The sequence below is a fragment of the Streptomyces sp. NPDC046727 genome, assembly GCF_040645635.1.
In the GTDB taxonomy this organism is placed as follows: Bacteria; Actinomycetota; Actinomycetes; order Streptomycetales; family Streptomycetaceae; genus Streptomyces.
The window spans coordinates 57672-113535 of the sequence record NZ_JBEYYR010000013.1 but is presented as its reverse complement, the minus strand read 5'-3'; the positions used below and the strand labels follow the sequence as shown (position 1 = coordinate 113535).

At 70.3% G+C, this 55864-nt stretch carries 51 protein-coding genes, 8 pseudogenes and 1 riboswitch (2 of these 60 only partly in view); of the genes and pseudogenes, 21 read left to right on the top strand and 38 right to left on the bottom strand.

Going from position 1 to position 55864, the window contains the following annotated elements; translation table 11 throughout:
* From ABZ937_RS18570 to ABZ937_RS18555, 4 genes are all read left to right on the top strand, one after another.
* Nucleotides 1-700: the 3' portion of an FAD-dependent oxidoreductase gene (locus ABZ937_RS18570; protein WP_361693054.1), read on the top strand. Its footprint begins 839 nt before the window's first position; the window shows 700 of its 1539 coding nt (coding positions 840-1539); its start codon lies off the left edge, out of view; its stop codon occupies nt 698-700.
* A gap of 58 nt (nt 701-758) precedes the next feature.
* The gene (gene mtnK, locus ABZ937_RS18565; protein ID WP_361693052.1) at nt 759-2003 is read left to right on the top strand and encodes an S-methyl-5-thioribose kinase; all 1245 of its coding nucleotides are present in this window, start codon (nt 759-761) and stop codon (nt 2001-2003) included.
* Nucleotides 2004-2621: 618 nt separating this feature from the next.
* On the top strand, nt 2622-3398 hold the full coding sequence (locus ABZ937_RS18560) for a hypothetical protein (protein WP_361693050.1): 777 nt from the start codon (nt 2622-2624) through the stop codon (nt 3396-3398).
* Between the two features lie 909 nt (nt 3399-4307).
* Nucleotides 4308-4375, top strand: a riboswitch (guanidine-III (ykkC-III) riboswitch).
* A 75-nt stretch (nt 4376-4450) separates the two neighbouring features.
* Complete coding sequence (locus ABZ937_RS18555) at nt 4451-5269, top strand: MBL fold metallo-hydrolase (RefSeq protein WP_361693048.1); 819 nt, start codon at nt 4451-4453, stop codon at nt 5267-5269.
* Between the two features lie 203 nt (nt 5270-5472).
* Here ABZ937_RS18555 and ABZ937_RS18550 read toward each other — a convergent pair.
* Nucleotides 5473-6258: pseudogene (locus ABZ937_RS18550) on the bottom strand (IS110 family transposase); the annotation flags it as partial.
* Nucleotides 6259-6791: 533 nt separating this feature from the next.
* Here ABZ937_RS18550 and ABZ937_RS18545 point away from each other — a divergent pair.
* Nucleotides 6792-7730, top strand: coding sequence for a L,D-transpeptidase (locus tag ABZ937_RS18545; RefSeq protein WP_361693220.1), 939 nt, complete (start codon nt 6792-6794; stop codon nt 7728-7730).
* Between the two features lie 102 nt (nt 7731-7832).
* On the opposite strand, the gene ABZ937_RS18540 is transcribed toward ABZ937_RS18545, so the two are convergent.
* Both ABZ937_RS18540 and ABZ937_RS18535 read right to left on the bottom strand, forming a co-directional pair.
* Nucleotides 7833-9098: an FAD-dependent monooxygenase gene (locus ABZ937_RS18540; protein ID WP_361693046.1), complete on the bottom strand. Its 1266-nt coding sequence runs from the start codon at nt 9096-9098 to the stop codon at nt 7833-7835.
* An 18-nt stretch (nt 9099-9116) separates the two neighbouring features.
* Entirely contained in the window at nt 9117-9947 is an 831-nt protein-coding gene (locus ABZ937_RS18535; RefSeq protein ID WP_361693044.1) for an alpha/beta hydrolase, read from the bottom strand.
* 104 nt (nt 9948-10051) lie between these two features.
* Here ABZ937_RS18535 and ABZ937_RS18530 point away from each other — a divergent pair, with 104 nt between their 5' ends.
* On the top strand, nt 10052-11041 hold the full coding sequence (locus tag ABZ937_RS18530) for a helix-turn-helix domain-containing protein (protein WP_361693042.1): 990 nt from the start codon (nt 10052-10054) through the stop codon (nt 11039-11041).
* Between the two features lie 69 nt (nt 11042-11110).
* Here ABZ937_RS18530 and ABZ937_RS18525 read toward each other — a convergent pair whose 3' ends face one another.
* Entirely contained in the window at nt 11111-12004 is an 894-nt protein-coding gene (locus ABZ937_RS18525) for an IS30 family transposase (protein ID WP_361693040.1), read from the bottom strand.
* 369 nt (nt 12005-12373) lie between these two features.
* Here ABZ937_RS18525 and ABZ937_RS18520 point away from each other — a divergent pair, with 369 nt between their 5' ends.
* Together ABZ937_RS18520 and ABZ937_RS18515 are read left to right on the top strand one after the other, a co-directional pair.
* Nucleotides 12374-12556: a hypothetical protein gene (locus ABZ937_RS18520; RefSeq protein ID WP_361693038.1), complete on the top strand. Its 183-nt coding sequence runs from the start codon at nt 12374-12376 to the stop codon at nt 12554-12556.
* 272 nt (nt 12557-12828) lie between these two features.
* Nucleotides 12829-13440 (top strand): hypothetical protein, encoded by a 612-nt coding sequence (locus tag ABZ937_RS18515; protein ID WP_361693036.1) that lies wholly within the window; start codon nt 12829-12831, stop codon nt 13438-13440.
* 515 nt (nt 13441-13955) lie between these two features.
* Here ABZ937_RS18515 and ABZ937_RS18510 read toward each other — a convergent pair.
* The 4 genes and pseudogenes from ABZ937_RS18510 to ABZ937_RS18495 form a co-directional block, all read right to left on the bottom strand.
* Nucleotides 13956-14723 (bottom strand): dienelactone hydrolase family protein, encoded by a 768-nt coding sequence (locus ABZ937_RS18510; RefSeq protein ID WP_361693034.1) that lies wholly within the window; start codon nt 14721-14723, stop codon nt 13956-13958.
* Nucleotides 14724-14963: 240 nt separating this feature from the next.
* Nucleotides 14964-15893 (bottom strand): annotated as a pseudogene (locus ABZ937_RS18505) (IS5 family transposase).
* A 40-nt stretch (nt 15894-15933) separates the two neighbouring features.
* On the bottom strand, nt 15934-16551 hold the full coding sequence (locus ABZ937_RS18500) for a GNAT family protein (protein WP_361693218.1): 618 nt from the start codon (nt 16549-16551) through the stop codon (nt 15934-15936).
* 45 nt (nt 16552-16596) lie between these two features.
* Nucleotides 16597-17452 (bottom strand): annotated as a pseudogene (locus ABZ937_RS18495) (IS5 family transposase); the annotation flags it as partial.
* A gap of 52 nt (nt 17453-17504) precedes the next feature.
* Here ABZ937_RS18495 and ABZ937_RS18490 point away from each other — a divergent pair.
* Nucleotides 17505-18011 (top strand): NUDIX domain-containing protein, encoded by a 507-nt coding sequence (locus ABZ937_RS18490; RefSeq protein WP_361693032.1) that lies wholly within the window; start codon nt 17505-17507, stop codon nt 18009-18011.
* Nucleotides 18012-18023: 12 nt separating this feature from the next.
* On the opposite strand, the gene ABZ937_RS18485 is transcribed toward ABZ937_RS18490, so the two are convergent.
* The 7 genes from ABZ937_RS18485 to ABZ937_RS18455 all read right to left on the bottom strand — a co-directional run bounded on the left by ABZ937_RS18485 (nt 18024) and on the right by ABZ937_RS18455 (nt 22489).
* Nucleotides 18024-18191, bottom strand: a complete 168-nt coding sequence (locus ABZ937_RS18485; protein WP_361693030.1) for a hypothetical protein — start codon at nt 18189-18191, stop codon at nt 18024-18026.
* An 18-nt stretch (nt 18192-18209) separates the two neighbouring features.
* Nucleotides 18210-18413, bottom strand: a complete 204-nt coding sequence (locus tag ABZ937_RS18480; protein ID WP_361693028.1) for a Tn3 family transposase — start codon at nt 18411-18413, stop codon at nt 18210-18212.
* A 198-nt stretch (nt 18414-18611) separates the two neighbouring features.
* Nucleotides 18612-18878 (bottom strand): hypothetical protein, encoded by a 267-nt coding sequence (locus ABZ937_RS18475; RefSeq protein WP_361693026.1) that lies wholly within the window; start codon nt 18876-18878, stop codon nt 18612-18614.
* Nucleotides 18875-19027, bottom strand: coding sequence for a hypothetical protein (locus tag ABZ937_RS18470; protein WP_361693024.1), 153 nt, complete (start codon nt 19025-19027; stop codon nt 18875-18877). The genes ABZ937_RS18475 and ABZ937_RS18470 overlap by 4 nt, the downstream gene beginning before the upstream one ends.
* A 569-nt stretch (nt 19028-19596) precedes the next feature.
* Nucleotides 19597-20892: an MFS transporter gene (locus ABZ937_RS18465; RefSeq protein ID WP_361693022.1), complete on the bottom strand. Its 1296-nt coding sequence runs from the start codon at nt 20890-20892 to the stop codon at nt 19597-19599.
* The gene (locus ABZ937_RS18460) at nt 20889-21428 is read right to left on the bottom strand and encodes a winged helix-turn-helix domain-containing protein (protein WP_361693020.1); all 540 of its coding nucleotides are present in this window, start codon (nt 21426-21428) and stop codon (nt 20889-20891) included. Before ABZ937_RS18460 ends, ABZ937_RS18465 begins: the two co-directional genes overlap by 4 nt.
* Nucleotides 21429-21637: 209 nt before the next feature.
* On the bottom strand, nt 21638-22489 hold the full coding sequence (locus ABZ937_RS18455; protein WP_361693018.1) for an oxidoreductase: 852 nt from the start codon (nt 22487-22489) through the stop codon (nt 21638-21640).
* A gap of 208 nt (nt 22490-22697) precedes the next feature.
* Between ABZ937_RS18455 and ABZ937_RS18450 the strand changes: the two genes are divergently transcribed.
* Both ABZ937_RS18450 and ABZ937_RS18445 read left to right on the top strand, forming a co-directional pair.
* Nucleotides 22698-23570, top strand: coding sequence for a helix-turn-helix transcriptional regulator (locus ABZ937_RS18450; protein ID WP_361693016.1), 873 nt, complete (start codon nt 22698-22700; stop codon nt 23568-23570).
* Between the two features lie 63 nt (nt 23571-23633).
* Complete coding sequence (locus ABZ937_RS18445) at nt 23634-24041, top strand: hypothetical protein (RefSeq protein WP_361693014.1); 408 nt, start codon at nt 23634-23636, stop codon at nt 24039-24041.
* Between the two features lie 1118 nt (nt 24042-25159).
* Here the strand turns inward: ABZ937_RS18445 and ABZ937_RS18440 are convergent.
* Complete coding sequence (locus tag ABZ937_RS18440) at nt 25160-25570, bottom strand: terpene synthase family protein (RefSeq protein WP_361693012.1); 411 nt, start codon at nt 25568-25570, stop codon at nt 25160-25162.
* A 989-nt stretch (nt 25571-26559) separates the two neighbouring features.
* Nucleotides 26560-27192: a hypothetical protein gene (locus ABZ937_RS18435; protein WP_361693010.1), complete on the bottom strand. Its 633-nt coding sequence runs from the start codon at nt 27190-27192 to the stop codon at nt 26560-26562.
* A gap of 91 nt (nt 27193-27283) precedes the next feature.
* Between ABZ937_RS18435 and ABZ937_RS18430 the strand changes: the two genes are divergently transcribed.
* From ABZ937_RS18430 to ABZ937_RS18420, 3 genes are all read left to right on the top strand, one after another.
* Complete coding sequence (locus ABZ937_RS18430) at nt 27284-27883, top strand: cysteine hydrolase family protein (protein WP_361693008.1); 600 nt, start codon at nt 27284-27286, stop codon at nt 27881-27883.
* 10 nt (nt 27884-27893) lie between these two features.
* Nucleotides 27894-28805, top strand: a complete 912-nt coding sequence (locus tag ABZ937_RS18425; protein ID WP_361693006.1) for a DJ-1/PfpI family protein — start codon at nt 27894-27896, stop codon at nt 28803-28805.
* A gap of 434 nt (nt 28806-29239) precedes the next feature.
* Nucleotides 29240-30013 (top strand): hypothetical protein, encoded by a 774-nt coding sequence (locus ABZ937_RS18420; RefSeq protein WP_361693004.1) that lies wholly within the window; start codon nt 29240-29242, stop codon nt 30011-30013.
* Nucleotides 30014-30534: 521 nt separating this feature from the next.
* On the opposite strand, the pseudogene ABZ937_RS18415 reads toward ABZ937_RS18420, so the two are convergent.
* A pseudogene (locus ABZ937_RS18415) lies at nt 30535-31065 on the bottom strand (hypothetical protein); the annotation flags it as partial.
* Between the two features lie 23 nt (nt 31066-31088).
* On the opposite strand from ABZ937_RS18415, the gene ABZ937_RS18410 reads away from it, so the two are divergent.
* A complete protein-coding gene (locus tag ABZ937_RS18410; protein WP_361693002.1) occupies nt 31089-31265 on the top strand; it encodes a hypothetical protein in 177 nt (58 codons plus the stop codon).
* A gap of 445 nt (nt 31266-31710) precedes the next feature.
* On the opposite strand, the gene ABZ937_RS18405 is transcribed toward ABZ937_RS18410, so the two are convergent.
* The 16 genes and pseudogenes from ABZ937_RS18405 to ABZ937_RS18330 form a co-directional block, all read right to left on the bottom strand.
* The gene (locus ABZ937_RS18405) at nt 31711-32247 is read right to left on the bottom strand and encodes a hypothetical protein (RefSeq protein ID WP_361693000.1); all 537 of its coding nucleotides are present in this window, start codon (nt 32245-32247) and stop codon (nt 31711-31713) included.
* Nucleotides 32248-32586: 339 nt separating this feature from the next.
* Nucleotides 32587-33021 carry a hypothetical protein gene (locus ABZ937_RS18400; RefSeq protein ID WP_361692998.1) on the bottom strand — a complete coding sequence of 145 codons (435 nt, stop codon included), beginning with the start codon at nt 33019-33021 and terminating at the stop codon, nt 32587-32589.
* A gap of 56 nt (nt 33022-33077) precedes the next feature.
* The gene (locus tag ABZ937_RS18395) at nt 33078-34418 is read right to left on the bottom strand and encodes an ISL3 family transposase (RefSeq protein ID WP_361692996.1); all 1341 of its coding nucleotides are present in this window, start codon (nt 34416-34418) and stop codon (nt 33078-33080) included.
* Entirely contained in the window at nt 34379-34603 is a 225-nt protein-coding gene (locus tag ABZ937_RS18390; RefSeq protein WP_361693216.1) for a transposase family protein, read from the bottom strand. The genes ABZ937_RS18395 and ABZ937_RS18390 overlap by 40 nt, the downstream gene beginning before the upstream one ends.
* Nucleotides 34604-34942: 339 nt before the next feature.
* Nucleotides 34943-35212 carry a hypothetical protein gene (locus ABZ937_RS18385; RefSeq protein ID WP_361692994.1) on the bottom strand — a complete coding sequence of 90 codons (270 nt, stop codon included), beginning with the start codon at nt 35210-35212 and terminating at the stop codon, nt 34943-34945.
* Nucleotides 35213-35404: 192 nt separating this feature from the next.
* Nucleotides 35405-35626: pseudogene (locus ABZ937_RS18380) on the bottom strand (IS630 family transposase); the annotation flags it as partial.
* A 141-nt stretch (nt 35627-35767) separates the two neighbouring features.
* Nucleotides 35768-36334, bottom strand: coding sequence for a DUF4396 domain-containing protein (locus tag ABZ937_RS18375; RefSeq protein ID WP_361692992.1), 567 nt, complete (start codon nt 36332-36334; stop codon nt 35768-35770).
* Between the two features lie 46 nt (nt 36335-36380).
* Nucleotides 36381-37205, bottom strand: a complete 825-nt coding sequence (locus ABZ937_RS18370; RefSeq protein WP_361692990.1) for an MBL fold metallo-hydrolase — start codon at nt 37203-37205, stop codon at nt 36381-36383.
* Nucleotides 37198-38070 (bottom strand): NAD-dependent epimerase/dehydratase family protein, encoded by an 873-nt coding sequence (locus tag ABZ937_RS18365; RefSeq protein WP_361692988.1) that lies wholly within the window; start codon nt 38068-38070, stop codon nt 37198-37200. The genes ABZ937_RS18370 and ABZ937_RS18365 overlap by 8 nt, the downstream gene beginning before the upstream one ends.
* A gap of 152 nt (nt 38071-38222) precedes the next feature.
* Nucleotides 38223-41018, bottom strand: a complete 2796-nt coding sequence (locus tag ABZ937_RS18360) for an AAA family ATPase (RefSeq protein WP_361692986.1) — start codon at nt 41016-41018, stop codon at nt 38223-38225.
* Between the two features lie 75 nt (nt 41019-41093).
* A pseudogene (locus ABZ937_RS18355) lies at nt 41094-41521 on the bottom strand (short-chain dehydrogenase); the annotation flags it as partial.
* Nucleotides 41522-41950: 429 nt separating this feature from the next.
* Nucleotides 41951-42683 (bottom strand): annotated as a pseudogene (locus tag ABZ937_RS18350) (transposase); the annotation flags it as partial.
* 129 nt (nt 42684-42812) lie between these two features.
* Entirely contained in the window at nt 42813-43316 is a 504-nt protein-coding gene (locus tag ABZ937_RS18345; protein ID WP_361692984.1) for a GNAT family N-acetyltransferase, read from the bottom strand.
* A 71-nt stretch (nt 43317-43387) separates the two neighbouring features.
* Nucleotides 43388-43822: a DUF2267 domain-containing protein gene (locus ABZ937_RS18340; protein ID WP_361692982.1), complete on the bottom strand. Its 435-nt coding sequence runs from the start codon at nt 43820-43822 to the stop codon at nt 43388-43390.
* 62 nt (nt 43823-43884) lie between these two features.
* The gene (locus ABZ937_RS18335; protein WP_361692980.1) at nt 43885-44280 is read right to left on the bottom strand and encodes a DUF2267 domain-containing protein; all 396 of its coding nucleotides are present in this window, start codon (nt 44278-44280) and stop codon (nt 43885-43887) included.
* Between the two features lie 100 nt (nt 44281-44380).
* The gene (locus ABZ937_RS18330; RefSeq protein WP_361692978.1) at nt 44381-44806 is read right to left on the bottom strand and encodes an Hsp20/alpha crystallin family protein; all 426 of its coding nucleotides are present in this window, start codon (nt 44804-44806) and stop codon (nt 44381-44383) included.
* Between the two features lie 129 nt (nt 44807-44935).
* Here ABZ937_RS18330 and ABZ937_RS18325 point away from each other — a divergent pair, with 129 nt between their 5' ends.
* Nucleotides 44936-45610, top strand: coding sequence for a type III effector protein (locus ABZ937_RS18325; protein WP_361692976.1), 675 nt, complete (start codon nt 44936-44938; stop codon nt 45608-45610).
* A gap of 246 nt (nt 45611-45856) precedes the next feature.
* On the opposite strand, the gene ABZ937_RS18320 is transcribed toward ABZ937_RS18325, so the two are convergent.
* Nucleotides 45857-47125: a DUF418 domain-containing protein gene (locus ABZ937_RS18320; protein WP_361692974.1), complete on the bottom strand. Its 1269-nt coding sequence runs from the start codon at nt 47123-47125 to the stop codon at nt 45857-45859.
* Between the two features lie 366 nt (nt 47126-47491).
* On the opposite strand from ABZ937_RS18320, the gene ABZ937_RS18315 reads away from it, so the two are divergent.
* A complete protein-coding gene (locus ABZ937_RS18315; RefSeq protein ID WP_361692972.1) occupies nt 47492-49279 on the top strand; it encodes an ABC transporter ATP-binding protein in 1788 nt (595 codons plus the stop codon).
* Nucleotides 49280-49787: 508 nt separating this feature from the next.
* On the opposite strand, the gene ABZ937_RS18310 is transcribed toward ABZ937_RS18315, so the two are convergent.
* Nucleotides 49788-50906 (bottom strand): histidine kinase, encoded by a 1119-nt coding sequence (locus ABZ937_RS18310; protein WP_361692970.1) that lies wholly within the window; start codon nt 50904-50906, stop codon nt 49788-49790.
* On the bottom strand, nt 50903-51598 hold the full coding sequence (locus ABZ937_RS18305; RefSeq protein WP_361692968.1) for a response regulator transcription factor: 696 nt from the start codon (nt 51596-51598) through the stop codon (nt 50903-50905). The genes ABZ937_RS18310 and ABZ937_RS18305 overlap by 4 nt, the downstream gene beginning before the upstream one ends.
* A gap of 165 nt (nt 51599-51763) precedes the next feature.
* Here ABZ937_RS18305 and ABZ937_RS18300 point away from each other — a divergent pair, with 165 nt between their 5' ends.
* The 4 genes and pseudogenes from ABZ937_RS18300 (at nt 51764) to ABZ937_RS18285 (ending at nt 55386) form a co-directional block, all read left to right on the top strand.
* Nucleotides 51764-52975, top strand: a complete 1212-nt coding sequence (locus ABZ937_RS18300; RefSeq protein WP_361692966.1) for a DUF418 domain-containing protein — start codon at nt 51764-51766, stop codon at nt 52973-52975.
* Between the two features lie 724 nt (nt 52976-53699).
* Nucleotides 53700-53903, top strand: a pseudogene (locus ABZ937_RS18295) (recombinase family protein); the annotation flags it as partial.
* Nucleotides 53904-53909: 6 nt separating this feature from the next.
* Nucleotides 53910-54047 carry a TetR/AcrR family transcriptional regulator gene (locus ABZ937_RS18290; protein ID WP_361693227.1) on the top strand — a complete coding sequence of 46 codons (138 nt, stop codon included), beginning with the start codon at nt 53910-53912 and terminating at the stop codon, nt 54045-54047.
* A gap of 508 nt (nt 54048-54555) precedes the next feature.
* The gene (locus ABZ937_RS18285) at nt 54556-55386 is read left to right on the top strand and encodes a lipase family protein (RefSeq protein ID WP_361692964.1); all 831 of its coding nucleotides are present in this window, start codon (nt 54556-54558) and stop codon (nt 55384-55386) included.
* A 373-nt stretch (nt 55387-55759) separates the two neighbouring features.
* Here the strand turns inward: ABZ937_RS18285 and ABZ937_RS18280 are convergent, their stop codons facing one another.
* A protein-coding gene (locus ABZ937_RS18280) for a DJ-1/PfpI family protein (RefSeq protein WP_361692962.1) crosses the window boundary here: on the bottom strand, nt 55760-55864 show its end. It continues 519 nt past the right edge of the window; the window shows 105 of its 624 coding nt (coding positions 520-624); its start codon lies beyond the right edge, outside the window; the stop codon is at nt 55760-55762.

Genomic DNA, 55864 nt, shown 5'->3' with positions numbered 1-55864 from the left:
GGGCCGGGACACCGGACTTCGGGAGCACGTACGGGCCAAGACAGTTGTCCTGGCGCTGCCGCAAGGCGCTCTGCGCCGTATCCAAACCGAACCCGGGATCTTCGGCCCCTTCTGGCACGGCGATCTGGAAGCGGTCGAGCCGGTGCGTGCCGCGAAGCTGTTCCTGGCCTACGACGAGCCGTGGTGGCGCGCGTGCGGCGTGGAGACCGGGCGCAGCACCACCGATCTTCCCCTGCGGCAACTGTGGTACGCGCCCGGAGGGGCTTCCCGGCTGCTGCTCGCCGCCTACCCCAGCGGCCCGTCCGCTGAGTTCTGGGATCGCTTCGGCGCGGACCCGCCGTACCACGTGCCCGGCGGCGCGGACACGTTCCGCGGAGGGCCACCGGCCCCGGCTGCGGCCGTGGCCCACGCCCACCGGCTGCTGTGCCGCATGCACCGGGTGCGGGCGCGCCCGCCGGCGGCAGCCTGCTGGCAGGACTGGGGGCGCCCGCCGTACTCGGCGGCCTGGCACATATGGCGGACCGGCCAGGCCACGGAGGAGGTCGCGGCCCGCATGCGTGCCCCCGCACCCGGAGGATCCCTGTACGTCGTCAGCGACTGCTGGACCTCGGACCCCGGTTCGATACCCGGCACCCTCGGCTGCGCCGAACAGGTCCTGCGGGACCACCTCGCGCTGCCCCGGCCGACCTGGTCCTCGTGAGCCCCGCGCCTCACCCACCGCCCACAGCACCGCTCAGATGCTCAGCCCAGGAGGAATCATGACCGCGTCCGCCTCCGTCGTCGAACCCGACATCACGAAGCTGCTCGACCACCTCGCCCGACACCCCGCACTCGCGCGCCGGCTAGGCGGAGCCCGGGACCAGTGGTCCGCCCGGGAGATCGGCGACGGCAACGTCAACCTCGTCTTCGCCGTCCATGGCCCGGACGGAGCCGTGTGCGTCAAACAGGCCCCGCCGTACGTGCGTGCGGCCGGCCCGAGCTGGCCCCTGACACCCGAGCGCGTCCTGTTCGAACACCGCGCCCTGGTCGAACACCGGCGTCACGCCGGCCCGTACGTCCCAGAGCCCCTGCACGTGGACCCGGAGGAGCATCTGCTCACCGTGGAGTACCTCGAAGGGCACACGGTCATGCGCGGCGACCTGACGGCCGGCGCGCGCTACCCCCATTTCGCCGGGCAGGTCGCCCGCTATCTCGCGCACACTCTCTTCTTCACCTCGGACCTCGCCCTGCCCGCGGGGCGCAAACGGGAACTGGCGTCACTTTTCGAGACCAACACGGCCATGTGCCAGATCATGGAGGACATGGTCTTCACCGAGATCTTCCTGCCCCACGCGCGCAACCGGTGGACCAGCCCGGAACTCGACGGGGACGTACAGCGTCTCCAGCAGGACACCGAGCTGAAACTCGCCGTGTCCCGGCTGAAGCAGCGCTATCTCACCTCCCGCGACGCGCTCCTGCACGGAGACCTGCACACCGGCTCGATCATGGTCTCCGAGGATTCCCTCAGCGTGATCGACCAGGAATTCGCCTGCTACGGCCCCATGGGCTTCGACCTGGGAACCCTCCTGGCCCACCTGCTCATCGCCTACTTCGCCGCCGGCGCGCGCGGACCGGACCGGGCCGCCCAGCAGGACTGGCTGCTGTCCGCCGTCGAAGAGGTCTGGGACGGCTTCCGAACGCACTTCACCGAACTGTGGCGCAACCACGCCGACGGCGACGGCTACCCGCCCGCCCTCTTCACGGGGGTCGCCACCAAGGCGTTGGAGGCCGAACGGCAGCGCTACCTCGATGAGTTGTTCACCGACACTCTCGGATTCTGCGGCGCCGAGATCATCCGCCGGGTCGTCGGCTTCGCCCGCCCCGCTGACTTCACCACCATCACCGACTCCGCCCACCGCGCCGCAGCCGAGCGGCGAGCACTCGCGCTGGCCCGAACCCTGACGACCGCGCCAACCGCTTACCGCTCCGCAGCCGAACTCACCGCGGCCGCGCGAGACAGCTGACACATCGCCGGCAGAGTCACGGCACGAGCGAGCGCGGGGCACATCCAGGGCACGCGAGCCTGGGAAACGGCGTTGATCCGTGAGAACTACCGAGAGGAGTTTTACCAGGTCAACGCTCATTTCACCGACAATCCCGGGTAAGCGCCCTCGCGCTTCCCATCGTTGCACGAGTGGCAGGGACGACCCAGAGGGGTCCGGCAGCAAGCCCGGCCGCCCCGTCATGCGTGCGCGATGCGCGAGCGGACGTTACGACATGAGGTGTCACGAGCGGGGGTGTCGCAGGTTCGAATCCTGGCGGGGCGCAACGCACCACCGCTCTGACCGGGGGTTCATCCCCTAGGGAGGGGGCCCTACTCGGCCTCGGACGCCTCGTCCGGGGCCGTTTGTGCAGTCCGTGAAGCACACCGATGCTCTCGCCTCGCCGACGGTGACCCCGCCCCGCCTCTGGTTCAGCTCGTCGAACAGGGAGACATCACACGACCCAGGGGGCGAGTGCCGCAGTAGGACTCACCGGATGTTGTATCGCCCTCAGGCCCACAGCGCTGGGCGCTGTGCGACGGCGTCGCGGACGTGTCCCCGCAGTCCTGGGCTACCGGGAGTCCGGAACTGCTTCCGGACATGGAGACCCGATCCATGCACGACCTGCACCACGAACTGCTCACCAGCCAGCGGGAGATGACCACGCGCCTCGCCACCACCAGGCCCGAGCCGGCCACCATCCAACCGGGCAATCCGTGGCACCAGGCCACCGCCGCCACCGAACGCATCCTCCAGCACCTCACCCACGGCGACGAGCACACCGCCCAAGGACAGTTGGTCGCGCTCGGCACACCACTGGACCTACTGCCCGTCACCGCACCGACGGCGCTCAAGGCCGAACTCGAACAAGCCGCGACCGTCTTCGAGCGCGCCACCCGATCCAGCATCGCCGCCGACCTCGACAGCACCCGCGTGCTCCGCCGCAGCATCCAGACGATCTGGCGCGACAGGCCCCGGGACAGGGACGGGGCTGGGTTCGCCACGCTCCTGGACGCCGCACTCACCTCACTGGCCCTCGCGATGCACGGGCACCGCACCCGCCAGCACGCCCAGCAGCAGGCAGCAGCCGGGCAAGCCCTCGTCCACCTACAGATCGCGTACGCGCAGGTCTCCGGACCAGTCCTGACGGGCCTTGCGCAACGCTCTCCCAGCCCCCAGACCAAGCGCCGCTTCGCCCACCACCTCCAGGAAGCAGTACCCGAGCACGGAGAGCGCATCCTGGCCGACCCCGCCGGGACGCACTGGCCTCCGTGCTTGCCGAGGCGGAGACCGCAGGACACAACGCGGCCACCGTCCTCGACCAGGCGCTCGGACAGCGCACCGTGTACGATGCCCGCAGCCCCGCCCGTGCACTGACCTGGCACATCCGCCGCCTCGGTGAGCGCCACGCGCCCAGTCCCCGAGCCGCGGCAGCCAGGGCCCGCAGCGCCCTGCCACTCCGGTCCTCCCCGCGGCAGCAACGCCGTCGCCGCAGGCGTCGCAGCGCAGCGGAGATACAGGATGGCCTTGGCCTCGGCCAGGTTGGCGGCGAATCCGTACGGCTCCCACAGGTGCCCGTTCCAGCGTTCGATGGCGCCCAGTCTTTCAGCGGCTCGTCGTCCATCCTGGCGTTCCTCGCATCGCTGGGAGCTGTCTCAGGAGGCCAGCGGCCATGGTGGGCCGTTCGGGTTCCCGAGCCGGACGACCTGCTCGTCGCGGGCGACAGTCACGCCGAACGCAGCGGTGTTCGGTGAGCCGTATTCCTCCCGTCGACCGCCATGGGGAAGAAACAGGCGTCCGGCGCCGCGAGCTGTGCCATGAAGGTCGGCCCGGAGCTGGTGAGGACCTCCGGCCCGCGTAGGGCGGCGAGCCAGTCCTCGCGTACGGCCGAGAGGCGCGAGGCGGGTGAGGGTGCGCAGGGGAAGCACGAACGGGACTGGGCCGGTGAGGTCGGCCATACGCTCCGTGGGACCGGTTGCCGCCGACACCGCGATCCACTGGATCAGCATGGTATTGCCCGAGCCCGCGACGCTGTGCAACAGCCCCCGGTCGTGGCCGGACAGCGCCTGATCGGCGGGGGCGGAGACGGGGGAGGCCGGCGGCGGTCCGAAGTCCGGTTCGTCCCCGTGGCCGAGCACATCCACGCTGAGGTAGGCGGCGTCCAGTGGCCAGCGATCCGGCGAGTCGCCGTGTGAGCCGGCCGGGGGCGGTGCGGGTGTGGCCATGGCCCGGCGGCCCGGACGGCACATGTGATGTCGAGGTGTCGGACGAGGTGGTAGCGTCCCGGCGGAGGCTCGATCGTGCCTGCCCCGGACGAGATGTGCGCCGTACCCGGCCCGCCAAGACGACGCACGCGCGGAGACATCGTGGACAGTGGAACACGTCGTATCGACTTCGCCGGCGTCCCTCCCGTGCCACGTCCTCTGGACGTGCGGTGGATTCACGGCTCGCCGTCGGCCAAGCACAACACGGATCCGGACATCCAGGTCCACGCCTACGACGACCACACGTTCATCCTGCGGCAGAACATGGCGGTCCATTACGAGGCGCCGTTCCTGTTCCTGCTGTGCGGCAACGAGCGGGCGGTGCTGATCGACACCGGAGCCACCCCGTCCCCTGAGTTCTTCCCCCTGCGTCAGGTGGTCGACGGGCTCCTCGCCGACTGGCAGGACCGGCATCCCGGGGACGAGGACTACCACCTCCTCGTGCTGCACACCCACGGGCACGGCGACCACATCGCGGGCGACGGCCAGTTCGCGGACCGCCCCGGCACCACCGTGGTGCACGCCGATCGCGCCACGGCATGGCGCTACTTCGGGTTCGACAAGGATCCGGACGCCGTCGCCCACGTCGACCTCGGCGGCCGGGTCTTGGAGTGCCTGGCCACCCCGGGCCACCACGAGGCGGCCGTCACGTATTACGACCCGGCCACCGGCCTCCTGCTCACGGGGGACACCGTCTACCCCGGCCGCCTCTACATCCAGGACGTTCCGGCCTTCACCCGCAGCATCGAGCGACTGATCGAGTTCGCCGAGCGCCGGCCCGTAACCCATGTGCTCGGCTGCCACATCGAGATGACCACCGAGCCGGGTGTGGACTACCCGGTCCGCACCACGTACCAGCCCGACGAGCCCCCGCTCCAGCTGACTGCGGCGCACTTCCGCCGGATTCGGGACGCGCTCGACCGACTCGCTGACGACGGCTCCTGGAGCGCCCACCGCGACTTCGTCCTCTGCCCCCACTCCTGAGTGGCCCGGGACGGACCGGACCGCTCAGGGTGCGGATCCTTGGCAGCATTGGCCCGCATGCAGCGAGCCCGGTGTCGGCGGCGCGGCCTCCGGCTGGGGAGTCTCCATGGGGGGCAAGCCGCGATGCCCCCTCCAGGCTCCAGCAACAGAACGTGCTGTCGATTGAACGGCGGTGCGACTGCATGCACGCCCCCTCCGGAAGGACGAAACGTCTCCCGGATCTGGACATCAATGCGCTTGGTTCGGTCGTCCAGGTCCAAAATCTGTACGGACAGAGCCACGATCTGAGCGGCAACGTCCTCGCCGGGCAGCGCTGTGTATTGCGCTTGGGCAAGCCTCCAGAGCGGTGACAGCGACCCTGTCCGCCCCGCGGACGCCACGGCTCGCAAGCCAAGCCGTCAGCCTGGTCCGGCCTCGGGCCGGATAGCGGCAGCCGTCTGATAGCCGGTCAGCAGGGTCGAGCGCGCCCTTGTGGCCCGAATAACTGAAGGTGCGCTCCAGCACTGGGAAGACTCCTGTGAGCACGTTCCGTAGCCGGTTGATCATCCGTACACGGTCAGCTACGAGGTCCGACCGATGCGCAGTCAGGAGCGTAAGGTCGGCCGCGAGCTGGGCCGGCACTTCGATAACCGCGAAATCACGGCGGTGACGGACTGACTCGGCGATGACGTAAGCATCGCGGTCCTCGGTCTTGGCCTGGCCGCGGTAGGCACCAGCCATACGGTTGACCGTACGGCGAGGCACGTAGACGGCCTTCTGGCCGTGGGCGGCGAGGAGGGCCAGCAGCACAGTGGAGGCAGAACCAGAGATGTCCACCGCCCAGCGGACCTCACCGGCCAGGTCCAGAATCTCGCCGAGCGCGGTCAGGATCGCTGTCTCATCGTTTCGACCTCTTTCGACCACAGGGTCGCTCCGGTGTCGTCAACCACTGTCGCCCAGTGATGGCCCTTCCCCGCGTCAATCCCGCACTCGCCCTCCTCGTTGCGCAGTTCTGCCGGGCCCGAGGAACACCCCTCTGTCTGCTCCGTAAATAGCGACCGCAACAAGGCGCGCACATCTCAATCAGCAGCCAGGGCGCCCCGGAGAACCGGACGGCCACTCCTCAGGAGCCACTACGGGCAGGCCCTACTCAGCCACATCCGGCCCTCCCGGGCCACCCAACAACTTACGGAGTGGGCGGCGGTGGGGAAGCTGGTGCCGTCGCCGACGGAGGACCAGCTCGCCGTGTCGGGACTTCTCACCTCAAGGAACCCTGCCCCCTTCGGCGCCCGGCGCCTGATGGGATCTCTTGGTCAAAGGGCTAGGTGCGGACGGCAGCGTTCCAATCTGCGCCGCTGACCGTCCCTGATCCGGTGCTGAGCGCCGGCGCCTTGAGGTGGGCTTTACGCGGCACACGGAACTATTGCACCCTCACTCACTGTCTGACAGGGAGTCGGGCCCGTCAGGGCCGAAGTGCGTGAGAGAGGGGCAGGTCGTGGGACGGCGCAAGGGCGGCATAGGGATCACACTCGTCACGGCTGCGATGCTGGTGGGCACGAGTGCCTGTGGCGGGGGCGGCGGTGACAAGGCGACCGGGGACGACGCGAAGGGGGCGGACAAGCCGAGCACGAGCGCCTCTCCGTCCCCGACGAAGCCCGCGGGTCCGCCGATGCTGCTGGAGACGATCACCCCGCAGACGGGAACCACGGTCGGCGTGGCCATGCCGATCTCGGTGGTGTTCACGAATCCGGTGGCTCCGAAGGCACGGGCCACGGTGGAGAAGCACATGAAGGTGAGCGCCTCGCAGCCGGTGGAAGGCGCCTGGCACTGGTTCGGCGACAAGCGCGCCGACTGGCGGCCGAAGACGTACTGGCCCTCGGGTACGAAGGTGAAGATCGACGCCGACATGAAGGGCGTCAGCAACGGCAACGGACGCTACGGCGTGCGCGGCTACACGCACACCTTCACGGTCGGCGACGACGTGCGCGCGGACGTCTCGGTGAGCGGCCACACCATGAGGGTGACCCGGAACGGCAAGGTGGTGCGCACCCTGTCGATCAACGCGGGCAGCGCCCAGTATCCGACGTGGAACGGCACGATGGCCGTCATCGACAAGCAGGAGAAGGTCCACATGACCTCCTGCAGCGTCGGCATCAGCTGCGACAAGGGCAGCCCCAACTACTACGACCTCACGCTGCCCTGGGACGTCCACCTGACCCAGTCCGGCACGTACGTGCACTACTCGACCGGCGATCCCAATCCCGGCAGCGGCAGCGCCCGTGGCTCGCACGGCTGCGTCCACTTGTCCATGTCGGATGCCAAGTGGTTCTACGGCCAGGTCAAGCAGGGCGACCCCGTCACCGTCACCGGCTCGCCCCGTGCCAAGGCCTCGGCCGACAACGGCTACGCCGCCTTCAACCTGGGCTGGGACGAGTGGCTCGCGGGCAGCGCGTCCGGGCAGGGGACGACCGCGACACTGTGACCGCTCGACAGCCCGAGGACGGCCGCTCATCCACAGAGGTGTGTCAGGAGGAATCAATGACGTGACCACCCCGGGGCGGGACTTCGCCGCGGGGCCGGGGCCTCACTCCACTCCGCGGCCGCCTCCGGGGGCGCCCGCGAGGCCGGCCCGACCTCCTGATGCGGCAGGCGACGGCGGGTAGTCGTCGACGGTCACGGAGTTGTAGAGGCGTGCGCTCTTGGTGGTGAGGCGAACGAGGGCGCGGCTGGGGCCCGCGGGCAGTGCGGAGATCAGACGGGCGCCCTGGGCCAGGCCCCACATGCCGAGGCGGGATGTGGGGATCAGGGTCTTCGCCGCGCTCAGCGCGACCGCGCGGCTGCCGTGCACGTGCTGCGCCATCACGCGCTCGTAGGCGGGGAAGGCGCGCTCGTGGTCGCCGCCCGCCCGTGCCAGTTCTCCGGCGAGGACGTACGCGCCGACGACGGCCAGGGTGGTGCTGCCGCCGACGGCCGGACCGGGACAGTAGCCCGCGTCGCCGACGAGCGTCACCCTCCCCTGCGACCAGGTGGCCATGTGGAGCTGGGTGATGGAGTCGAAGTAGAACGCCGGGGTGCGGTCGAGTTCGTCCAGCCAGCGGTCCACATGGGCGTGCATGCCGGCGAACGCACCGCGCAGCAGCTCCTTCTGCCGGGGCACGTCGCGGTGGTGGTAGTCCAGCTCACGCTCGCTCCGGAACAGGAACAAGGCCCGCGCGTCGCCGAGGTGCCGCGCGCCGTACATGCCGGCAGTGCGGCCGACACCGACGTGGATGAGGAGCTCGCCGTCGAGATCGGAGACGTTCGGCAGGGTCAGCACCCCGGGGTAGGCCCCGATGAAGGCGTTGAAGCGGGACTCGTCATCGAAGACGAGGCGGCGCACGTTGGAGTGCAGCCCGTCCGCGCCGACGACGAGGTCGAAGCGGCGCGGCGCGGCGTTTTCGAACTGCACCTCCCCAGACGGCGAGATCGCGGTGATCGAGTCGCCGAAGACGTATTCGACGTCGTCGCGTGCGGCGTCGTAGTAGATCTCGCTCAGGTCGTCGCGCATGATCTCGACGTGCCGCTCGGAGGCGGCGCTGAAGATCTTGGAGAGGTCCGCCCGGGCGGGACGCCGTGAGCCCTCCCGGTAGACGGTCATCCGGTTCGTACCGGTGGCCCGCTCCTCGATACGCGTGAGCACGCCCATCTTCTCCGAGATGTTCATCGCGGGCCGGAACAGGTCGACCGCGTGGCCGCCGGTCTTGCGCAGAGCCGGCGCGCGCTCGACGACGGTGACGGAGAAGCCGTGCCTGGTGAGCCAGTAGGCCAGCACCGGACCGGCGACGCTGGCGCCGGAGACCAGAATCCGCATGGCACCGCTCCCTTTCATTCAGCCACCCCGTACGGCGTGGATCGCGGTGAAGGCCAGCAGTGAGGTAGCTGTCCGCGGCGGATCCTCCAGCAGGGGCGAGTGCCCGAGTCCGGGCAGCAACTCGACCTGCGCGCCCGGAACGGCGCGGTAATCGGAGGCGGATGAGGACCGCCATCTGCGGTCGTCCTCGCCGAAGATCACCAGCAGCGGCTTGCCCAGGACCGTCAGCCGATCCGGCAGCGCCCGCTGCTCCAGGTAGGAGCGGGTGGCCCGCATCGTCGTGGTGAGCGAGTGGTGGGTCATACCGCGCACGTCGTCCAGGAGTTCCTCTGGCATCTGGTAGTCCGTGCGGCTGAAACCCGTGCTCGCGAACCGCCGGAGCTGCTCGTCGGCCGGCGGCCACTGCGAGAGGCCGACTGCGGCGGACTCCGTTGCGATGAAGGCGTCCAGGCTGGGGCCGGTGTTGATGAGCGCGAGCGCGGTCACCAGGTCGGGTCGCTGTTCGGCGAGGGCGGTGGCGACGACGCCGCCGCTGGAATGACCGACGACCACGGTATGCCCGACGCCGCGCCGGTCCAGTACCGCTGCGGCCCGACGCGCCTGGTCCGGGATCGCGTAGCTGCGGTCGGCCGGTTTGGCCGACCGGCCGTGCCCGAGCAGGTCGACCCGGATGACTCGGTGAGATCCGGTCAGCAGCGGAACCATCGGGTTCCACGCGCGGGTCGAAGATGCGGACCCGTGGATGAGCAGGAGTACGGGGGCGTCGCGAGGGCCGTCCTGGCACACGAAGATGTCGCCGTCGTCCAGCGACAGGGTTGAACTCTCGCCGGCATCGGAGCCGGAATTCACGTACGGACGTCCGTCAGAGGTATTCACGAGCCCACTGTCTCCGCCGGCAGGGGCCGATGGATTGGACGAATGTTCCCCCCAGCACGCTCGCATAGCATGGGACGATGCAGACGTTCGCCCACGGAGCGGCCATGTGGGACGTCGAGTGCCCGCGACGGCCCAGCCGGGTGAGCGGTGTCACCATGGCCGGGTTCCGTGTCCGTGACCTGGAAGCGCTCCGGATCGTCCCCCACCCCGCCGTGACGTTGCTCCTGGAGTTCGGCGACGGTTCACCCGTCCTCGACCATGCCCCCGGGCAGCAGCAGCGAGGAAGCATCGTCGCCGGACCCGGGCTCGGGTCCGGAGGCGCGGTCCGGGCGCGGGGAGAGAACGTCGAGTGCGTGCAGGTGCGCCTCTCCCCGGTGATCGCACGCGCGATTCTGGGCGCTTCCCCCGCCGACCTCGACGGCGCCGTCGTATCGCTCGGCGACCTGTGGGGCCGGGAGGCGTCACGGATCCGCGAGCAACTCGGCGAGGTCCCGTCGTGGCAGGATCGCTTCGCGTTGACGGACGCGCTGCTGGCCCGCCGGCACGCGGCGGGGCCGCCGGTGGACCCGGAGGTGGCCTGGGCCTGGCACCGGATCGTCGGCAGCCGTGGTCTGACCAGGGTCGACGAGCTCGCGGCCGAGGTCGGATGGAGCCGTAAGCGCCTCTGGTCCCGGTTCCGAACGCAGCTCGGGCTGCCGCCCAAACGCGCCGTGAAACTGGTCCGCTTCGACCATGCCGCCCACCGCCTGGTCGCGGGTGAAGCCGCGGCCCACGTCGCGGCCGACACCGGCTACGCCGACCAGTCCCACCTGCACCGGGACGTCATGGCGTTCACCGGGGCAACCCCCACGACCGTGGCCGGCGAGCCGTTTCTCGCCGTTGACGACCTCGCATGGCCCAGCCGCGGAACAACCGCCATGGCATCACCCTTCCCAGCGCAGACACGGGCACCGAACACCGGCAAGGACGAAAGGATGAAACGGGAGGAATTCCATGAGCCGCAACACGCTGCAGCCGGGGTCTTGCGTCATTCACGCTGGTCAACACTCCCTCGACACGGCAGTTGAGGGAGCAACTCGTAGCGGTGACCTGTCGCCGAGGGGCAGACGCATGGAAGGTGCGACTGGTGCAACAGGCTAGTAATCACTGAGGCTCCTGGCGCGGCGCCGCTTGCGCCGGCATCCAATGTCGTCCACCTCGAGCGCGAACCGGCGATGTCCTCGGCGATGCGTGAGGGGCGGGCGAGGCGGCAGGACGCTCGGGTCCTTTAGAAGGTGGGTGGAGTCGAGTACGAGGGCGATCCGCGGAGGCGCCCGCTGGACGACGACGAGGTGCAGGCGCTGTCCGACGCGGTGGTGTTGGCTCGGTGTTCGGCCATCTCGCGGCCCCGGTCCCAGGTCAGCGTCCGCCGTTGCCGGGGCGGGATGCCAAGGAGCCGGCGGGTGAGGTGCGGGGCGACGCGCTCGGCCTTGATGCCGAGGTAGCGCGACGATGGCGGTGAAGAGGCTGGTCCGCTCGACCAGCATGGCTGTCGCCGAGGGCCGTGTGCCCATCAGCAGGTTGCCTTCCCAGTGGCCGGGCACCGTGCGGTCCTCGACTTCGGCGGGGCGGGCGATGATGGAAACCATGTCGCGGATGACGCCCCGCCCGGTGGGCCTGACGGCGACCTCCGGCCGGCGCATGGGCCGGCCGGTCCGCAGCTGCTGTGTGAGGGCGCGCTCGATGGCGTGACGGCGGCGCGGATCGAACAGGGTGAGGTAGATCGCCTCGTGCGAGATCCGCATGGGCGCGGCGCCGGGGAACTGGCGTCGGAGCCGGCCCGATACCTGCTCGGGCGACCAGCGCGGGGCGAGCTTCGCTTCCACCAACGCGCGCGGGGCGGGTTGCTGGCCGAGCTTCGCCTGCTTCGGGCGGTGGCCGCGTTCGTGGGCGGCGCAATAGGCTGCTGCTGCCCGATAGTGGGCGCGGCCGCCGTGGCGGGCGATCTCGCGCGAGACCGTGGAAGCGGACCGGCCGAGCCGCCCGGCCACCTGCAGTGCCGCCTTGCCGGCCGCGATGCCGCGGGATCGCCGGCTTCTGGTGGGTGATCTCGGCGCGCACGGCGAGCGGCACGGCGCGCGAGAGCTGGTCCCCGAAGGCGGCCAGCACGGTGGCGGACAAGAGTGGGGCGACCCGGCTCGGCTTCGGCCGGTTGCTGAAGTTCGTCGAGCTGGAGGGCCGCTTCCCGGCTGTGCTGGAAGAGGTCCCGGCGGCCGTCGCCCGCGCATGCGGCGCAGACCCCCCTGATCCCCAGGAAGGTCCCGGGAGGACACAGAAGCCCGCCGTGGCCAGGAGAAGAGCCCCCACACTCTGGCCTCTGCACTGCGGGACCTGCATCTGCGAGCCGGCCGCCCCTCACCATGAGCCGTCGCCAACACCAGCGGCGCACCCTGAGCCAGGACCACGTCACCGGACTGCTCGAAGGAACAGCCTTCTGCGACTGGGAAGACGTCGAACGCCTGGTCCAAGTCCTCGACGGAGAACCGACCTTCTTCCGCCCCTATGGGAAAAGGCTTCTGCCACCCCGCTGGCGCCTCACCTGACATTGGCGCGCAAGGAACCGCCGCGACCCCAGACACCTCCGAAGCCGACCACCCGGGTGGAAGACCTCCTGCTTCAGTGAGACGCTGGACGGATCGCCATCCTCGTCCCCTCCGCGCCACGCCCTCGCCACCCCGATCGGGGCCGTCACGCATTGGCCAGGCAGGCGGGCAGAACGCCGGTGTACCTAGAAGCGATCTGAGTACGAACACGGATGGGGACTGAGCTGACCTGACGGGAGGGTGAAGATCGCGGATGGGGCACTCCCCCCCGCATGGACCCTGTAGTCGACCTTTCTCTGAGGTATGTCATGCGCAAGTTAGGCACAGCAGCTGCGGCACTCCTGGTGGCCGGTGCCGGCCTGGTGGCCACGGCCGGGACGGCGGGCGCCGCGACCGGTCCCGTGAACAAGGCCCTCTCGGCCGAAGCCTGTTCGACCGCCTGGGGCAGCGGTGTCAAGTCGGCCACGGACTCGGACGTCAAGCCGCTGAGGAACATCACGACCAGCCAGAGCACCTGCTACGACCGCATGGTCTTCGACGTCAAAGGCGTGAGTGGCAAGATCGGCTACCACGTTGGTTACGTTCCCAAGTTCTATCAGGACGGCTCCGGCGAACAGATACCGGTCACCGGCGGCGCCATCCTGCAGGTCTTCGTTTCGGCGCCGAGCTACGACCCGGCGACGACCAAGCCGACATACGCCGGTCAGGCAGGCAAGCCGCTGCCGGGCGTGAAGCTCACCGGATACAAGACGTTCAGGGACACCAAGTTCGGGGCGAGCCTCGAAGGCCAGACCCAGATCGGCCTGGGAGTACGAGCCAAGCTGCCTTTCCGAGTGCAGCAGTCCGGCGACAAGCTCATCGTGGACGTCGCACACACCTGGTAAGGCAACGCTAGGGGTTGCCCGGCCGCACCTCCAGCCGGGCAGCCCACCTGTACGGGGACACGCGCCAGGGGGCGTAGGCGTAGCGCCGCGTGCCCGGAGACCGTGGTTCCATCCGGGCCGCGGCAACTCAGGTCGGAGGCCGGGGGAGGCCTCAGTGAGACGGCCGAGCCGCCCGTACAGGGCACGCACCTGCAGCGCGGTGCCGTCGGGTGCTGGGCCCCGACCACCCAGAGTCCGGGATCTGGCCTGGCGAAGGCGCGTGCCGCCCACTGGCCGCGCTCTGGTACGCGCGAGGTGTGCGCACCGGCGCCGTGCACGCGGTGCACCAGGCGATAACTGAGCGAGGCGTACTCGCTGGACGACGAGGAACCGGCGACGCCCAAGCCGGCATCGGTCTTCCGTCTGCGGCAACGCCTGCTACCGGAACACGACCTTGGCGAACTCGCCGAAGCTCTCCGCGATCGAGTAACCGCCCGAATGCGTTTCTGCTGTGCGGACTTGAGGGGAGTGGACTGTCAGTGCCCGGGGCCAGCATGCTGACCTGGGTCATGCCCCAAATCCTCCGTCACAGGCAGGCATTCGGCGAGCAGGTCGACGACGTCACGCCAGGCTCGCTGCGCGTGCCGTGGGTGGTAGCCGACGCCGGGGACCACGGGGTGGCCGACCGGCGGGTGGTGGAAGGCGTGCAAGGCGCCGCCGTAGACCGTGAGGCGCCAGTCGACGCCCGCGGCCTGCATCTCAGCGGTGAACGCGTTCCGTTGCGCGGGCGGCATGATCGGGTCTTCCGACCCGACCCCGGCCCACACCGGGCAGCGAATGCGCGCCGCCTCGCCCGGTCGGCCCGTGGTCAGTGCGTTGACTGTCCCGATCGCGCGCAGGCTGACGCCGCCGCGCCCGAGTTCCAGCCCGACGGCACCCCCCGTGCCATAGCCGACGGCGGCGATCCGGTCGGGGTCGGTCCGCGGTTCGGTGCGCAACACATCGAGCGCCGCATGGCCGATGCCTCGCATCCGCTCGGGATCGGCGAGCAGCGGCAGGCAACGGGCCAGCATCTCCTCGGGGTCGCCCAAATAGCGCCCGCCATGAAGGTCGAAGGCCAGCGCTATATATCCCAGCTCGGCGAGAGCATCGGCCCGGCGGCGCTCGACGTCGCTGAGCCCCATACCCTCTGGTCCGAGCAGCACCGCGGGCCGGCGGCCGACACCGGCCGGGAGCGCGAGGTGCCCGATCATCGTCAAACCGTCGGCCGGATACTCGACCGTACGCGTCGTAATCGTCTTCATGAGACTGGACTGTAGTGATCGTCGAGCCCGGTCCGACCGGTGTTCTTCCGCTGGCAGAACAGCGCGGGTATCCCTCTGAAATACGGCGAGGGCCCACAAGAACCGTCACACCCCCCACGGCAGCGCTATCGGATCACCTGCCCGGGCTATGGTGTTGGAGGCTGACCCTCGCAGCAGGATTCTGGGGTATACCGGCCCGCTCCCGTGAAGGGCGTCACCAGCTAGGCCCTGTCTCCCTGATCACGAGCGGAGCCAGATGAGGATGACCGCGGCGGTGACGGTTCCGAGGAAGATGTACGCCCTTTTGCCGTAGCGCGTTGCGACGGCTCTGAACTGCTTGAGCTTGTTCACGGCCCGTTCCACTGTGTTCCGCGCGGTATAGCGTTGGGTATCGAAGCCCGGTGGCCGCCCGCCGCGTGAGCCTCGACGCTCACGGGCAGCGATGGTGTCGCGCTTTTCCGGGATGGCATGGCTGATTCCCCGGCGTCGCAGGTAGGTGCGGATCTTGCTGTTGCTGTAGGCGCGGTCCGCGCTGACGCTGTCCGGTAGCCGCCGTGGCCGGCCCGAACCCACGCGCGGGACGCGGATCTTGTCCATGACGGGGATGAACTGGGTGCAGTCTGCCCGCTGCCCCGGGGTGGCGAGCAAGGCCAGCGGACGGCACTGCCCGTCAGAGGCCAGGTGCACCTTCGTGGTCAACCCGCCGCGCGAGCGACCGAGGGCCTCGCCGGGCGTGCCACCGCCTTCCGGCGGCTGCGGCGCATGTGCGCGCGCACGTGAGCAGATCTTCGCGCGGCCCCCCTTGACCCAGTCCCCGGGGTCGGTGGCGGCTTCTTTGATGCACCGGCCGCATGCTGATGGGCGCGGATCGAGGTGGAGTCGACGTTGATGTTCCAGTCGATGTCGCTCGCCGCGTCGGCGACAGCCTGGAGGTGGTGGAGCAGGCGCTCCCAGGTGCCATCGGCCGACCAGAGCAGGTGGCGCTTGTGGACGGTCTTCCACGGGCCGAAGCGTTCAGGAGTTCCCGCCACTGCACCCCGGTGCTGAGCCGGTGGATGATCCCGTTGATCACCTGGCGGTGGTCCCGCCACCGGCCGCACCTGTTGTTGCTCACCGGCAGCAGAGACTCCAGCACCGCCACTCGGCGTCGGTCAGATTACCCCGGCTCATCATGAGCGGAACAACGAGCGACCTGACACCAGCGGCACGGTCAGACTGACGCGTGGCCCGCTGCTTCCGGACGTCCACCGTGCTGGAACCACTCCGGCGCCAGGATCGACATCACCGTCGCGTCCACCCGCTCGCCCTCCCAGAGCAGCGCGTCACGCAGCACGCCCTCGGCGACGAACCCCACCTTCTCGTAAGCGCGGCGGGCTCGCGGATTGAACGCGTAGACCTCCAGCGAGATGCGGTGCAGCCCCAGCCTCTCGAAGCCGTATCCGACGATCAGACGGGTCGCCTCCGTCCCCAGACCCGATCCATAAGTGCCGGGCACCAGGCAGATGCGGAAGCTGCAACTTTCGTTGCCCGGGTCCCATTCGTTGAGGACCGCCTCGCCGATGACGTTCCCCGTCGCCCGCTCGATCACGGCAAGGTCCAGCCGGTCATCCCGCTCTTGACGACTGTCGTACCAGGCACGTATGCGCCCCTCATCGGGTGCGCCGTCGTCATGACTGCCGGTCAGCCGTGATGCCTCTGCGTCCAGGAACATCGGCATCAACGCAGGCACGTCATCAGCCGTGACCGGCCGGAGCAGCACCTGTTCCCCGCTCAGCGACGGCTTGCTGAGGAAATCCGGGCGTGGAGCACTTTGTACGTGATCAACCATGGCCGCATTGTGTCCGGCCGAGCCTCCCGACGTCCTCCTCATATTCGCGACGGCCCGGAACGTCTTCAGTTCGTTGATGGCCCGTTCCACGGTGTTGCGCTTTTTGTATCGTTCGCGATCAAAGCCCGGCGGCCTGGCGCCCCGTGAGCCGCGGCGTAGGCGAGCATTCTTGTGGTCCTTCTTCTCCGGGATGACGTGCCGGATTCCGCGACGGCGCAGGTAGGTGCGGATGGTGCGGTTGCTGTATGCCTTATCCGCGCTGACGCTGTCCGGGCGTCGGCGCGGCCGGCCTGTCCCGGTCCGCGGTACCCGGATCTTCTCCATGACCGGCTCGAACTTGGTGCAGTCGGCCCGCTGCCCCGGGGTGACTACCAGGGACAGGGGCCGGCAGGAGCCGTCCGCGCTTAGATGCTGCTTGGTGCTGAACCCGCCCCGCGAGCGGCCCAGGCCCTCGCCCGCCGCGCCACCGCCGCCAGGCGGCCCAACAGGCTGAACCGCCGCCTCTCGTCCTGGCGTTCGAGGCCAGGTGCCCCCTTTGTAGCGTCGGGGGCCTGGGGTGGTGTCCGACGGGCGCCCGCCGCGTCCTGGTGGGCGCGCATGACGGTGGAGTCCACCGAGATGTCCCAGTCGATGCCGCCCTCGGCGTCGGCGGCGGCCAGGGTCTGCTGGAAAAGGTGGTCCCAGGTGCCGTCGGCCGACCATAGCCGATGGCGCTCATACACCGTCTTCCAGGGGCCGAACCGTTCCGGTCCCGCCACGGCACCCCGGTCCGTATCCGGTGCAGTATCCCGTTGATCACCTGCCGGTGGTCGCGCCAGCGGCCGCACCGGCCGTTGCTCATCGGCAGCAGCGCCTCAAGCCGCTCCCATTGCCCGTCGGACAGCTCTCCTCGCCCCGTCATGCTCCGGTCGACGCGCTGGGACGGTGATCGGATACGCCCCTACAGTGGGGCCATGGCAGCAGATCAGCACGCGGATATCGTCGTCAGCAGCGGCATCGAGATGCCCGTCCCCGCCGACGGCGAGCTGTGGGCGGTGGGCGCGGTGATCTTCAACCAGCAGGGTCGGGCCTTCGCCCAAAAACGCAGCCCCGAGCGGCGGCTCTTCCCTGACTGCTGGGACATCGTGGGCGGCCACGTTGAGTCCGGCGAGACCCTGCTGGACACGCTCGCGCGGGAGGTCCGCGAAGAGACGGGGTGGCGGCTGCGCCGGGTCCGGCGCCTGCTCGGCGTCACCACCTGGACCGGCGACGACGGCGACGGGCTGCGGCACGAAGCCGACTACCTCGTCGAGGTCGACGGAGATTTGGACCACCCCACCCTGGAATGGTCGAAGCACACCGCCTACGACTGGTTCGGCCCCCAAGACCTGCCCCGGCTCAAGGAGAACCGCGCACCTGGGGAGTTCCTCATCCACGATCTGATCGCTGCGGCGCTACAAGATCGCCCGGACACGCTTTAGTTCCATCACGGCTCAAGCAGCCTGGCCGAGACCGGCGGCGGTCAGGTCCTGCTCGCGCAGCAGGGTGAAGTCGACGTCGAGTTTCGGGTCGTACACCTCGGGCTGGATGCCGAGTCCGTGGGTGCTGTACTCGCCGAACCGGTTGATGTGTTCGGTCAGGTACGGCGAGATGTGCGCCACGTCTTCCGCGTCAATCTACTATCCCTCCTCCAGCAGCTGGCGGACGATCTCCGCGATGGCCAGGGCATCCTGGAAGATCACCGCGTTGGTGAGCAGGGCGTTGAACTTCATCGCCTTTTCCTGCTCGATGGGGTCGTTGTCGGCAATGACACGGCGGTTGCCGAAGCCAATCCATTGGGAGAACCGGTTGAACGACTCAACCTTGTTGGTCGCCGCGGTCACCCGCAGCTCCGAGGCGTCCGACGCGTCCGCCTCCCCAGCGAAGTCGGTGACTTTCCCGCGGCGACTGCGTCCATCCACACGTCGGTGTCGCCGAGCTCGTCCAGCCATTCCAGACGCTTGGTCAGGTTCTTGAAGTGCGACCAGGTCGGGCCCTTGGAGGGCTTCTTCAGCCGGTTGAACAGCGTCGTCCCGTCGCTGTCACGGTCCTCCAACAGCCGCATGAGCCCCGGCCGCTGAGCAGCGCTCATGCGGTCGTGGATGCCCGTACAGATCGAGGCGTTCACCTCGGTACGGATTTTTCGGGGCCATATTGTCGAAGGTCGAGAACCCCGGCAGCTCCAGCCCGGCCTCCACCACCTTCTCCAGCGCGATGTTGGTGAGGTCCGCCGGGCGGTTCTTCGCCGCGGCCTCCTTGCGGATCGACTGCTCGACGATCCCGCGGGCCCTGGCCTGGTCGTACGTCACTCCGGCCTGCTTGCGGACCAGGCCCGGTGGTGCTTGGCGGTCCGCTCCGCCCGGTACGCCGGCAGCGTGCCCTCCGGCAGCTCCACCGCACGCCGGACGAAGTCCACCACCATCTCCGGGACGTCCTCCAGCGCCGGGAAACACCCCATACGCCGCTACGACTTCAGCATCAGCATCAGCAGCAGCGCCAGCAGATGCTCATCGCAGTCCGTGGCATCGGCCGCCCACTCCAGCTCATCGCGACTGAGAAGAGCAGATGCCGCTCATGCGCGGTGATCAGCCGCTTGAACCGCGGATACGCGGGTCCGTTCAATCGATGTCACAACCCACCCCAGGCCCCAGACGACGCTCAACATCACCACCAACGACACTGAGCCGAATGGGTGAAGGGCGGAGGGCGCTCAGGGCTTCAAGATCATCCCGTTGCACCTTTGGCGCGTATCTCGATCACACCCCTGGTTGTGTCCACGGGATCTGGCTCTGGTTCAACTTGTGTGAAGCGGCCACGCTGAGTGATCGGTGGATGCCTGGGGACGTGTCCCTGAGCCGGAACGGTGGGTCTTCGCAGGAGTCGTCTGTCCCGTCGGCCGCCCACCAGGAATCACGTCCCGCCGAGGACGATGAGGATTGACGGCCAGTACACCCGACCGCCTCGGCCACTCGTTGCGCTTCACGGGAGCCTGGCACCCGACTTGTTGTGACACCGTCGCGGCAGGCGTCACAACAAGTCGGGTGCGCTCTCCTGGGCGGGATCTTTGGATGCCAGGTGATCTGGACCGTCGGCCGGGGCGGCGGCACGCAGCGCCGCTTCGACCCGGTGGTTGCTGGTCATGGATGCCGTGACGGCCGTCATCGTCAGGAGGAGGCCGGCGGCGGCGTAGAGCGGGGTGCGGATGTCGTAGGCGGTGGCCAGCCAGCCGCCGAGGAAGGCCCCGATGGGGGCGGCGCACATGGCCAGCATGCGGGAGGTGGAGGCGACTCGGCCCATGAGGTGGGCTGGGACGATCGCCTGCCTCAGGGAGGGCCCGAGCACCATCGTGGCGCCCATGCCGGCCCCGCAGACGGCGAGCGCCAGCCCGGCCACGTACGGGTTCGGGGCAGCGGCCAGGCCCAGGATGGCAAGCCCTTCGACGGCGGCTGTGCAGGTCAGTGCGGTGCCGGTGCCGAGTCGCCGGCCGAGGTAGGAGGCGATGCCTGCGCCGAGCAGGCCTCCGGTGGCCTCCGCCGTGAGGAGCAGTCCGAAGCCGTAGGTGTCGATACCGAGGCGGTCGTGCGCGAAGAGGGCGAGGACGGTCTCCACGGCGAGGAAGGCGATGTTCCCGACCGCCGGGCGGAGCGCGAGCCCGAGCAGCACCCGGTCCCGGAAGACGTACGAGGCCCCGGCCCGCGCCTGCCGGAGCAGCGACTCGCGGACCTCCGGCACGGGCCGGGGCATGGCGGGCAGCGTACGTACGAACAGTGCGGAGAGAGCGAACGACACCGCGTCGGCGAGCAGCGGAACCGCCCGCCCGAGCGCGAGCAGCGCACTGCCCGCAGGCGGCCCTGCGAAGCCGGACATGGCGGTCTGGGCGCCGCGCAAGCGGGAGTTGGCGCGTTCCAGGAGTGCGGGGTCGCGGCGGAGCAGATCCGGCAGATAGGCCGTGGCGGCCGTATCGAAGAAGAGTCCGCCGAGGCCGAGCAGGAAGGCGACGACCGCGAGCAGCCCCATGCTCAGCACGTCGAGCACAGTCGCCGCCGCGGGTATCCCGAGCAGCACCGCACGTGCCGTGTCGGCGACCCACATCGTGCGCCGGCGGTCCCAGCGGTCCACCAGCGCACCGCCGAGCACCCCGAAGAGCAGCCACGGCAGCGTCCCCGCGGCCGTGACGACGGCGAGCGCCATCGGATCCCGCGTCAGTGTCAACGCGAGCAGCGGCAGCGCGGCATGCGTCACCCCGTCACCGAGCGAGGAGATCGTCTGCGCGGTCCACAGCCGTCCGAACCCGGTCGGCAACTTCCGGACGTCTGAGGTCACTTGGAGTCCCCTTCGGCCTGCGCGCGCGATGCCGGGTGGAACAGCGCGAAGACGAGTGACGCGTCCGGCAGCGACGGATCGGACAGCTCCCGGTACTCGTCCGCCAGTGCCTCAAGCCGCGCCCCCAGCTCCGCGAACTGCTCCTCGGTGAGCCGCAGATGCGCCATCCGTACGTGCCGCTCGCCATCCACCGGCGACGCCTCCAGGTCCGCCACCGCATGCCGCATCAGCACATCCGGACCTCCCTCGCCCGGATCCGGCAGCACGATCGCCCGCGCGGCCATCGCGTAGTACCGCTCGGTGACCCCCCGCACCTTCCGCGTTCGCACCACCTTCACCAGGCCGGCCCGCTCCAACAGCCGTACGTGGTAGCTGGAACTCCCCTTCGCGAGGCCGACGCGCTCGGCGATCTGCGTGATCGTCGCGGGCTCGAAGCGGAGCACGGCCATGATCCGGTGACGCGTGAGATTGGAGACGGCGCGCAGCTGCTCGTCAGTGGTGACGTGGAACGTCTCGGGAAGACCATCGGTAGGCATGCGAGTAATGGTCAACGATTCTTGACCATTGAGCAAGGGGTTTAGCGCGGACTCCCGGCTTGAGTTTCAACCTCCACCCGGTCACCAGGGAGCGCTGGGTGGTGTGAACGGCTACGAGCAGGTTCGCCCGCGGTGGGCCAAGAGCGGGCCGGCTTGGTGATGACCGCCGCCGTCGAGGCCCCGCGCTGGGGGCCCGACAGCGAGTGACGTCAGGCGGACCGGCTGACGTCGTCGAAGTCGGTGGAGGCCGACAGCTCGGCCCATGCCAGCATGTCGCGCTCGAAGGCGTCGCGTCCGGCCCGGACGAGCCGAAGCGCGTCGGTGCCGAGCAGCAGGCGCGTCGGCGGCTGATCGGCCGCCACGATGCGCAGCACCGCGGCCGCGGCCTTGTCCGGGTCGCCCGGCTGGTGCGCGCTGCCGTGGATGCGCCGGGCGCGCAGCGGCTCGAACAGTTCGTCGTAGTCGGCGATCACACGGGGTGCGCGGATCATCGAGCGGCCGCCCCAGTCGGTCCGGAAACTGCCCGGCTCGACGGCGGTGACATGTATGCCGAAATCGGCGACCTCCTTGCCGAGCGTTTCGAGGATGCCCTCCACCGCGAACTTGCTGCCGTGGTAGAAGCTGAGACCCGGCATGGTGATCAGCCCGCCCATCGAGGTGACGGCGATGATGTGCCCCGCACGGCGCTTGCGCATGTGCGGCAGGACGGCCTTGATCACCGCCACGGTTCCGTAGACGTTCACCTCGAACTGACGGCGGAGGTCGTCCAGCGACGACTCCTCGAAGAGGCCCTCATGGCCGTACCCGGCGTTGGCGACGAGTACGTCGACCGGGCCCAGGTCTCGCTCGGTCTCGTCCACGACCGTGTCCACCGCGTCATGGTCGGTCACGTCCAGGATGCGGGCGTGCGCGTCGTCGGAGAGCGCCTCGAAGGCCCGTGCGTCGCCGGGCGTGCGCACCGTGCCCACCACCCGGTGGCCCGCGGTCAACGCCGCGCGCGCGAGTGCGCGGCCCAGGCCGGTGCTGACGCCGGTGATCAGGAATGTCTTGGTGTCCGACACAGGAGTTCCCTTCGTGCGATGCGAACAACAGAGGCAGACCGGGGCGGTGAGGTCCCGATCGGTCTCGACACGTTCCACTTCAGCACCGGAATCGGCTGCTGATCGGCTTCCGGGGGGTCCGCTTCGCCCCGGGGACAGCCGGACCGGGGGACTGCCAGTGCCCCTTTCGCGGGCCGCCGGGGCGATCTTGGGCCCTATCGTGAACGGCATGGACCGCAACACAGCTCTCGGTGAGTTCCTCCGCTCCCGGCGGGCACGGATCACCCCGCGCCAGGCGGGCCTGTCCGACGACGGCGGCTCTCGGCGAGTGCCAGGACTGCGCCGCGAAGAGATCGCGCAACTGGCCGGCGTGAGCGTCGACTACTACGTACGCTTGGAACGCGGACGCCGACTGAACGTCTCGGAGACCGTGCTGGACGCCATCTCCCGCGCGCTACGCCTCGATCCCGTCGAACGCGCCCATCTGTTCCAGCTCGCCAAGCCCGCCGCAGGCAGGCCCCGCCGCACGGCGACGCGTCCGCAGCCGGTCCGCCCGGGGCTGCGCGACCTGCTCCGGATCCTCGAGCACACCCCCGCCCTTGTGCTGGGGCGGCGACTGGACGTACTTGCGTCCAACCGGATGGCGCGTGCGCTGCTCACCGACTTCGAGGCGCTGCCGCACCGCGAGCGGAACCTGGTGCGGTTCATGTTCTGCGACGAGACCGCCCGCTCGCTGTATACCCACTGGGACACCCACGCCCAGGACATTGTCGCCTCGCTCCGGCGAGACGCCGGACGCCATCCCCACGATCCACTGCTGGCCGAACTCGTCGGCGAACTCTCCAACAGGGATGAGGACTTCCGCCGCTGGTGGGCCGACCAGAACGTGTATCGGCACACGCATGGCAGCAAACGCTTCCACCACCCGATCGTCGGGCCGCTCACCCTCAATTACGAGTCCCTCACCCTGCCCGCCGACCCGGACCAGCGGCTGAGCGTCTACACCGCCGAGGCAGGCTCCCGCTCCGAAGAGGCGCTTCGGCTACTGGCCGCGTGGATACGGCAGCCCGAGCCCTCGCACGAGCAGCACGCAGATCATTGACGCCTGCCTGTCCGGACTGGTGCCGGTGCCCTGCGGACAGGGTGCCTGGCACAGCCCCGTGAGATGGCGCCACACTGCAACGGCGCGGAGCTGCATGAGCTGGGGGCCGTGACGCTCCACCTGTCGGCTGCGGTTCTGGCCGCACGGCTCGGCGCCCTGTCTGCCCCGACCCGAAAGCAGTTACTTCTGGCCTGGATCAACGCCTTCATCAGCCGCAATCTGTCGGACCCCGACCTCGGCCCGGCCACCATAGCCGCACACCACCACATCGCCGTACGCCAGCTGCACCTCATGTTCCAGGAGCAGCCGCAGACGGTCAGCACCACCATCCGCCGGCGCCGGCTCGAACGCGTCCGCGCCGATCTCGCCGACTCACAGCTTCTGCACCACACCATCGGCGACATTGCTCTCCGTTGGACCAGCGCCCCGTCCGCGACGCCGCGCTGCGGCGAACAGATCGGGGGAGTGTGAGTGGATGAGCGCACCGCGCCGGGACCGCACCAGCACGGCGTCGGCGTCGCTGGGGGTGGAGAGCAGGCACCGGTGCCCGTCCTTCTCCATGCTGGTTTATGTCTCAGAGACACGGAAGGGTGGCGGGCGGCTGGGGCGGTGGGCAGGGCGGTGATGACCTGGGCGGTGATGTAGATCCAGGAGGTGTGCCGCTTGTCGCCGCTCCACCGCCCGTCGCCGTCCTGGCGTTCGCGGGGGAACCGTAGGACGGGTTCGGGTTGCCCGGCTCGCTTGCGCCCGAGTTCCGAGTGACCGGGCGCAGACGCCCGGGCGGCCAACTAGTGCGAGGACGGCGGTGGCACCCCCACAAACCCCAGCCCTCCAACATCGCCGCCGGTCGACTGCTTCCGGCATCAGGAAGGCATGGGGATGAGCGTGGGCAGCAGGGGTGGGCGGCTGGAGGTGGCGGCTCACGTGAGGTAGTCCTCCAGGTGGTCGGCCAGGGCGTGGTGGGGGGTGCCGCAGGGCTGCTGCGGTGGCAGTGGGGCTGTGGCCGATGCCGCCGCTGCCGTCGACGGGCAGGTCACCGCTGGTGGTGGTGCCCCAGCCTTCCCAGGAGTGGACAGGCGCGATGCCGGGGGCGTGCGGTGCTCGGCGGGCGATGAGACGGCGCCGGCCTTCGTTGGGGCGCGCAGGGCCTCGTAGGGGGCGTCGGGGGCGGAGAGGCGAGCGGTGCGGCTTCGTCCAGGAGCGGGGGCAGGAGGAGTTTCCAGGCCGGCGGGGATGTCCTGTCCCGGAGGGCCGCCCCAGTGTCGTGGGGCGTGCCGGCGCAGGAAGTCCGCACCGTCCCGTGCTGCGTTGCGGTGGGCCGGGCTGCGGTTGAGGGCGAGCATGGCGGCGAGCGTGGGCAGGTCCCGGGCGTGCGGTATCAGTGGGGCGCCCCAGCCACCGTCGGGTTGCTGCCGGGACCGAGCCAGTCGAGGATCTCGCCGGTGTGCCGGCGTTCGGGCAGCAGAGTCGCGATGCGGGCGGTGTCGTACACCGCGGGGTGAGGGTGCCGCCGTCGGTGCCGAGTCCGTCGACCGGGATGCGCAGGCGGTGCAGCGCCTCGTCGCGGGCGGCTGTCGCGGGGTGGGTGCTCACAGGGGGGCCTCGCTGTCGACGGGAGTGTGGTGGTAGCGGGGAGCTGCGGCGTGCCAGGCGATGGCGTCGGCGGCGAGTCCTTCGGGGTCGCTGAGGTGGCTCAGCAGGGCCGGGTGGTCCAGTCCGAGGCGGGGTAGCGAGGCCTTCAGCCGGAGGCAGGCATGCTGTTCCTCGGAGAGGGCGCGGGCGGTGGCGTCGATGCTCTGCTGCGGGGCCAGGCCCTGCTCCGCGCAGAGCACCAGGACGACGTTGACCGGTCGTTCGGCTCGCAGTTCCTTGGCGAGGGAGCAGCGGTCGTTCACCAGGACGTGGTGGTCGGCCAGGATGCGGCGCAGGGCGACACCACCTTCACCGGGGACGCCTCCAAGGTCCGCACCGAGGCTGCGTGCCGCCGGCCACACGAACATCGCAGCCGGACTCCGCGAGATGTCCAGACCGACAGCCCCTGGCCGCGCCCGATTGGCCGCGCCCGAGATGAAGCCTCCTGCAGGGGCATGCAAAGTGATCCACACGAAGGCAACACCCCCAACTCGTCTGGAGATATCAATGTCACGAGCACTCGCGATCGGCGCCCTCCTCGGCCTCGCTCTCGCAACCGGTTCGTCCACGGCCGCATACGCCGTGGCCGCGCCGGCAGCCCCTCACAGCGCCACACAGGCCACGGCGGTCCAGTCCGCTCCTGTCGGCGGTTACGGCGAAGACGACGGCTGTAACGGTGACAACGGCACCGGCAACCTGTGTGTCTGATTGACACCTGTCCCGTATGAGCCAGGGGCGGGCGGAGGCGGAGGGCCGTATGCCTGCGCAGTTCTTCCTCCGCCTCCCCACGGTACGTCTCACCAAATGCACCAGCCCCCAAGTCACATACGGCCCGGGTGGCCTGGCCGCCGCCGACGGCGTACCAGAACCAGAACTGCGCGGCCTCCTCGTAGTCGGCCAGGAGGAGCAGGCAGGTGAAAGTGAGGGCGCCACCGGGGTCGCGGGCCGCGTCGAAGCGCGCGATGCGGCGGGCTGCGTCGTCGTGGATGACGCCCTGGCACAGGCGCGCAGATCCTGCCCGGCCCGTTCGTGCAGCATCACGGGCCGACGGGGGCAACGGTGTCCTGGCACGGGGTCGGCCAGGGCCTTCATCCAGCGCAGTTCACCGAATAGTTCGGCGATGTGGCGACGGGAGGCCGCACGGTGGGCGCTGGTGTAGACGCCTTCGCGGATGCGCTCCCACCAGCTAGCAGTACAGCGCCGCCGCCCGGCACCGGCAATGCCTCCGTCAAGATCCCCGACAGACTCACTCACTGAGAGCCTGGGCGGTCTCCGGTCGGCGGGCGTACGGCGCCTGGGCAGGAACGGCCTTGACCCCGGGCCGAGTCGGAAAACGTACGGTATGCCAGGCGTCCGGTCAGCCGCAGAGGAGTTTGCGGCCCGGGCCGTCGGCCAGATTCTGCAGCGTGCTGGTGACAGCGCCGTCGTGCTGGTGCCGGTCGGCTCCGGGGGTGTGGCGGAGGGCTGCGGACATCTCTACCGCCCACTGCCAGGGGGCGCTCGTGCCACCGGGCAGGGCGTTGTAGTACTCCCAGCCGTCGATGCCGGCGAAGTCGGGGTAGCGGTCGATGAGTTCTTCCACGACGGCCTTGAGCTGGCCGACGGGTACGTGGGCGGTGCCGTTGTCGGGGTTCGTGGGGGTGCCTGCAACGACCTTGGACGCGGGAACCACGCCCTGCCGGATGATGCGGTCGTAGTCGGCTGTCGTGGCCATGGAACCCCAGCCGTTGTACATCTGGACGTGGAAGCGATTGATCTGCTCGCCCCGGTCGCGGTACGGCTTGTCGTAGTCGAGGCCGGAGAACCGGGCACCGCCGCCCAGCTTGCTGCCCACGGGCGCGAGGGTGATGAAGAAACCCGGGCCGAAGTCCTCACGCAGCCGGTCGATCAGCCGTTCCGTGCCCGCCAGCGACATGGGCTCTTCGAGCTCCAGGTCCGCGCCGTCCAAGGGAAAGGCTCGCAGGAAGTCCCGCAGCGCGGGGTAGGCCACTGCCCGCCGCTCGTCCTGCTGACCGGATCGGTCCGCCGCTGGACCCGATGCGGACTCCCGTGACTGGTGCCCGGCGCTCAAGCTTGAAGGCATGAACCGAGCACTGATCGTCATCGATGTCCAGGAGTCCTTCCGCACCGGAGGGCTGTGGGAGACCCTGTCCGATCCGAAGATCACCGACCGGGTGGACCGACTGGTCCGTCTCGCGCGCCGGGCCGGTGACCTCGTGGTGTGGGTGCTGCACTCCGAGCCGGGCAGCGGGAACGTCTTCGACCCGGCTCTCGGCCACGTCAGGGTGATGGAGGAACTGCGGCGCGAGGAGGGCGAGCCCTTGATCCACAAGACCGCGCACAACGCCTTCACCACCACCAACCTGCAGCAGCTCCTCACCGAGCGCGGTATCCGCGAGCTCACCGTCTGCGGCATCCGCACCGAGCAGTGCGTGGAGACCACCACTCGTGTGGCCAGTGATCTCGGCTACGGGGTCACCTTCGTCGTCGACGCCACCGCGACGAACCCGATCCCGCACCGCGACGCTCCGGCCGGGATGAGCGCCGCGGAGCTGCTCGCCGACCCTCGGACCCTGAGCGCGCAGGAGATCATCCGCCGCACCGAGTACGCCCTCGCCGGACGGTTCGCCACCCTCGCCACCGTGGCCGAGCTGGAAGCCGCGGCCGCGGCTGAGGCATGATGACCGGATCGTGAGCGACATCGTCTTCTTCCTGGTGCCCGGAGTCCATCTGCTGGATCTGGCGGGACCCGCGCAGGTGTTCTCCACCGCGGCCGACTTCGGGCTTCCCTACACGCTCACCTACGTCGCCGAGCGGGAGCAGGTCCTCAGCGCGCAGGGCCTGCCGCTGTCGGCCCGGCAGGACTGGCCGCCGCTGGGCCCCGACGACCTGATCGTGGTGCCCGGCTGGCGGGTGGGCGGGGCCGCCGACCGCCCGGCCATCGGGGCGGCGTCCCTCAGCGCCTTGCGGGAGCACCACGAACGGGGCGGGACCGTGGCCAGCATTTGTGCCGGGGCCGAGGCCCTCGGCAGGGCGGGGCTGCTCGACGGGCGTCGCTGCACCACGCACCACGCCGTCCAGGACGAGCTTGCCCGCCGTCATCCGCGGACGGTCGTGATGCGTGACGTCCTGTACACCACGGACGACCGCGTGGTCACCTCGGCCGGCATCGCCAGCGGTATCGATCTGGCCCTGCATCTGCTGGCCGCCCGGCACGGTCCCGCGCTCGCCGCCCAGGTAGCCCGCGACATGGTCGTCTACGCGCGGCGCAACGGCCACGAACCGCAGGCCAGCGCGATGCTCCGGTACCGCTCGCACCTCGACGACACGGTGCACCGCGCCCAGGACCTGCTGGACGCCCGCTTCGACGAGCCGCTGCCGCTGTCGGCCCTGGCCGCGGCCGTGGGCGTGAGCGAACGCACCCTCACCCGGCTGTTCGCCCGCGCCACCGATGGCCTCACGCCGCTCCGATACCAGCAGACGCTGCGTCTGGAGCGCGCCGAGCACCTCATCGGCCACGGAGCCACGGTCGAGGCCGCAGCCCGCGCGGTCGGCTTCGAGGATGCCCGGATGCTGCGCCGGCTGCGGGCACGAGCCACCTAACGAGCTCGTACACGGTTGGGGGAGCTGCTCGCCCTGGCCGACGAAGCCGACCGGCGGGCAGCGTCACCACCTGGTCGTGGTCCAGATGCCGGTCGGCCTGGTGATGAGGACGCCGATCGCGCGGGCCCTTATCGGCCGGGGCCCGCTCCCGGCCGCCGCCGGCGCGGGGCTGTGGGCGATGGCATCCGCGCCGCTGCACGGCGGCGAGCTGCCCGGCGTGGTCGGCCAGGAGCTCGCCGACCTCATCCAGTCGGGCCTGATCCCCGAACAGGCGTGCGTTCCGGCGGACGCCTCGCGCCCAGGGGGACGGACGTCCTCATCGCCGCTTCCAGTGCGCCACAACCGACGCCCTCGCTCAGCCCTCCCTGAACGTCGCCCAGTTGCGGGACATCACTGCTGTACTCGCCTTCCCCTGACCCGGACACGAGCGCCGCATGCGCGACCAACACGCCCGCGCCGCGAAGGCCCTGGACGTGCAGACCGAGCCGAGCGGGGAGTTCCGGGGGTGCCCCGGCGTGCACCGCCGCCGGGCAACCGGCTGGCTGCGGCTGGTGTCCGCACCAGAGGACAAGGCGTCGGGGAAACCGGGGGACGGCGTCCCCCATGCCGAGCACGCCTTCGGCGACCTCGACGGGCACCGGCCCGCGCTCCTGGCCGTCCACGACACCGTCGACGACGGCACCGCCTACCGGGCGGAACTGCCGGCGCGCGTCGACCAGCCAATCCTGTCCGATGACCCGATCCTCCAGCACGACCTCCGGCTGCCGGACTCCTGGTGGCCGGAGCTCGCCGGGACGCTGGAGAAGGCATCGGTCGTCGACACCGACCGCGTCGCCGTACGAAGGCGGTACATGGACCGGGCGATTTCCCAGTTCGTAGGCATCCTGGCACCCGCCGCCACCTGCTGGACCGGCGCCCACTCCGACGTGCAGTGGGCGAACCCCACCGAGCCCCTGCGGCTTGTGGACTGGGAGGGATGGGGTCGAGCTCCCGAGGAGTTCGACGCCGTCACGCTCTACGCCTACACCCTGTTCCAGCCGGACACCGCCGCCCGCGTCCGTACCGTTTTCCCGATCTTGGGCAGCCCGGTCGGCCACGCAGCCGAAGCGACCGTGTGCGCCCAGCTGCTCCAGACCGTGAGCCGCGGGGACAACCTCATCCTCGAAGGCCTGTTTCGGGACTGGTCCGAGGAACTTCGCGGCCGCTGATTGCGCTGCAGCGGCCGGCCCCTCGGGGTGCCGGGGCGACGTGGTCTCCGGGGCCCGACCGGTGCCGGAGGCTTTGTCCCGTGTTCAGCGACTCGTTCAACCAACCAGGGTCGGCGTCATGCCACGGCTGCGCGTGCGGGCCATCTCCCGTCTCGGGGTCGACGTCGGGGTCGGTATCGGCCCGACGATCACCACCGCGGGGACCGCCTCGGCTCAGATCGAAGGCTCCGGATGGATCCTCGCCCCGTCGCCGCTGAGCGGGTCACCGAATGGTTTGGCCCCCTGCCGGCAGAGGACCCGCACGGAATCGGCCCCCGCCAGGCCGCCGCGCTGCGCGACTACGGCGTCCAGTCACGAAGGCCGCTCCCGCGGCGCAGGCCCCGGACGGCCCCGAGCCTCGGGCTGTTGCTGCTGCGCCGCCGCGATCAGGCCGCCCGGGCCTGTCTGACTCTGCGATTCGCGGGCGGAACCGCGGTATGGGCACGATCACCAGCCTGGCCGCGGCTGAAGACGATCCGCTCCTATGACCGCGGTGTGCTGTCCGAGCGCCACGTGGTGAGACGAGGGTGCCCCGGCAGTTCGGCGCGGCCGGTGGCCCACAACAGGGTGAGCCAGGGATTCGTACCGCCCGGAGCCTCTGGAAACAGGCGGGCGAGCACCCGCGAGCAGAGAGCGGAGGGCGGGGTCCAGGCAAGCCCGAAGCCTTCCGCCACATCGTGCATGTGCACCAGTGTTTCCCGCACCGCCAACGCCGCGAAGCCTTCGGGGTCCGACACCCCGGCAGCGTGGTGGGCGCGGACCCGGGGCGGCGTCGTACGCACCATGGCGACCAGCAGCGCGCCGCACGCCTCCAGCACCTGCACCAGGCCGGCCGGACCCGCAGCACGCTCCGCGTGGACGAAGACCATGGGTCCGTCCGGCCTCTTCTGGCTCAACGCGAAAGGCACATGGGTGTCCAGCGGCGGGCTCTGCGGCCCCAGCTGCACGGCGTAGTACAACAGGTCGTTGGCAAGGTGCTCGACGGTCTCCCAGCAGTCCCACTCCAGCGAACCGGGTGCTGTGCGCTGTTGTCGGCATGGTGCCGCTGCTGGTTGTCACTGTGGGCCTGTTGCCCGCCTGGCTGACCTGGCCGTGGGTGGCCGACGACAAGCAGAAGAACACGCTGGCGCTGATCAAAACTCTGGCAACGTGGTCGACCGGCCTTCTGACGAAAGCTGCCGAAGGGTTCAGCGGGAGGTCTCCGAAGCGCTGATCCCGCGGGCCTGAAGACCTGGGACATCAGCCGAACTGGCCCTCGGTGCCAACCCGCGCATCAAGCCTGCGCGCCGGCCAGTCACCTCGCTCCGGCGACCGCTGGTCTCACGGTAGTGATGCACCCCGCAGGTGATCGTCGCCTGCTCGGCCGGTGGTCGGACGTAATGTGGCCGCCACGCGCACCGTGGCCGTGGTGTGAAGGCGTGGTGGGGGAGTTGTCGGGTCCAATCCACGCGCCTGCGCCTGTGCGCCCCCGGGCGCTCCGGCGGTACGCGGGCGGGCGGATCGCGGAACAGGGTCATGGTCAGTGGGCTGGGCTACCGTCGTAGAGCCCACTTGGGTGGCTCTGCTCGCGAGTTCCGGCAGTGACTGTTCAGCTGTCCACTGCCGATGAACCCAGCCCGTTTGTCACCGAATCCAGCCGCCCTTGGATGCCGAGTACCTCAGCCAGCCGATGCCCTGTGCTGTACCGCACGACAGCGGCGGTAGTAGGAGACGGTGACGGCTGCGGTCAGCGGGCCCCAGAGGAACAACGGCTGGTAGAGGATGCCGACGATCAGGTTCCCGGTGGGGGTCATGTTCTCGTGCGGATACGTCCACCACCAGGGGACGTTGGCCCAGATCAGGGTCAGAGCCGCTGCGCCGAGAGCAGCGGGGACGACGGCAGCCATAGGACGGACTCTTCGCCCCCCGATCAGCGGTATCCAGCGCGGCACCACCTCGCCCCATGGCCGCACCAGGCCGATCGTCAAGAAGGCGACCAACTCGCTGAGCACGCTGAGCGTCAGCATCCACACCTTGGCCCCGAACGTTTCGAAGGACTCGAAGCCCGTCTCCGTATAGCCAGCGGGGATTCCGATCACCAAGACGATGCGCCACAGCCCACTGGGCAACACCACCAGCGTGGCCAGATGCGCGGCCCATAGCGCCCAACGGGGCGGTGGCGCCAAGGACGTGGCGGGGGTCGGGTGAATGCTCATGCGGCTTATCCTCGGTCAACCCGAGACGCGCTCCATCAGCCTGCGCGGCGGACTCGTATGAGCCGCTGGTACAAGACCTACGCGGCGTGATCAGTCAGGCGACGGAAGCGCCTTCATCCCCTGAGACGATGCGCCTTGCGGGACCGATCGCCCCAACCGCAGCGACACAAGCGCTTTGGAGGCGCTGGTTCGTGCCGCCCTCGATGTTCACCAGAACGGGCTCTGGCTCAAGTTCCGTGATCGTGTGGCTGTGAGTGACACCGGCTGGGTAGGCAGCGAGGGCTTTTCCGTATGCGCGTGCTGCCCGGATGTCGACCGAGAGCTGCTGACGAAGGAGTCTCAGTCAGCGAGGTCTCTCGCTTCGTAGCTGGCCAGCCCCAGTGCAAGCAGGGGCGGCACCAGTGCGTTCAGATACCAGGCCATGTCCGTGAGAGCTGGTGCTCCGGAGAGGCTCCGCCGGTCGATCGTCGGGATGAAGGAACAGTGCGATCGGCCGGCATGGAAAAGCAGTTGGCCACCAGTTTCCGCAGTTGAGTGATAGATGCAGACACCGACGTCGTGGTGGACGTTGGCCGGTGAATCGACCAGGGTCAGGACCTCAGCTGCCTGGTCGGTTGAAGTCGACTGCCAGTCGAACAGGTCGTCGTTGTTGACCACGTAGGAGATACCAAGCGGTTCCTGCAGCGACCACCCCTCACCGGCCAGAGATCGCACCACGGCGCCCACGGTGACGGCACGTGCGAACACGAGATCGATGTCGGCGGTCCTGGACATTCGCGGCTCCTGCGGTGGGGTTGATCGATGCCGGAAGCGTTTCACGTGTTGCATCGTCAGGGAGCGAGGAGCACTCGTTTCCTCAGGAGTGCGAAGCCGGCTCGGCCGAACATCTGGCGTTCGAGCATCTTGATGCGGTTGACGTGCCCTTCCACGACGCCCGAGCTCCAGGGCAGCGTGAGCCCAGCGATGACCGCGGCCCGGTCGCGATCGATGCCGGCGGCGAGGGTATGGAGACCGGGCAGGTCGTCCTGGCGGACTACGTCGAGCCACTCGGGCAGCCGTTGGCCCTGTCGCTCGGTGAGGATCTGGGCGAAGGGGCGGACATGTCCGGCGAGGGCTTCCAATTCGGGACAGTGGGCCATGACGGCCTTGAGCCGGAGCCGATCGACCTCGGAGAGGGAGTCGGGGTGGCGCAGGATCCAGCCGGTGACGGTGCGGGGCCTGGGCGGGGGTGCGGTGCCCGGATCGGCCGAAAGACGTTTGGTGCGGAAGTAGGCGCGAACTCGCTGGTAGCTGCCCTTGTAGCCGAGTGGCACGATCTCCTCCCATGCCCTCCAGGCGTTGGTGCAGCCCTGGTTCCAACGGTCGTCCAGGTAGGGCCTGTACCCGTCGAGGACGGAGGGGCGGCCCTGCCACTGGCCGTGGAAGAGGCCTTCCGGGGTGGTGGCGTCGGCGAGAAGCTTGACCGTGCGGTAGGTCATCCCGAGCTGGCGTTGGACCGCGCGGCGGCTGTGGCCGGCCGCCAGCAGGGCGTGGACGGCGGCATGGTTGGACCGGGTTCTGTCTGCGAACCGGTGGCCAGTGGGCCACGGCGAGCCAGTGGGGTCAGCTGATCCTTCTGGTGCCTTGACCTGTTGGGATGGCTCGGCTGCCATGCCTCGCAGGCAGCCCCGATGGTCGGCGACGCACCGTTCGGCGGCTTCGCTGAGGTTGTGCCACAGGTGCCAGCGGTCCGCCACCTGCACTGCCTGCGGTGCCCCGACGGTGGCGCCTTCGGCGAAGAACGGAGCCCGGTCCCGGCAGACGACCTCGATCCCTGGCCTCTTGGCCAGCCAGGCGGCCAGGCTCAATGCCTCCCGGCCTGGCAGCAGGTCCACCGGCCGTCGCGTTTCGACGTCGACCAGCACCGTGCCGTAGTGCCGGCCTTTGCGCGTCGCGTACTCGTCGACGCCGACCACTCTTGGGGCTGGCAGATCCGGTTCGGGCAGCGCCTCGACGAGCCGCAGCACCGTGCTGCGGCTGACGGATACCCCAAAGACTCCAGCCATCCGGGCTCCCGCCCGGCCGGCCAGGGCGAGGCCGATCGCCGCCAGCGTCGAACGCAGACGCTCGGTCCACCGGCCGTATCTCCGGGTCAATCCCGGCACCTGCTCAACCACGTCCGTCGCCCGCACGAAGCGACGGGGCAGGCGAAGCGACGGACTCGAAGGCAAAGCACCACCCGGCGCCCGGCGCTGGGGACATCCGCAGGAAACCGCAGGTAGGAGCTATGAACCCGGATTGACCAGTTCCCGCAGCCCGAACACGCTGAACCGGTCGTTGTGCTGCGGGCCTCGACTCGTATCGTCTCGCTGCTCACGTCCACCGACACCACCGACACGTCCGCGATCGACGGGAACAGCAACTCCTCCAGTGGGACGCCCACTTCTTCCACGGTCCCGAACTGTCAGGCACCCGAGGTCACCACTGATCATTTTCGGGCGACTTTCAGGAGCCCAACACGACCGTGACTCAGCGTGCGCAGGTCACGGAAATTGAGCCAGAGCCCCAGAACGGACAGCACCAGGCCGTTGGGCCTGACCCGCTCGACTGAATCCGGCGCTGTTCGCCCGGGCCGGAGGCCGTCAGGTGGCCAGGGTGGTCGCTATGAGGGCTGAACCCACCCGTCGCGGGGTGATCCTCCGCCATGTCGCGGCCATCAACGAGTGGTGGTGACCAGCACATTCGATCCACGCCCTAGTTGGTGGGTGACTCGTCGGCGAGCTGGTTGCGGCGGGCCGACGATCGTCACGTCCAGGCGGCCCACATTCGACACGTCGGTTCGCACCCACCAGCGACCGTTGTGCTTCAGCCGGGTGGATAAGACCTTGACACGGCCACCGGTGAGACGGTGGCTCCATATCTGCCAGCCGAAGCCGGCCGCGCCGGTGACTGCTCCGAAGACAGCCAGCGCATTCGTCCAGTTCATGATCGAGCCTAGAGAGGCCCAAGCGCGGTCGTCTGGCGATCAGGCCCTTCCAGCCGCGCGGCATCCGAGTACGGGCGGGCGCTGCCGCTCGCACTGGCCTCTGGACCGTGTCACGCACGCGACCGACGCAGGTGCTGCTCCTGACCGACGCCGAAGCCGCCGCGTAGCTCACCGCCACTGGGGCCGGGGGATCTACTGACCTTGTTGCCGTGATGTCGTCATGGTGAGGCCGGTTTCGGTGAGACATCCGTCGACGAGGTTGCTGCGCTACTGGATCTGGCGGAGACCGTGTCGGAGCGTGCTCATGAGGTGGTCGGGGGCGGTGAATGCGGTATTGGCCTGACTGCTGCGCCACGGCAGTGACCAGATGGCCTCAACGGGGTTGAGGTCCGGTGCGTAGGCCGACAGGAAGTAAGCATGATGGGTGCGCCGAGCTGCTGGTCGATGACACTTTCCAGCCGGGTGGTGAGGTCGGCCCGGGACAGGCCGGGTTCGGCCTCGACCCGGCCCAGCGTCCAGAACTGCGGCTGGGTGATGTCGGCCCGGGCCATGGCGTCACGGATGTAGCCGATGACGGCCCGGTGCACCGCGCCGCTCCAGTAGCCGATGGGCTGTCCGGCCAGATCGTCGTCGCCGGCCTCCGGGCGGCAACTGCGGCAGCGGTCGAGGAGGGCATGCGTGGTTCCGGTTCGTCGTGTGGGTCAGGTGTGGTGGGCGGGCAAGGCCGCATGGCCGGCGCCGCTTCCGATCCAGCCACTTGTTGACCGGAAGCGTGGCGACGAAGGCGACGGCCAGTGCGAGCGCGAGAGCGGTCCAGAACACGGCTTCGCCCAGAGGGGCGGCCATCGCGCCGGGAAACGCGACCATCGTCAGGTTGTCCGTGATCTCCATGACGGCGATCGACAGGGTATCGGCGGCCAGTGCCACCGCCGCCTGCCGAAGGCCGGCACCCGTGAGCAGGACTCCCCGCATGGCCAGCGCGTAGCCGAAGAGGAAGGCGAGGACCACGGACACTGCGATGGAGGTTGCGTCGCCCCAGCCCAGGGCGGTGGAGAGAACCATTCCGAGGGCACAGCCGGTCAGGCAGTGGGCCGTGGCCAGGGCGGCCGTGCCCCAGCCCACCTTCTGGCCACCGTGCCACGAGGGGGCAGCTCCTGTGGTGGGTGGGTCAGTCGCCCGGGACCGCGGCCTGTTCGAAGCGGAGATAGCGGTCGACGGACCGAGCCAGAACTTCGTTGCCGTGGGAGGTGACGACCCGGTCCCACCAGGCGCCGTAGATCCTCTCGAAGCGGTAGCCGGCGAGCAGGTCCGCCGCCGCGCGAACGGCGTGCGGGCGCTCCGGAATGTGGTTGGCGTAGCTGTACATGACGGTCACCCAGCGGCCGTCCGGGCAGACGTTGACCACGTCGCCGGTGAACAGCGCCCCGTCGCCCGCGCTCCAGTGCAGCACCGCACTGCCCGGGAAGTGCACCCCCGGGTTGATCAGCGTCAGCTCGTCGGTGAGCCGGTGGGTGCGGCCGCTCCAGAACCGCAGGGCCGGGTCCGGCCGGCCCACCCACTGCCGGTCGGCCTCGTGCAGATGGACGGGCGCGTCGAAAGCGTGCGCCCACTCCACCATCGAGGAGTAGAAGTGCGGGTGGCTGATCGCGATGTGGTCGATGCCGCCGACCTCCTCGACGGCCCGCACCACCGCGTCGTCGAGGTACGGCACGCAGTCCCACAGCACGTTCCCGGCGGCGGTGCGCAGCAGCAGGGCTCGCTGGCCGATGGCGAACTGCGGAGTGACGCCGACGCCGAGCACGTCGGGCCCCTGCTCCTCGAAGCGGCCGCTGTGGCCCTCCTCGCGCAGCTCGGCCAGGGTGGTCCAGCGCTGGCCGTCGTGGCCCACGTACTGCCGTTCGTCCAGGCAGACGGGGCAGTCCGGACGCCGGTCGGCGTACTGGGTGCCGCAGGTGCGGCAGATCGGTGGTGCCAGGACGGCGGTGTCAGCCACGGGTGCCTCCGGCCAGCTCGGTGAGGACGTGCGGGCGGCTCGGCAGCCAGCCCAGCTCCTCGACGGCGCGCCGCCCCGACACGACCTGGTCCAGTGCGAGCGCCTCGGCGAAGGGCGCCCCGAGCACCTCCGAGGCCTCCGCGAGCGGCCACGGCTCGGCCCGGCCGGTGCCGCCCGCGGCGACGTCGGCGGCCGCGGCGACCGCGGCCACCGGGACGGACTCGTGCGCCACGCCGTGCAGGAGGTCGCCCGAGTCGGCCTTGGTCAGCGCGATGACGTACAGCTCGGCGAGGTCGTCCACGTGCACCATCGGCCAGCGGGTCGCCGCCGAGCCCACGTAGCGGCCGGTGCCGTGCTGCCGGGCCCAGCCGGTCATCAGGGCGGTGATGCCGCCGTCCCGGCCGTACACGATGCCCGGGCGTATCACGACGGCCCGCACGTCGTCCCCGGCGGCGGCCAGCACCCGCTGCTCGATCCGCGGCCGGTAGCCGACGATCGCGATCGGGTCGGTGTCGGCGTCCTCGGTCACCGGGGCGTCCCCGGTGGCGCCGAGCACCCACACGCCGCTGGTGTAGACGAACGCCCGGCCGGTGCCGCGCAGCGGCGCGAGCAGCGCCTCCAGGGCGGCGGTGTCCACCGCCTCGTCGCCGGTCGGCGTGGCCAGGTTCACCACCGCGTCCACGTCGTCCGTCACCGCCGAGCGCAGCGACGCCGGGTCGGTCAGATCACCCACCCGCACCGGCACGTCCGGATGCAGCGCGGCCGCGTCCTTCACCAGGGGCACCACGTCGTGGCCCGCCAGCGTCAGTTGCGACACCACGGCGGAGCCGATGTAGCCGGTGGCACCCAGCACCAGAATCCTCATGAATCCTCCCGTTGACTCATTGACTCATTGACTCATTGACTCGTTGACTTGGTGACTCGTTGGTCGAACAGGAGGAACAGTAGGAACGGGGTCGGTACCCGCGGATCCGTCAGATGACCGGGGTCCCTACCTGGTCGGCCGCCATCGGCTCGTCAGCTCAGGTCCAGCGTGCCGAGGGCGGCCCGCGAGGTCACGCCGAGCTTCGGGTACGCGTTGGACAGGTGATAGCCGACCGTGCGCGGACTCAGGAACAGCCGGGCCCCGATGTCCCGGTTACTCAGGCCCGTCGCGGCGAGCCGGACCACCGACAGCTCCTGCGGCGTCAGCCGGCCCGCGACGTCCGCGCCCGCCGCCGGGGCGGCGGGCGCAGCGGCGCCCGCGGCCCTCAGCTCGGTGCGGGTCCGGTCCGCCCATGCCGTCGCCTGGACCCGCTCGAAGGCATGCAGGGCCATGGTCAGCGCCTCGCGGGCGTCGTTCCGCCGCCGGGTCCGGCGCAGCCACTCCCCGTACAACAGCCGGGTACGTGCCTCCTCGAACGGGCGGCCGTCCCCCTCGTGCGCGTCGAGTGCCCGCTCGTACCACTGCCCGGCCTGTCCCTCGGGTGCGAGCAGGGCGCGGCAGCGCAGCTCCACCGCCCCCGCCCACGCAGTCCCGGTGGCCGCCGCCCAGCGGGTGAAACGCCCGGCGGCCGGTTCGGCGTCGTCGGGCCGGCCGATCCGGACGGCCGCCTCCACCTGGTCGGGCAGGCTGTGCACGGAGACCATGAGGTGCCGGTACGGCCCTCCGGTGAGCACGGCGAATCGTTGCAGGGCGGCGTCGTAGCGGCCGAGTCCGAGGTCGAGCAGACCCTGGGCCCTGGCCTGCCACATCGGGCTCGGCGCGATGCCCGGGCAGAAGTCCTGTCCCGGCCGGGCACCCGGCTGCTCCGCACCGTCGAGTGCAGCGAGCACGGCCAGGACGCCACTGAGCATCGCGGCGAGATGGTGCTGACCGGTGTCACGGGCCATCTCCAGACCCTCGACCGCCGTCGCATACGCATCCCGGTGCCGGCCCAGGAAAAGCCGCAGCCGCGCCAGCCGCAGCAGCACCCGCGGCAGCACCCCGACGGCACCCTCGGCACGGCACTCCTGCTCCAGGGCCACGGCCTCGTCGTGCACCGTGCGGTACTCGCCGAGCAGCATGTCCCAGCCGTGCAGCCGCACCTGGTCGGCCAGGCTGCGCTCCTGCCGGGTCCGGACGACGTAGCCGGCGAACTCCCGTATCGCCGCAGCCCCGCCCACCGGATCACCCGCCAGCGTGTCGAGCACCCCGGCCGCGCCGCGGTGCACGGGATGCCCGCCGAAGTCCAGACCGGCCACACGCACCCGGGTGTCCCGGGCCGCCGCCACCGGATCCGGCGCGTCCCAGGCCATCGCCGCCGCCTCGAACAGCAGCCACGCACCCATGGCGGGACGGTACGCCGTCACCTCGGAGGTCGCCTCGACGAGCAGCAGCCGAGCCGACTCCGCGCGGCCCTGCCCGTGTTCGAGCGCCGCCCGGACGCTCGCGAGCCGGGCGACGGCCGGCGGGCCGCTCACCGGCCCCGCCTCGTCGGCGAGCATGCCCGCGAGCTCCACCTGCCCAGCCTCGGCCGCGGCGGCCGCCGCGGCGGCCAGCCGGAGTGACCGGGCCTCCGGTTCCTCGGTCAGCCGCGCGGCCCGCCGATAGGCGGCGGCCACCGCCGCACGGCCGCCCCGCGAGCGGAACAGCTCGGCGCTGCGCTCCAGTTCGGCGGCGACCTCCTCGTCGTAGCCGACGGTGGCCGCCGCCAGGTGCCAGGCCCGGCGACCCATGTCCCCGGCCGCGGGTGCCGCGTCGGCGAGCGCCCGGTGCGCGGCCGTCCGCTCGGCCAGTACCGCCCCCTGGTACGCGGCGGCCCGCACCAGCGGATGCCGGAACACCAGCCGGCGCCCGGACACCCGCACCAGGTCCGCCGCCTCCGCGGGCCCGAGGTCCCCGGCGGTCGCGCCCAGCCGTTCCCCCGCCGCCACCACCAGGGCCACGTCACCGGTGTCGTCCGTCGCGGCGACCGTCAGCAGCAGACGGGTCGGCGCGGGCAGCACCCGGATCCGCTCGTCGAAGATCCGCCGCACCCGCCAGGACGCCGGCAGGACGGCGATCTCCCGCGCGTCCAGCGGCTCGCTCCCGTCCCGCTGGGCCGCCGTCAGAGCCCCTGCCAGCTCGACCAGGGCGAGCGGATTGCCCTGCGCGAGCGCGAGGATCCGGCTGCTCACGGTGGCGTGCAGATCGGGTGCCCAGCCCGCGAGCAGCGCCGCGCCCTCCTCGTCGGTCAGCGGCCCGAGGTGCAGCACCGGCAGACCCGGGGCACCGGCGAAGGCCGCCGAACCCTCACGCGCGGCGAACACCATGGCCACCCGCCCCATGCCGATCCGGCGGGCCGCGAACAGCAGCGCGTCCACGGTCTCCAGATCCAGCCAGTGCGCGTCGTCGACCAGGACCACGATCGGACACTCCTCGGCCAGCTCGTCGAGCAGGCCCAGCGTCGCGGCCCCGAGCAGGAACCGGTCCCCGGCGGGCGCATCGTCCAGCGCGACCGCCCCGCGCAGCGCCCGCAGCTGATGCTCGGGCAGACTCCGCATCCGGTCCAGGGTGCCCCGGAGGAGCACCTGGAGACCGGCGTACGGCAGAGCCGCCTCCGACTCGACACCCGTGCACCGCAACAGCCGCGCCCTTCCCCCGGCCGCCTCGGCACACCGGTCGAGCAGTGCTGTCTTGCCCGACCCCGGCTCGCCGAGGAGCACCACGGCCCCGCCCCGGCCCTCCCAGGCTCCCGCCAAGAGCCCGTCGAGGACATCCCGTTCGTGCTCCCGGCCGGTGAGACCGGCGGGCCCCCAGTCGGCGGCGCCTGCCCGGACCGCGTCGGCCATCGGCGCTTCCCCCTTCTTCATACGGCTCACTCTCGCAGGTGGGCGTGGTTCACGATCTCACCGGTCCGACGGTCGCGGACCGGCCCGACGGCGTGGTCAGAGCGGCTCGCCGAGCGGACCGTACTGGGCTTCCAGTGACGCGGCCCACTGCGCGGCGAAGTCCGGCTGCCTGCCGTCGGCATCGGTGAACCCGTACTCGCGGTACAGGCCCGAGTGGCGAGCGCCCGGCCGCTCTTGGCCATGACATCGGGGTCGGCGGCGGGCGCGGCGACGGCCCGTCCCAGGTAGGCGGGCGTCTCCGAGTGGGCGAAGTTCGGGTCCTTGGCCACCGCGTACCGGCTGGTGACGATGTGGGTCTCCACCGCCTGCCCTACGAGCCGCAGACCGTTCTCCAGGTCCTGTTCCCACAGCGGGTGTTCCCAGTCGGTCAGAGGATCCCCGCCCCACACGGAGTTGACGAGCACGTCCAGCCGGCCGTCCTGCTCCTCCTCGATCCGCCGTACCAGGGCTTGGACCTGCTTCGGGCTGCTGTTGCGGCTCGCTTGGAAGTGAGCAGTTGTCGGGTGCTGACCAGGGTGTAGTTCAGCTCTAGAGTGCGGAGTCCGGTATACGCCGTCGTGGACAGCTTCGTCGTGTGCGTCCGATGCGACGTGGGCCAGGCCGCGTGACTGCGCGACGACGTCGCCGGCTGCGTGGAGGTTGAGCCACTGGATTCCCTGCGGGATCCGAAGCAGCCCGTCGTGGCCCAGGGAGCGGCGAATGGTCGGCCATGCCAGCGGCGAGCCGCAGGTGACCAGATGCTGCAGGCCGTCCGGGCCAGGGCCGATGTCCTTGCGCGTCAGCATGTCGAACACGATGACGCTGCCCAGGGAGTGGGCGATGACCACACGGGGGCCGGGGCGGTGCAGTTCCTCGGCGACCAGGTCCCGGATGGGGGAGCCGCCGTCATCCATCCAGCCCGCCCGCCGGGTCAGTCTGGGATGAAGCCGGTCCCACGCCTGCGCGATCGCCTTCCCGTAGCGGCGGGTGTCGGTGACCGTCACGGCCTGCTCGGCGCCCAGGTGGCCGGATCGCCGAAGACGAACTCGCCGCCGTGCTTGGGCGGGCGGCCTCCCTGCGGCGGTGAGATCCATGGCACCGGGACCGGCTTGCGCATCACCCGGTCCGACTGCAGCCGGCCCAGGACCTCGACGGGCAGGTCGCCCAGCAGATGAGCGATACGCGGCGCGTCACAAACTGCGTCCAGCACGACCAACATCCTGGCGTCGCCCGGCCTCCACTGGCCGGCGGCAATGAGTTGCTCGACGACTTCGCGGGGCTGGGCCGTGGTCACCGCCGCGACGTCGGCGCCGGGCTCCAGGCGGACGGCGTCCAGTACCGCCGTCCACGAGGTGCGGCCGGTCTGCAGGGTGGCCACGATCGAGTACGGTCACCCCGGGACCGTCTGGTGCTTTGCCCCGCCGCGGCCGAACGTATGGCAGAAGGCCCGGCCAGGGCAGGAGTTGGCGTCCGGCCGCAGCCACGGCGAGACGTCCGCGGCCAGCACGCCCCGACCGTCCGCTGCCTCGGCAACGGCAGCGAGGCCGGGGCGCGACGCAGTCGGGCCACGTCGATCCGCCCCTGGTTGAGGCCTCCGTAGAGAGCCCTGTGCCCGCGGCGGTGTTCCGGCGCGAGCGCCAGGTCGACCCCGCCCGCACGTCCGCTGAACTGCGGAGGAGCTGATCAAGTTCGAGCCGCGTTCGATGCTGGCTCCTCGATCAGTTCACAGGTCGCTGATCGAGTGCAGTTGGGCGAACTCGTCAGCGAGCATGCCCATCATGACGAGATCACGGTGCCGGCCAGCGAAAACACGTGATCGCGCAGGCGGCCCTCCTCCGTGAATCCGAGCCGCCGGTGGAGCGTCAGCGACGCTTCGTTGTGGGCGAAGATCCGTGCCTGGCACCTGTGATAGCGCCGTTCGGCGAACATGAAGCGCAGCAGCAGCACGACGGCTTCAACCGCGTAGCCCTTGCGCCGGTGCTCAGCACCGATCGTCGCCCCGTACTCGAACCAGCCTGCACGAGCGTCAGCAAGATGCGAGCCGACAGCACCGACCATTGCGCCCGTGTCGACGGCCTCGATTGCCAACTGGTCGCCGTCGCCATCGGACTTGGCAGCGGCTTGCTCCCTCGCCCAAACGCGGTAGCCCTCGGCGGGGCGAGGCGGCTGCGGCAGGTCTCCCAGCCCTTTCTCGTCCGCAGTGAAGCGCATGAACGCCGTCCAGTCGTCGGGCTCGATACCGCGCAGGCGTACGCGTTTGCCGGTCCAGAACGATGTCATCCCTGGGCGTTGCCGTCCGAGTACGTGACACGGTCACCGGCGTGCTGTGGTGCTGGCAAGGCTCGGCCTGTCTATGCGGCTTGGGTGAGTTCGGCACGGCCGAACAAGAGTGCGTAGCCGGAGGGAAGCTGGCGCAGGATGCGGGTGAGGAGATCGGGGCCGGCGTAGGCCGCGACGGCGGAGAAGACTGATCCGGTGTCCCAGCGAGTGGTGGCCTGGGAGGCGCCGGTGCGGGCGGCGAGGTCTTTGACGAAGGCCCAGCCGGTCAGCGGCTGGATGTCGGGGACCTGGGCGGTGAGGATGCGCGCGGCTTCGAGGGGCAGGCGGGCGGCGAGTTCGACGCGTTCGTCGCCGGTCAGCTGGCGTCCCAGTCCGGCGAGGACGAGGCGGACGGCTTCCTCGGCCTTTGCGCGGGTGGGGTAGGCGCCGTCGTAGCGGACCTTCTCCAGCATCTGCTCGTACGCCCTCCCGCAGGAGTGCTGGAGGGGTGCGCTGTGGTCGGACATCACTGCGGTGGTTGCCTTTCTGTCACCAGGGTCGTGGTGGCCGGTGTGCGGCCACTGGCGGGTCAGGTGGGCTGGGGGCGGCCGAAGAGGAGGTCGTAGCCCGCGGGGAGCTGGAGCAGGATCTGATTGAGGAGTTCGTCGCCGGCGGCGTCGGCGGCCGTGGACAGGACCGCGCTGACGTCCCAGGCCGCGGTCTCTTCGGTGGCGCCTTCGATCCAGGCCGCGGTCGCGCGCACGAACCGCTCGGGGGGCAGCGGCTCGGCGCTCTGCAGCGGGTTGAGCAGGATCAGAGCGAAACCTTCCGGCAGGCGCGCCGCCAGCTGGGCGCGTACCTCGCCGACCAGGTGTGCGCCCAGCAGGGCGAGCACCACGCGGGCCGCGCGTTCGGCCTCCTGCACGGTGTCGTACTCGCCGCGTTCCTTCACATGGTCGAGGAACGCTTCCCGTCGCACGGTCACGTCGGCCGCCGCCCTTCCTCGGTCCGCGGGGCGCGGAGGACAGGCGAGGGGGAGATCAGGTACCCGTCCTCCGCGGCTGTTCAGCCCCTATTGGTCCGGCTCAGCCGGAGATCTCCTTGTGGCCGGAGCCGATGGCGATCTTGCGGGGCTTGGCGCGCTCGGTGATCGGGATGCGCAGGGTGAGCACGCCTGTGTCGTAGTCGGCCTGGATGTGCTCGGTGTCGAGGGTGTCAGCGAGCACGATCTGGCGGGAGAAGACGCCCAGCGGCCGTTCCGACAGCTCCATCTGCACGTCGTCGGCCTTCGCCACGGGCCGGCGCTCGGCCTTGACGGTGAGCATGTTCCGTTCGACGTCGATCTCGATCGCGTCCGCGGTGACGCCGGGGATGTCGAAGGCCACCACGTACTGGTCGCCCTCGCGGTAGGCGTCCATCGGCATCGGGGACGGCCTGGACCAGGTGCCCGGGCCCATCAGCTGCTGGGCCAGCCGGTCGAGCTCACGGAAGGGGTCAGTGCGCATCAACATCGGAAAACACCTCCAGGAAGGTTCGGGCAGTTGCTGCCAATGCGCCTCACTGACACCGTTGTAACATGTCATCCAATGGATGACAAACAAAAATGTCATCGAAAGGATGACGACCCGAGGGAGGTGCCCATGACCCCGGCCGACCAGCCGGCCCCGACCAGCGCCGACGCACAAAGCCCGGCTTCGTTCCTCGCCGCCGCAGCAGCCCTTCAAGCCATAGACGACGCCCTGCATGCCGCCCGGCACGAGAGCCCGGGCACTGCCCAGGCTCACGACGTCAGCGCGGAGCAGGCCCTGGCCTCGCTTCTGCTGCTGCGGCAGGTCCGCGAGCAGCTCGCCGGATGGGAAACCGGCCTGATCGAAACCGCCCGGAAGGCGGGTGCCAGCTGGGCGGACCTCGCGCACCCCCTCGGCGTCGCCAGCCGCCAGGCGGCCGAACGCCGCTACCTGCGGGGCCGCCCCGGCCCCGCAGGAACCACCGGCGAACAACGCGTCCAGGCCGCCCGCGAGCGCCGCGCCGCCGAACGCACCACCGCTACCTGGGCCCGCCGCAACGCGGCCGACCTGCGCCGCATCGCCGGCCAGATCACCGCCCTCACCGACCTGCCCACTGCGGCGGGCCTCCCGCTCAGCCAACTCCACGCGGCTCTCGCTCACGACGACCCCGCCGCTCTCGTCCGCCCCCTCAACGCCACCCGCGCTCACCTGACCCCCACCCACCCCCACATCGCCGCCCAGCTCGATGCCCTGACGGACTCCGCCACGCATCAGGCAGCCCCCGACGGGCTGGATTTCGACTCGTAGAGCGTGGCGCGGAAAGGCAGGTCCCACGTGAGTTCGTAGACCCCGAGTGGGCGGCGCGTCCCCTTGATCCGTAGCCCCGTGGGGTGGTGGGCGGAGCCGGCCTGCACGCGGACTGGTGGCCCTCGGTGCGTCTTTCGGCGACGAGCCAGGCGTACGGGTGGAAGTCTGCGAGGACTATGCGCTGGCCGGTTCCATGAGCGGTCCAGGCCGGGGTGGAGCGTGGCGGCGTTCCACCCCGGCCGGGTCTCATCGGAGGTACTTCGCCGGCTTCGTGGCGGCGTTGAGCAGGTACTCCAGGGGGCCGCGGCGGAAGAAGCTTGACCAGATCGCGGCGAACACGATCGCCCCGAGGATGAACATGAGCAGGGGCACCCAGGACTGCTGGGTGCCGGTCCCGGCGGGCACGGACAGCGCGGACTGTGCGAGGAAGTGGCCGACGTAGGCGGTCAGGGACATGGTGCCCACGGCGATGACCGGTTTCGCCGGGCGGCGCAGTCGCGGCAGGCGGTCCATCGCCACCGTCGCGCCCACGATCACGAGGATCGCGACTCCGACGCTGCCGATGATGTCGAACGTGGTGCCGCTGTGCGGCCCGGCCGTCAGGAGCGACGACGCCGGCACATCGGGGAGCGACCCGCCGTCGAGGGGCACCGAACCGCTGTCGAGGGGCATCGAACCGGAGCCGCCGGACGACGACCCGTCCTCCGCCATGCTCCGCAACGCGCCCTTGCCGGCGAGCAGCAAGGACATGCCGTATGCGGTCACGGTGAGGGCGGCACCGAGCGCGGCCAGGCGCCGCTGGACAGTGCCGGAGGACAGGTCGAGGCGGCCCAGCGCCATGCCCGCGATCACGAACGACATCCACGTGAGCGCCGGGTAGAAGCCGCTGAGCAGCAGATCGAGCACTCCCACGTCGCTGAGCCGGTGGAGCGGGTCGTAGGCGTTGATGCTCTGTCGGGCCGAGTCGGTCAGCAGCGGGGTGAGGGCGAACGCCAGCTGCGGTGTGACGAGGGCGAGCGCGGCCGCGATGATCGCGAGCGTTCTGGCGCGCAGTCGCACCAGGGGCAGGGCGAGGAGGAAGTGGACCCCGTAGAAGCCGAGGATGATCACTCCTCCGTACTCCATCGCCATCACGGTGCCCAGCGCCAGCAGGACCACGGCGCGGATCGCGATCCTGGCCTTCGCCTGCCGGCGGGCCAGGCCGGTCCTGGGCTCGCGGCGGCCTGCGATCAGCATCAGCGAGAACCCGGCGAGAGTGGCGAACAGGACCGACGAGTGACCGTCCGCCAGGTACCGGATCCAGCTGGCGACGCCGTCCGTGGCCGACAGCGGGGGGCCGATGTGCACGACGTACATGCCGAACACCGCCAGCGCGCGGGCCAGATCCACCCCTACGAGGCGTCCCATCGAGACACCGGGCGAGGCCGGCACGGCGGACTCGGGGGAGGTCCGGGGCGGCGGAGGTGAGTTCTCCTGGGGAGCTGACGTCTCCTGCGGCGGCTGTGTCTGTGTCATACGGAGAACCTCGCGTGGCCGTCAGGGGCGGACCATCCGGCAGCATTCGGTAACGCCCCCGCCGATCGGCGGGTACCACCCTGCCGACCGGCGGAGTCTCGTCCCTGGCCGGCCCGGTGCGACCGGACGACGGTCTTCTTCAGCCACCCGGCGGGTTCAGCCATGCGGCGGGTTCAGCCACCCGGCGGGGGAGGACCCGCCGGGTGCCGGGTGGGCTCGGGGCGGACGGGCTTCCAGGCTGGAGGCATGACACACCGTGCGCGACACAACGAGCGCGAGGACTTCCTCTGAGCCGACACACGCTTACGCCCTGGTGCGCCGGACCGCTGATGCGGTGCCCGGCAGACTGCAGAAGAAAGGAACGTCGTGAACACCGCATCCGCCCCGGCGACGGATGAAACTCCCCTGTCCACCCGAGAAACGATCAAGGCACTGCACGCCTACGTCCGCCCGCACCGGTGGGCCGTCGCCCTCGGCCTGCTCTGCGCCCTCGTTGGGGTCGCCGGGGGACTGCTGCAGCCGCTGGCCACCAAGGCACTCGTGGACCGGCTCGCGACAGGTGAGACCATCGCCGGGATCCTGATCGCGCTCACCGTCCTGGTGGTGCTGGGCACGGCGGTCGAGGCGTTCGGCGCGTATGTGCTGGAGCGGACGGCGGAATCGGTGGTGCTGGCCGCGCGGCGCACCCTGGTGGGGCGGTTGCTGCGGCTGCGGATCGCGGAGTGGGAGCGGATCCCGCCGGGTGATCTGATGTCCCGGGTCACCTCGGACACGACGCTGCTGCGGGCGGTCAGCACCCAGGCGGTCGTCTCCGCGGCCACCGGCGCGGTGGCCTTCGTGGCGGCGATCGTGATGATGGCGTACCTGGACGTCGTACTGCTGGGCGTGACGCTCGGTGTGGTCGTGCTGGTCGGCGGGGCCGTCGCCCTGGTGATGCCGAGGATCGCCCGCGCCACAGAGCGGGCGCAGGAGGAGGTCGGGGAGATCTCCGTCGCGCTGGAGCGGTCTCTCGGGGCGTTCCCCACCGTGAAGGCATCCGGTGCCGAGGAGCGGGAGACCGCCCGGGTGGAGGCGGCGGCGCGGCGGGCGTGGCGGCACGGTGTGAAGAGCGCGAAGTGGGAGGCCGTGGCCGGCTCGGCCGACGAACTCGCCGTCCAGCTGGCCTTCCTCGCCGTGCTCGCGGTCGGCGGGGCGCGCGTGGCGTCCGGAGAGATCCCCGTGTCCACCCTCATCGCCTTCCTGCTGTACCTCTTCTACCTGATCGAGCCGGTGTCCAAGCTGATCGACGCCGTGACCTCCTACCAGGAGGGGGCAGCCGCGATCTCCCGGATCGCGCAGGTGGAACGCCTGGCGACGGAAACACCCGCCCGGCAGGAGCGCGCCCTGCTCAGGCAGGAGACAGCGGTGTCGGGTCCGGCGTCGGTCCGCTTCGAGGACGTGTCCTTCCGCTACCGCCCGGGCCTTCCGTACACCCACCAGCAGGTGAGCTTCGAGGTACCGGGCACCGGGATGACCGCCTTCGTCGGTCCCTCGGGCGCGGGCAAGTCGACGGTGTTCGCGCTCATCGAGCGGTTCTACGAAGCCACCGGCGGCCGGGTCCTGGTCGACGGCAAGGACGTACGGGACTGGTCACTGCCTCACCTTCGGTCCGCCATCGGCTATGTCGAGCAGGACGCGCCCGTGCTGGCCGGTACGCTGAGGGAGAACCTGGTCTTCGCGGCGCCCGGCGCGATGGACGACGACATCCGCGACGTCCTGGCCCGGACGAAGCTCGACACCCTCGTCGAGCGTCTGCCCCATGGCCTGGACACCCCGGTCGGACACCGCGGTTCGAAGCTGTCGGGCGGCGAGCGGCAGCGCATCGCCATCGCCCGCGCCCTGCTCCGCAAGCCCCGGCTGCTGCTCCTGGACGAGGCGACCTCACAGCTCGACGCGGTCAACGAGCTGGCGCTGCGGGACGTCATCACGGAGGTGGCCCGCGAGACCACCGTGCTGGTGGTGGCCCACCGTCTGTCGACGGTGACAGACGCCGACCGGATCGTCGTCATGGACGGCGGACATGTCCGGGCCGTGGGCACCCATGAGGAACTGGTGGCCCGGGACCGGCTGTACACCCGGCTGGCGGCCACCCAGCTCCTGGCCCCCGCGCGATGATCCACCACACGCGGGGTTGTCCGGTCGTCCACGGCCGCATTCCCGGCCGGACAACCCCACGCACCGGCACCCACGGAAACCAAGACCGCGAAACGCCCTGTATGTACACCGAGTCCGCCATCCGTTGCGGACGTGCGGTGTGGTCCTGGCCGGCCCAACCGACTGCGCAGTTCGGCGGCGTGTACGGGCTCCTGGTATCGCGTTCGGCCGTCGCCGCGCCCACCCAGTTCGGCGAGAGGACTCGAGCGGCACGCATGGACGACGCGGTGTGGGTCCTGTTCCCCGCCCTCGCCTCGGCCCTGGCCCATGGCGACGCCCACCAGATCGCCCCACCAGGATGCCCAGGGCCATCCCGGCGTACGGGGGTGTGGTGCGTGCCGCGCTCGCCGAATGGCCGTTGGTAGGGGCGACGCTGCCCACCGCACTGCTGCTGTGGGGGCGTGGCTGGTGGCGCTCCACGAGCGGTCCTCGTGAGCCGCAAGCCGACGGAACAACACGAAGGGATCGGTCAGTCCGCACTGAGGGGAATCCGCAGCCGCACCCGGTAGCCGCCCTCCGCGGTCGGGCCCGCAGCCAGGGTGCCGTGCAGGATCTCGGCCCGTTCCCGCAGACCGACCAAGCCCTGCTGCGAACCGGGGAGCGAGAGGGAAGGGCGCGTGGGCGCAGTGTTGGTGACGGTCACTCCGACCTCGTCGCCGCCCTGCCACAGCTCGACGCAAGCGGTGGCGCCGGGGGCATGCTTGCGGACGTTGGTCAAAGCCTCCTGGACCGTGCGGTAGAGGGCACGTTGGGTGGGGGTGCCGACGGTGGGCGGCAGCTCACCCGTCAGCTGTGCGTGAGTGCCGCTTGATTCCACCAGTTTGCGCAGATCGGCCAGGGTGGGCTGCGGCGTCAGCTCGGTGACGTGGCCGCCGGAGGCGCGCAGCAGCGTGACCATCGTGCGCAGTTCGTCAAGGGTCGTGACGCTCAGCGAACGGATCGTGCGGGCAGCCTCCTTGGCGTCCGCGTCCTTGGCGGCGACCTGCAACGCTCCGGCCCGTACGGCGATCAGGCTGACCTGGTGGGAGACCACGTCGTGCATCTCGCGGGCCAGCTGGGCGCGTTCGCGGGCGAGCACGGCCTGGGCGTGCAGCGCCCGCTCGTGCTCCCTGGCCTCCTCGATCTCGACAAGCCGCCGCGCCAAGTCCCTGTGTGTCTGAAGAAGCTGTGCGATGAGGACCGGTGCGGCGGCGGTCGCCAGGCCGTAGACGAAGGTGAGCAGCGTCATGGTCCGGCCGACCTCGGTGAGGCCGGCCAGGGGCCACGGAGTGCTGTTCGCGACCGCGATCAGGGCGACGCAGACCGCGAGGAGAGGGCGGTTGCGGGAACGCTCGGCCAGCGTGAACAGCGCCGCGAGCGGAGCGACGGCGACGGGCTGCGTCAGCGAGATGGGCAGGGTGAGCAGGAACACGCCGAGCGGGAACCGGCGCCGGAAGGCCAACGCGGCGCAGCCGAGCGTGGCCAGCGCGATGCCGAGGCGCGTGTCGTCCAACAGGTTCAGCCGCGCGTCCACGGCCGCTGCGATCACCAGGACGAGGTCGACGACCGGCGCGGGCACACGCTCCCACAGAGCGCGGGCGCGATTCATCGCCCGGCCCTCGACCGCGAGCGTTCGTCGAGCAGCCCGGCCCGCTGCGCCAGCAGCGCGGCCTGCACCCGGCTCGTCACCCGTAGCTTCGTGAGGATCGCGCTGACGTGGTCCTTCACCGTGCCGGCACCCAGGTGGATGCGCGCCCCGATGTCGGCGTTCGACAGACCCTCCGCCACCAGGACGAGGACGTCACGCTCGCGGGCGGTGAGCAGCCGGACCCGTGCCGCATCCTCGTCGACGGTCACCTCGGTGCCGGGGTGACTGTGCAGCAGGGTCCGCGACGCCTTGGGGGAGAGCACCACACCGCCCGCTGCCAGGGTGCGCACCAAGGGGGCGAGCTGCTCCGGCTCGGTGTCCTTGAGCAGGAACCCGGCCGCGCCCGAGTGCAGCGCGGTCAGAATGTACTCGTCGGCGTCGAACGTCGTCAGCATCGCCACCACCGGAGCGTCCGGCCCCGCCCGCAGCTCGCGCAGGACGGTGAGCCCGTCGACGTCCGGCATCCGTATGTCCAGCAGCACCACGTCCGGCCGCTCCCGGCGGACGGTCTCCACGGCCTCGCTGCCGCTCGCCGTCGCGACGACCTCGATGTCCTCGGACGTGCCCAGAATGAGCTCGAAACCCGAGCGGACCAGTGCCTCGTCGTCCACCACCACTACCCGGATCACGCGCTCCGCCTTACCTTCATCCATGCCGTCCGGCCCATGCCGACTCGACTCTAAAGCCACCCAGAGCCCCGGCGGCCCGACGAGCGGCAGCTCCAGCCACATGGCGGGGTAGCCCCCACCAGTCGGCAGGGACATCACAGCCGCCTGCCGGATAGTCCATGATCGGGCCCGGTCTCCAGCCTGAGGGGCATGACACCTCACCTAGGCACCCAGCCACTCCCGGCCGACACAGCGTCCCCTGCACGCGAGCGTGATGAGCCCTCGACCGGTGCGCCCGGCGTGGGCCGGCTGATCGGGCTGGACCTGGCCCGCGGCCTGGCCGTCTTCGGCATGTACGCGGTCCACGTGGGCCCCGCCCCGAGCCAGGGCGGTGTCATCGGCTTCCTTATGGAGCTGGCGCAAGGCCGCTCCTCCGCCCTGTTCGCCGTCCTGGCCGGCTTCGCGGTCGCCCTCATCACCGGGCGCCGTACACCGAAGACCGGGCTGGCCGGTCGCCAGGCCGTCACCAAGGTGATCATCCGGGCCCTGATCCTGCTGGCTCTCGGCACCGTCCTGACCATCACCGGCACCCCGGTCGTGCCGATCCTCGCCTTCTACGGACTGTTCTTCCTGCTCGTGCTGCCGCTGTACCGGCTGGGCGCCAAACCGCTGGCGCTGATCGCCGCAGGATGGGCCCTGGCAGGCCCGCAGCTGCTGTACCTGCTGAAGCCGGTGGTCGGCGAGCGCGCCTTCCCCACCGTCGGCCAGGCCGACGGCATCGTCTCGCTGCTCTTCACCGGCGGCTACCCGGCCCTGACCTGGGTCCCGTTCGTCATCGCCGGTATGGCAGTCGCCCGCCTCGACCTGGCCGCCACGGCCATCCGGACACGCCTCGCCCTCACCGGCGCCGCCCTCACCGTCACCGGCTACGGCGGCTCCTGGCTGGCACTGCGTCTCGTGCCCGGTGCCGCCGCAGCTGTCCGGGAAGCCGCGGGGGGACCGGGCATGTCTTCCATGTCGTCCGCACCGCCCGGCAGCGAGGGCATCTTCGGCGACATCCCCGCCGGGATGCTGGTCGCCTCCCCGCACAGCGAGGCGACCCTGTCCATCGTGGGCAACACCGGTGTGGCGATCCTGGTGATCACCGCGTGCCTGACCGCCGTAGACGCATTCCCCCGGCTGAGCCGCCTGGCCAAGCCCGTCATCGCGGTCGGCTCGATGTCACTGACGGCGTACGTCTACCACATCGTCGCCATCTGGCTCCTGGACACCGAGGAAACGACCCTCCCCCCGCTGTACATCCTGCTCGGCTTCATCACGTCCGTCACCGTCCTCGCCACCCTCTGGTCCCGGTTCTTCCAGCGGGGGCCTCTGGAACGGCTGATGGGCAGGGCGACCGGACTGGCTCGACACATTCGATAAGACGCATTGGCTGTGTCACTTCCCGCGAATGTGATTTCGACGCGAGTTCGGGAGTCACCTGCCGCTCGTCTGCATGATCAAGTCGAGGAGAATCGATGTCACTCGCCCTTCAGGGGGAGCGGAAGAACTGCCGGCAGCCGGCCGAACAGGCCGCCCCTGGCCCGGCCGGGACCGATGCAGCGGCTGCTGGGCTACGCCGGCTGGGACGCCGACGCCGTCCGTGACGGTCTCCCCGGCGTTGCCCGTACGGCGCCGCGAGCTCCACACCACGGGGTTGTGGACGGAGCGCCATACGGGGGCGGTGGGGCCGTGGTGGAGCAGGTCGACCAGTGGCGCTGCGAGGACGGGGACGTCGTACAGGAAGCGGGACGGTGGCACCAGCAGCCCGGCGCCGCCACTCCTCCAGCGCCGGCTCCTGGAGGGCCGGGCGGCGACGCCCCGGGACCACGGGGACGTAGCGGTGAAGGCGCTCCTAGGCGAACAGCTTGCCGGCGAGGCGTTCGAGGCCCATGGTGGCCACTTCCAGTCGCCTTCCACCAGCGTCCAGCTCGCCAACAGTTCTTCCGGCGACCACTCCTGTCGCACACCCGCCCCTTGTCGTCGGTCCTCCAGGCATTCACCCGGACAGCCCAACGAGGCGTCCCCGGGAACGGCAGAGAAGCGAGCCCCGGAACCTACTGGCGGGTTACTTGCTCCCTGGTGTCCGGGCTAGGACTCCGGGGCCGAGATCGGGTTCTGCTCGCTGCACGAGCGCCTGGACACCACCACCCCCGGTGGCCGGCTCGTCTTCCACGTCTTCGCCGCGCTCACCGAGTTCATCCGCGAGCTCATCGTTTCCGGTACACGCGAGGGCCTGGACGCCGCCGGCGCCCGCGGCCGGGTCGGAGGCCGACCCACCGTCGCCACCCCCGAGATCATCCGGGCCGCCCGCGGCATGCTCCCCAACCCCGAGAACTCGATCACCTCGATCGCCAAACTACTCGGCGTCAGCCCCGGCACCCTCTACAACCACATCCCCGACCCGCAAGAACTCCGCGCCGCCGGCTGCATCCCGAGCCGGCGCAGGCTATGACCATTCGGTTTCGTCTCCGCCTTCATCCAGGGCCTCTTCGTCATCGGCCTTCTCGGCGTTCTCGCCCTCAGCGAACCTGGCCGAAGGATTCGGTTCGAGGTGACCGATTGGATGGCCCGGGTCGCGTTTCCTGTCGGCTGGCCAACGCTGATCGGTGGCATCCCCGTCTCCTGCCACAGCTCCTCCTGACGCTCGAGCGATCGAGGGGCGGTGTAGCCCCAGCGCCAGTATCGGTATCCCGGCCCTCCAGAGCTGCTGGGCAGCCCCGAGCTTGGCCCTAACGGGCGACCAAAGCCCGGCAAGCCCTAGCCGACCGCCCGGAGGCCACCCGAAAGGACATCGGAGACAGCCGGCGGCCGCGGCTCTCGGCCCAGTGGAGTTGCCGGACGCAGCCCCCATCGGGCGTCCGAACGTGGGCTGTCCGAGCAGCCCGCCCGCGCGCCTCCCTCCGCGCGAACGGTGGATATCAGGATGCTTTGCATACGCACACCATCCTTGGAGGACTCCCGTGCCCGTCCCCACTGCTTTCGACCACGCCGCGACCGGCTACAGCCTCCCGCACGCCTACTGGATGGCCCAGGCCTCCAGGCTCGCCTACGCGGATCCCGCCCGGGTCGAATCGACCGTCCGCGGCTGGGGGTTCGACAGCGTGCGGCACTTCGTCTCCCCGCACGCGATGCCGTTCCCGATCGAGGACACCCAGGCCTACGTCGCCGCCTCCGACCGCATGATCGTTGTCGCATTCCGCGGCACGGAGTCCAGGAACATCCGCGACTGGCTCACCGACACCACCACCCCGCCCGTCCCCGGCCCCGGCGGCAAGGGCTTCGTCCACCACGGCTTCAGCCAGGCCCTCGCCTCCGTCCACCCGCAGATCCGCGACACCGTTCACGAACTGCGCACCAACAACCAGACCGTATGGATCACCGGCCACAGCCTCGGCGGCGCCCTCGCCATGCTCGCCGGTGCCCGCATGTACTTCGAGGAGCCCAACCAGCTCCCCGACGGCGTCTACACCTTCGGCCAGCCCCGCACCTGCGAACGCCTCCTCGCCGCCGCCCACAAGACGCCGTTCAAGAACCGGCACCACCGGTTCGTCAACAACAACGACATCGTCCCCACCGTCCCCCCGGAGCCCGCCTACACCCACGTCGACCAGCTCCACTACTTCGACACCGCCGGCCGCCTCCACGACACCATGCCCCTCGTCGCGGGCCTCACCGACCGCGCCAAGGGCGTCGCCACTGCCGGCGACCCCTTCGCCGCCGGCACCGACGGCATCCAGGACCACGCCATCGACCGCTACATCGCCTGCCTGGAGAAGAACCTCGCCAGCTGACCCGACAGCAGGCGCGTACCGCGGAAGCCGACCGCGCGGCCGATTGAGTCCTGCCCGCCCGCGTACAGGAGTTCCACGGCAAACGACGAAGCCCCCTGCCCGAGACGGGCAGGGGGCTTGAGCGCACTGATGTACGGACTGGAGGCGACGGGCCTTGGGAGGTCCGCGCAGCGTCGCGACCCCCGTCCAGCTCAGCGCCAGCTGACCGCTACCGCCAAACGAGAGCACCCGGCTGCTGCGCCACCCCCTCACCCGCCCCGAGGACTGCGACAAGCTGGAAGGCTGGACGCTCCACCGGCTCCGCCACAGCGCACTCACACACAACGCGGAAGACAGCACCTCAACTCCGATGCTGCTGCTTGCGACTGGTTGTTCAGATGAGCGCCGGTGTGGGAGCGGGCAGGTAGGGCGTGATGTTGCGCCACGCCCGCTCGACGTATTCCTCCTTCTCGCCGACCGGGGCGACATAGTGCAGTGC

What these genes read in the sequence shown, in the direction of transcription:
- mtnK (WP_361693052.1), top strand. Translation starts at nt 759, where the DNA reads ATGACCGCGTCCGCCTCCGTCGTCGAACCCGACATCACGAAGCTGCTC.
- ABZ937_RS18560 (WP_361693050.1), top strand. Translation starts at nt 2,622, where the DNA reads ATGGAGACCCGATCCATGCACGACCTGCACCACGAACTGCTCACCAGC.
- ABZ937_RS18545 (WP_361693220.1), top strand. Translation starts at nt 6,792, where the DNA reads ATGCTGGTGGGCACGAGTGCCTGTGGCGGGGGCGGCGGTGACAAGGCG.
- ABZ937_RS18540 (WP_361693046.1), bottom strand. Translation starts at nt 9,098, where the DNA reads ATGCGGATTCTGGTCTCCGGCGCCAGCGTCGCCGGTCCGGTGCTGGCC.
- ABZ937_RS18530 (WP_361693042.1), top strand. Translation starts at nt 10,052, where the DNA reads ATGCAGACGTTCGCCCACGGAGCGGCCATGTGGGACGTCGAGTGCCCG.
- ABZ937_RS18520 (WP_361693038.1), top strand. Translation starts at nt 12,374, where the DNA reads ATGAGCCGTCGCCAACACCAGCGGCGCACCCTGAGCCAGGACCACGTC.
- ABZ937_RS18515 (WP_361693036.1), top strand. Translation starts at nt 12,829, where the DNA reads ATGGACCCTGTAGTCGACCTTTCTCTGAGGTATGTCATGCGCAAGTTA.
- ABZ937_RS18510 (WP_361693034.1), bottom strand. Translation starts at nt 14,723, where the DNA reads ATGAAGACGATTACGACGCGTACGGTCGAGTATCCGGCCGACGGTTTG.
- ABZ937_RS18500 (WP_361693218.1), bottom strand. Translation starts at nt 16,551, where the DNA reads ATGGTTGATCACGTACAAAGTGCTCCACGCCCGGATTTCCTCAGCAAG.
- ABZ937_RS18490 (WP_361693032.1), top strand. Translation starts at nt 17,505, where the DNA reads ATGGCAGCAGATCAGCACGCGGATATCGTCGTCAGCAGCGGCATCGAG.
- ABZ937_RS18470 (WP_361693024.1), bottom strand. Translation starts at nt 19,027, where the DNA reads ATGGGGTGTTTCCCGGCGCTGGAGGACGTCCCGGAGATGGTGGTGGAC.
- ABZ937_RS18460 (WP_361693020.1), bottom strand. Translation starts at nt 21,428, where the DNA reads ATGCCTACCGATGGTCTTCCCGAGACGTTCCACGTCACCACTGACGAG.
- ABZ937_RS18450 (WP_361693016.1), top strand. Translation starts at nt 22,698, where the DNA reads ATGGACCGCAACACAGCTCTCGGTGAGTTCCTCCGCTCCCGGCGGGCA.
- ABZ937_RS18445 (WP_361693014.1), top strand. Translation starts at nt 23,634, where the DNA reads ATGGCGCCACACTGCAACGGCGCGGAGCTGCATGAGCTGGGGGCCGTG.
- ABZ937_RS18440 (WP_361693012.1), bottom strand. Translation starts at nt 25,570, where the DNA reads ATGTTCGTGTGGCCGGCGGCACGCAGCCTCGGTGCGGACCTTGGAGGC.
- ABZ937_RS18430 (WP_361693008.1), top strand. Translation starts at nt 27,284, where the DNA reads ATGAACCGAGCACTGATCGTCATCGATGTCCAGGAGTCCTTCCGCACC.
- ABZ937_RS18420 (WP_361693004.1), top strand. Translation starts at nt 29,240, where the DNA reads ATGCGCGACCAACACGCCCGCGCCGCGAAGGCCCTGGACGTGCAGACC.
- ABZ937_RS18410 (WP_361693002.1), top strand. Translation starts at nt 31,089, where the DNA reads ATGGTGCCGCTGCTGGTTGTCACTGTGGGCCTGTTGCCCGCCTGGCTG.
- ABZ937_RS18405 (WP_361693000.1), bottom strand. Translation starts at nt 32,247, where the DNA reads ATGAGCATTCACCCGACCCCCGCCACGTCCTTGGCGCCACCGCCCCGT.
- ABZ937_RS18400 (WP_361692998.1), bottom strand. Translation starts at nt 33,021, where the DNA reads ATGTCCAGGACCGCCGACATCGATCTCGTGTTCGCACGTGCCGTCACC.
- ABZ937_RS18385 (WP_361692994.1), bottom strand. Translation starts at nt 35,212, where the DNA reads ATGAACTGGACGAATGCGCTGGCTGTCTTCGGAGCAGTCACCGGCGCG.
- ABZ937_RS18365 (WP_361692988.1), bottom strand. Translation starts at nt 38,070, where the DNA reads ATGAGGATTCTGGTGCTGGGTGCCACCGGCTACATCGGCTCCGCCGTG.
- ABZ937_RS18360 (WP_361692986.1), bottom strand. Translation starts at nt 41,018, where the DNA reads ATGAAGAAGGGGGAAGCGCCGATGGCCGACGCGGTCCGGGCAGGCGCC.
- ABZ937_RS18345 (WP_361692984.1), bottom strand. Translation starts at nt 43,316, where the DNA reads ATGACATCGTTCTGGACCGGCAAACGCGTACGCCTGCGCGGTATCGAG.
- ABZ937_RS18340 (WP_361692982.1), bottom strand. Translation starts at nt 43,822, where the DNA reads ATGTCCGACCACAGCGCACCCCTCCAGCACTCCTGCGGGAGGGCGTAC.
- ABZ937_RS18330 (WP_361692978.1), bottom strand. Translation starts at nt 44,806, where the DNA reads ATGTTGATGCGCACTGACCCCTTCCGTGAGCTCGACCGGCTGGCCCAG.
- ABZ937_RS18325 (WP_361692976.1), top strand. Translation starts at nt 44,936, where the DNA reads ATGACCCCGGCCGACCAGCCGGCCCCGACCAGCGCCGACGCACAAAGC.
- ABZ937_RS18320 (WP_361692974.1), bottom strand. Translation starts at nt 47,125, where the DNA reads ATGACACAGACACAGCCGCCGCAGGAGACGTCAGCTCCCCAGGAGAAC.
- ABZ937_RS18310 (WP_361692970.1), bottom strand. Translation starts at nt 50,906, where the DNA reads ATGAATCGCGCCCGCGCTCTGTGGGAGCGTGTGCCCGCGCCGGTCGTC.
- ABZ937_RS18305 (WP_361692968.1), bottom strand. Translation starts at nt 51,598, where the DNA reads ATGGATGAAGGTAAGGCGGAGCGCGTGATCCGGGTAGTGGTGGTGGAC.
- ABZ937_RS18300 (WP_361692966.1), top strand. Translation starts at nt 51,764, where the DNA reads ATGACACCTCACCTAGGCACCCAGCCACTCCCGGCCGACACAGCGTCC.
- ABZ937_RS18290 (WP_361693227.1), top strand. Translation starts at nt 53,910, where the DNA reads ATGCTCCCCAACCCCGAGAACTCGATCACCTCGATCGCCAAACTACTC.